Source organism: Arthrobacter sp. efr-133-R2A-63, from assembly GCF_030209795.1.
Classification (GTDB): Bacteria; Actinomycetota; Actinomycetes; order Actinomycetales; family Micrococcaceae; genus Arthrobacter; species Arthrobacter bambusae_A.
The window spans coordinates 1-42,592 of the sequence record NZ_JARVRG010000035.1 but is presented as its reverse complement, the minus strand read 5'-3'; the positions used below and the strand labels follow the sequence as shown (position 1 = coordinate 42,592).

General features: G+C 64.5%; 48 protein-coding genes and 1 pseudogene. 26 read left to right on the top strand and 23 right to left on the bottom strand.

The features are described from left to right. On the bottom strand, positions 1 to 262 hold a 262-nt coding region (locus tag QRN45_RS18640; RefSeq protein ID WP_284764267.1), incomplete at its 3' end, for a universal stress protein. A 258-nt stretch (positions 263 to 520) separates the two neighbouring features. On the opposite strand from QRN45_RS18640, the gene QRN45_RS18635 reads away from it, so the two are divergent. Further along, the gene (locus tag QRN45_RS18635; protein ID WP_502870734.1) at positions 521 to 991 is read left to right on the top strand and encodes a DUF805 domain-containing protein; all 471 of its coding nucleotides are present in this window, start codon (positions 521 to 523) and stop codon (positions 989 to 991) included. On the opposite strand, the gene QRN45_RS18630 is transcribed toward QRN45_RS18635, so the two are convergent. From QRN45_RS18630 to QRN45_RS18620, 3 genes are read right to left on the bottom strand one after another with little or no spacing between them, the layout of a single operon-like run. After that, positions 982 to 1,485 carry a GbsR/MarR family transcriptional regulator gene (locus QRN45_RS18630; RefSeq protein WP_284764265.1) on the bottom strand — a complete coding sequence of 168 codons (504 nt, stop codon included), beginning with the start codon at positions 1,483 to 1,485 and terminating at the stop codon, positions 982 to 984. The two genes, QRN45_RS18635 and QRN45_RS18630, sit on opposite strands and share 10 nt — an antisense overlap. After that, a complete protein-coding gene (locus QRN45_RS18625) occupies positions 1,482 to 3,104 on the bottom strand; it encodes an ABC transporter permease (protein ID WP_284764264.1) in 1,623 nt (540 codons plus the stop codon). Before QRN45_RS18625 ends, QRN45_RS18630 begins: the two co-directional genes overlap by 4 nt. A 1-nt stretch (position 3,105) precedes the next feature. Beyond that, the gene (locus tag QRN45_RS18620; protein WP_241708348.1) at positions 3,106 to 4,089 is read right to left on the bottom strand and encodes an ABC transporter ATP-binding protein; all 984 of its coding nucleotides are present in this window, start codon (positions 4,087 to 4,089) and stop codon (positions 3,106 to 3,108) included. A 189-nt stretch (positions 4,090 to 4,278) separates the two neighbouring features. Here QRN45_RS18620 and QRN45_RS18615 point away from each other — a divergent pair, with 189 nt between their 5' ends. Genes QRN45_RS18615 through QRN45_RS18575 form a run of 9 tightly spaced genes read left to right on the top strand, consistent with a single transcriptional unit; the run spans position 4,279 to position 11,469 of the window. Beyond that, positions 4,279 to 4,563: a hypothetical protein gene (locus tag QRN45_RS18615; protein ID WP_241708349.1), complete on the top strand. Its 285-nt coding sequence runs from the start codon at positions 4,279 to 4,281 to the stop codon at positions 4,561 to 4,563. Beyond that, entirely contained in the window at positions 4,563 to 5,498 is a 936-nt protein-coding gene (locus tag QRN45_RS18610; protein WP_241708350.1) for an FAD:protein FMN transferase, read from the top strand. The genes QRN45_RS18615 and QRN45_RS18610 overlap by 1 nt, the downstream gene beginning before the upstream one ends. Beyond that, complete coding sequence (locus tag QRN45_RS18605) at positions 5,495 to 6,064, top strand: ferric reductase-like transmembrane domain-containing protein (protein WP_241708351.1); 570 nt, start codon at positions 5,495 to 5,497, stop codon at positions 6,062 to 6,064. Before QRN45_RS18610 ends, QRN45_RS18605 begins: the two co-directional genes overlap by 4 nt. Then, on the top strand, positions 6,061 to 7,284 hold the full coding sequence (locus QRN45_RS18600; protein ID WP_284764263.1) for an NADH-ubiquinone oxidoreductase-F iron-sulfur binding region domain-containing protein: 1,224 nt from the start codon (positions 6,061 to 6,063) through the stop codon (positions 7,282 to 7,284). Before QRN45_RS18605 ends, QRN45_RS18600 begins: the two co-directional genes overlap by 4 nt. Next, positions 7,281 to 7,505 (top strand): ferredoxin, encoded by a 225-nt coding sequence (locus QRN45_RS18595; RefSeq protein ID WP_241708353.1) that lies wholly within the window; start codon positions 7,281 to 7,283, stop codon positions 7,503 to 7,505. The genes QRN45_RS18600 and QRN45_RS18595 overlap by 4 nt, the downstream gene beginning before the upstream one ends. A 37-nt stretch (positions 7,506 to 7,542) precedes the next feature. Further along, positions 7,543 to 8,214 (top strand): response regulator transcription factor, encoded by a 672-nt coding sequence (locus QRN45_RS18590; RefSeq protein WP_241708354.1) that lies wholly within the window; start codon positions 7,543 to 7,545, stop codon positions 8,212 to 8,214. After that, the gene (locus QRN45_RS18585; protein WP_284764262.1) at positions 8,211 to 9,503 is read left to right on the top strand and encodes a sensor histidine kinase; all 1,293 of its coding nucleotides are present in this window, start codon (positions 8,211 to 8,213) and stop codon (positions 9,501 to 9,503) included. The genes QRN45_RS18590 and QRN45_RS18585 overlap by 4 nt, the downstream gene beginning before the upstream one ends. Positions 9,504 to 9,562: 59 nt before the next feature. After that, positions 9,563 to 10,978 carry a ferredoxin reductase family protein gene (locus QRN45_RS18580; RefSeq protein WP_241708356.1) on the top strand — a complete coding sequence of 472 codons (1,416 nt, stop codon included), beginning with the start codon at positions 9,563 to 9,565 and terminating at the stop codon, positions 10,976 to 10,978. Then, on the top strand, positions 10,975 to 11,469 hold the full coding sequence (locus QRN45_RS18575; protein ID WP_078105280.1) for an FMN-binding protein: 495 nt from the start codon (positions 10,975 to 10,977) through the stop codon (positions 11,467 to 11,469). Before QRN45_RS18580 ends, QRN45_RS18575 begins: the two co-directional genes overlap by 4 nt. 12 nt (positions 11,470 to 11,481) lie before the next feature. Here the strand turns inward: QRN45_RS18575 and QRN45_RS18570 are convergent, their stop codons facing one another. The 3 genes from QRN45_RS18570 to QRN45_RS18560 are packed head-to-tail and all read right to left on the bottom strand — an operon-like array spanning position 11,482 to position 13,300. Then, entirely contained in the window at positions 11,482 to 12,435 is a 954-nt protein-coding gene (locus tag QRN45_RS18570; protein ID WP_284764261.1) for a hypothetical protein, read from the bottom strand. Continuing rightward, on the bottom strand, positions 12,432 to 13,133 hold the full coding sequence (locus tag QRN45_RS18565) for a cytochrome b N-terminal domain-containing protein (RefSeq protein ID WP_284764260.1): 702 nt from the start codon (positions 13,131 to 13,133) through the stop codon (positions 12,432 to 12,434). Before QRN45_RS18565 ends, QRN45_RS18570 begins: the two co-directional genes overlap by 4 nt. After that, complete coding sequence (locus tag QRN45_RS18560; RefSeq protein WP_284764259.1) at positions 13,130 to 13,300, bottom strand: hypothetical protein; 171 nt, start codon at positions 13,298 to 13,300, stop codon at positions 13,130 to 13,132. Before QRN45_RS18560 ends, QRN45_RS18565 begins: the two co-directional genes overlap by 4 nt. Positions 13,301 to 13,421: 121 nt before the next feature. Between QRN45_RS18560 and QRN45_RS18555 the strand changes: the two genes are divergently transcribed. Then, positions 13,422 to 13,907, top strand: a complete 486-nt coding sequence (locus QRN45_RS18555) for a pyridoxamine 5'-phosphate oxidase family protein (protein ID WP_284764258.1) — start codon at positions 13,422 to 13,424, stop codon at positions 13,905 to 13,907. Between the two features lie 36 nt (positions 13,908 to 13,943). Here QRN45_RS18555 and QRN45_RS18550 read toward each other — a convergent pair whose 3' ends face one another. Both QRN45_RS18550 and QRN45_RS18545 read right to left on the bottom strand, forming a co-directional pair. Further along, on the bottom strand, positions 13,944 to 14,825 hold the full coding sequence (locus QRN45_RS18550) for a universal stress protein (protein WP_284764257.1): 882 nt from the start codon (positions 14,823 to 14,825) through the stop codon (positions 13,944 to 13,946). 61 nt (positions 14,826 to 14,886) lie between these two features. Further along, a complete protein-coding gene (locus QRN45_RS18545) occupies positions 14,887 to 15,330 on the bottom strand; it encodes a pyridoxamine 5'-phosphate oxidase family protein (protein ID WP_241708361.1) in 444 nt (147 codons plus the stop codon). A gap of 194 nt (positions 15,331 to 15,524) precedes the next feature. Between QRN45_RS18545 and QRN45_RS18540 the strand changes: the two genes are divergently transcribed. After that, a complete protein-coding gene (locus QRN45_RS18540) occupies positions 15,525 to 15,773 on the top strand; it encodes an SHOCT domain-containing protein (protein WP_284764256.1) in 249 nt (82 codons plus the stop codon). 18 nt (positions 15,774 to 15,791) lie between these two features. On the opposite strand, the gene QRN45_RS18535 is transcribed toward QRN45_RS18540, so the two are convergent. Next, positions 15,792 to 18,200, bottom strand: a complete 2,409-nt coding sequence (locus QRN45_RS18535; RefSeq protein WP_284764255.1) for a phosphoketolase family protein — start codon at positions 18,198 to 18,200, stop codon at positions 15,792 to 15,794. Positions 18,201 to 18,450: 250 nt separating this feature from the next. Between QRN45_RS18535 and mgtA the strand changes: the two genes are divergently transcribed. Next, complete coding sequence (gene mgtA / locus QRN45_RS18530; RefSeq protein ID WP_284764254.1) at positions 18,451 to 21,138, top strand: magnesium-translocating P-type ATPase; 2,688 nt, start codon at positions 18,451 to 18,453, stop codon at positions 21,136 to 21,138. Here the strand turns inward: mgtA and QRN45_RS18525 are convergent. Further along, positions 21,125 to 22,306: an acetate/propionate family kinase gene (locus tag QRN45_RS18525; protein ID WP_284764253.1), complete on the bottom strand. Its 1,182-nt coding sequence runs from the start codon at positions 22,304 to 22,306 to the stop codon at positions 21,125 to 21,127. The genes mgtA and QRN45_RS18525 overlap by 14 nt on opposite strands. 176 nt (positions 22,307 to 22,482) lie before the next feature. On the opposite strand from QRN45_RS18525, the gene QRN45_RS18520 reads away from it, so the two are divergent. Further along, the gene (locus QRN45_RS18520; protein WP_284764252.1) at positions 22,483 to 23,340 is read left to right on the top strand and encodes a universal stress protein; all 858 of its coding nucleotides are present in this window, start codon (positions 22,483 to 22,485) and stop codon (positions 23,338 to 23,340) included. A 12-nt stretch (positions 23,341 to 23,352) separates the two neighbouring features. Here the strand turns inward: QRN45_RS18520 and QRN45_RS18515 are convergent, their stop codons facing one another. Together QRN45_RS18515 and QRN45_RS18510 are read right to left on the bottom strand one after the other, a co-directional pair. Then, positions 23,353 to 24,048 (bottom strand): response regulator, encoded by a 696-nt coding sequence (locus QRN45_RS18515; protein ID WP_241708367.1) that lies wholly within the window; start codon positions 24,046 to 24,048, stop codon positions 23,353 to 23,355. Between the two features lie 327 nt (positions 24,049 to 24,375). Then, positions 24,376 to 24,915 carry a TspO/MBR family protein gene (locus QRN45_RS18510; RefSeq protein ID WP_241708368.1) on the bottom strand — a complete coding sequence of 180 codons (540 nt, stop codon included), beginning with the start codon at positions 24,913 to 24,915 and terminating at the stop codon, positions 24,376 to 24,378. 236 nt (positions 24,916 to 25,151) lie between these two features. On the opposite strand from QRN45_RS18510, the gene QRN45_RS18505 reads away from it, so the two are divergent. Then, complete coding sequence (locus tag QRN45_RS18505) at positions 25,152 to 25,319, top strand: hypothetical protein (RefSeq protein WP_284764251.1); 168 nt, start codon at positions 25,152 to 25,154, stop codon at positions 25,317 to 25,319. 58 nt (positions 25,320 to 25,377) lie between these two features. On the opposite strand, the gene QRN45_RS18500 is transcribed toward QRN45_RS18505, so the two are convergent. From QRN45_RS18500 to QRN45_RS18480, 5 genes are all read right to left on the bottom strand, one after another. Continuing rightward, positions 25,378 to 26,631, bottom strand: coding sequence for an APC family permease (locus QRN45_RS18500; RefSeq protein WP_284764250.1), 1,254 nt, complete (start codon positions 26,629 to 26,631; stop codon positions 25,378 to 25,380). After that, a complete protein-coding gene (locus QRN45_RS18495) occupies positions 26,624 to 26,944 on the bottom strand; it encodes an Rv3488 family transcriptional regulator (RefSeq protein WP_284764249.1) in 321 nt (106 codons plus the stop codon). The genes QRN45_RS18500 and QRN45_RS18495 overlap by 8 nt, the downstream gene beginning before the upstream one ends. Before the next feature lie 305 nt (positions 26,945 to 27,249). Further along, on the bottom strand, positions 27,250 to 27,705 hold the full coding sequence (locus tag QRN45_RS18490) for a type 1 glutamine amidotransferase domain-containing protein (RefSeq protein ID WP_284764248.1): 456 nt from the start codon (positions 27,703 to 27,705) through the stop codon (positions 27,250 to 27,252). A gap of 8 nt (positions 27,706 to 27,713) precedes the next feature. Then, on the bottom strand, positions 27,714 to 28,121 hold the full coding sequence (locus tag QRN45_RS18485; protein WP_284764247.1) for a DUF302 domain-containing protein: 408 nt from the start codon (positions 28,119 to 28,121) through the stop codon (positions 27,714 to 27,716). 33 nt (positions 28,122 to 28,154) lie between these two features. Then, on the bottom strand, positions 28,155 to 28,412 hold the full coding sequence (locus tag QRN45_RS18480; protein WP_241708374.1) for a metal-sensitive transcriptional regulator: 258 nt from the start codon (positions 28,410 to 28,412) through the stop codon (positions 28,155 to 28,157). 120 nt (positions 28,413 to 28,532) lie between these two features. Here QRN45_RS18480 and QRN45_RS18475 point away from each other — a divergent pair, with 120 nt between their 5' ends. From QRN45_RS18475 to QRN45_RS18445, 7 genes are all read left to right on the top strand, one after another. Then, positions 28,533 to 29,150, top strand: coding sequence for a rhodanese-like domain-containing protein (locus QRN45_RS18475; protein WP_284764246.1), 618 nt, complete (start codon positions 28,533 to 28,535; stop codon positions 29,148 to 29,150). Next, a complete protein-coding gene (locus QRN45_RS18470; protein WP_284764245.1) occupies positions 29,147 to 29,905 on the top strand; it encodes a sulfite exporter TauE/SafE family protein in 759 nt (252 codons plus the stop codon). The genes QRN45_RS18475 and QRN45_RS18470 overlap by 4 nt, the downstream gene beginning before the upstream one ends. Positions 29,906 to 29,927: 22 nt before the next feature. Further along, positions 29,928 to 30,269: a rhodanese-like domain-containing protein gene (locus QRN45_RS18465; protein ID WP_241708377.1), complete on the top strand. Its 342-nt coding sequence runs from the start codon at positions 29,928 to 29,930 to the stop codon at positions 30,267 to 30,269. A gap of 32 nt (positions 30,270 to 30,301) precedes the next feature. Next, positions 30,302 to 30,598, top strand: a complete 297-nt coding sequence (locus QRN45_RS18460) for a rhodanese-like domain-containing protein (protein WP_284764244.1) — start codon at positions 30,302 to 30,304, stop codon at positions 30,596 to 30,598. Positions 30,599 to 30,646: 48 nt separating this feature from the next. After that, complete coding sequence (trxA, locus tag QRN45_RS18455) at positions 30,647 to 31,009, top strand: thioredoxin (protein WP_241708379.1); 363 nt, start codon at positions 30,647 to 30,649, stop codon at positions 31,007 to 31,009. A gap of 84 nt (positions 31,010 to 31,093) precedes the next feature. Beyond that, positions 31,094 to 32,506 (top strand): MBL fold metallo-hydrolase, encoded by a 1,413-nt coding sequence (locus QRN45_RS18450; RefSeq protein WP_284764243.1) that lies wholly within the window; start codon positions 31,094 to 31,096, stop codon positions 32,504 to 32,506. Between the two features lie 107 nt (positions 32,507 to 32,613). After that, entirely contained in the window at positions 32,614 to 33,897 is a 1,284-nt protein-coding gene (locus tag QRN45_RS18445) for an MFS transporter (RefSeq protein WP_502870733.1), read from the top strand. Positions 33,898 to 34,024: 127 nt separating this feature from the next. Here the strand turns inward: QRN45_RS18445 and QRN45_RS18440 are convergent, their stop codons facing one another. Next, entirely contained in the window at positions 34,025 to 34,429 is a 405-nt protein-coding gene (locus QRN45_RS18440; RefSeq protein ID WP_284764241.1) for a Rossmann-fold NAD(P)-binding domain-containing protein, read from the bottom strand. Here QRN45_RS18440 and QRN45_RS18435 point away from each other — a divergent pair. Next, positions 34,422 to 34,748 (top strand): hypothetical protein, encoded by a 327-nt coding sequence (locus QRN45_RS18435; RefSeq protein ID WP_284764240.1) that lies wholly within the window; start codon positions 34,422 to 34,424, stop codon positions 34,746 to 34,748. The two genes, QRN45_RS18440 and QRN45_RS18435, sit on opposite strands and share 8 nt — an antisense overlap. On the opposite strand, the gene QRN45_RS18430 is transcribed toward QRN45_RS18435, so the two are convergent. From QRN45_RS18430 to istA, 3 genes are all read right to left on the bottom strand, one after another. Further along, positions 34,745 to 35,266, bottom strand: a complete 522-nt coding sequence (locus QRN45_RS18430) for a hypothetical protein (RefSeq protein WP_241708399.1) — start codon at positions 35,264 to 35,266, stop codon at positions 34,745 to 34,747. The two genes, QRN45_RS18435 and QRN45_RS18430, sit on opposite strands and share 4 nt — an antisense overlap. A 121-nt stretch (positions 35,267 to 35,387) precedes the next feature. After that, a complete protein-coding gene (gene istB, locus QRN45_RS18425; RefSeq protein WP_241708400.1) occupies positions 35,388 to 36,206 on the bottom strand; it encodes an IS21-like element helper ATPase IstB in 819 nt (272 codons plus the stop codon). Further along, positions 36,203 to 37,876, bottom strand: a complete 1,674-nt coding sequence (gene istA, locus QRN45_RS18420) for an IS21 family transposase (protein WP_241708401.1) — start codon at positions 37,874 to 37,876, stop codon at positions 36,203 to 36,205. Before istA ends, istB begins: the two co-directional genes overlap by 4 nt. A 148-nt stretch (positions 37,877 to 38,024) precedes the next feature. Between istA and QRN45_RS18415 the strand changes: the two genes are divergently transcribed. The 3 genes from QRN45_RS18415 to QRN45_RS18405 all read left to right on the top strand — a co-directional run bounded on the left by QRN45_RS18415 (position 38,025) and on the right by QRN45_RS18405 (position 40,344). Continuing rightward, positions 38,025 to 38,477 (top strand): flavodoxin domain-containing protein, encoded by a 453-nt coding sequence (locus QRN45_RS18415; RefSeq protein ID WP_241708402.1) that lies wholly within the window; start codon positions 38,025 to 38,027, stop codon positions 38,475 to 38,477. A 15-nt stretch (positions 38,478 to 38,492) separates the two neighbouring features. Next, positions 38,493 to 39,467, top strand: a complete 975-nt coding sequence (locus QRN45_RS18410; protein ID WP_241708403.1) for a 1-phosphofructokinase family hexose kinase — start codon at positions 38,493 to 38,495, stop codon at positions 39,465 to 39,467. Positions 39,468 to 39,597: 130 nt separating this feature from the next. Continuing rightward, positions 39,598 to 40,344 (top strand): glucose 1-dehydrogenase, encoded by a 747-nt coding sequence (locus QRN45_RS18405; protein ID WP_264637855.1) that lies wholly within the window; start codon positions 39,598 to 39,600, stop codon positions 40,342 to 40,344. A gap of 206 nt (positions 40,345 to 40,550) precedes the next feature. Here QRN45_RS18405 and pta read toward each other — a convergent pair. Next, positions 40,551 to 42,503 (bottom strand): annotated as a pseudogene (gene pta / locus QRN45_RS18400) (phosphate acetyltransferase); the annotation flags it as partial. Positions 42,504 to 42,592: the final 89 nt, after the last annotated feature.

The following is a 42,592-nucleotide window of genomic DNA, read 5'->3' as shown; positions in this document are numbered from 1 at the left end:
CGGGGCTGCCGGGGAACAGCACGGTTTTTACCTGGACCGATGGCTCCAATTCGCCGGCATATGCTGCGGTTTTGCTCAGCAGTTCGTTTGCTGCGGCCTTGGTCACCTCGCTGGAATGGGCTGATTCGTCGAGCCATCGAGTGTCGACGGCGTGAACGAGCAGCACCGGGAGTTTCCGTCGTGCCGCCCGGTTCATTGCCCAAGCCAGCGCGGCCCGGCTCGCCTGGGTGTCAACGACGCCGACAACGATTGGTTTTTTCATGACTTTGTCCGCCTCCATGAAATGTGGCTCCCGCGTTCCGGGTGCTTTACGCACCATCCTCTGCTCGTTTGGCCCAGCCCGGCAGGGCCGGAAGTCCCGTTAGCGACGCTCGTGACGCCGCCGGGGCCAGGGACCGACTGCGCCCGCGGATCCTAGGCGGTGTCACCTGTCCCAGGCGGGGCTTTGTGCCCTGTTCGGACAGGCGGGACACGGCCTAGCATTCCGGTGTCGAATAGTCTGCATGGAAGGGCTTGAATGATGTCCGGCTATCAGCCCCAGAGTCTTCCCCCGGGTGAAGTCCCGCTTGAATTGCCTTACTACGGAGCCCCGCCGGTCGAGGCCGTTAAACGATTCTGGAAAAAGTACGCAATCTTCCACGGCCGCGCTAGCCGCAGTGAGTATTGGTGGTGGTTCCTCGCCTCTGCCATTGTCTCAGGGGTCATCAATGCGGCCGGTGCTACAGGAAACGGCAACACCGGCACCTCGACGGCCCTTGGCGGCCTGTGGTTCCTGGCGACGGTTGTGCCTTCACTTGCCTTGGGCGCACGGCGCCTCCACGACGCGAATCTTAGTGCGCTCTTCTTGTTGCTCGCTCTGGTTCCGGTGCTCGGATGGATTGCGTTGCTCGTGTTTGTGCTCCTGCCGGCCAATCCCAGGGGTCAGCGCTTCGACCGATGGGTGCAGGCATATCCGCCGAACCCTCCGCAGCCGTATCCGCCTCAGGCTTGAAGCCCAGGCGGAGTCGGAGCGGCCTGGACCTTGACCCGCATGTGCTCCCACTCATCGAGGAGCGCAGGCAGCCTGGTCATGAGGAACCGGTAGAAGGCGCCCATCTCGCTCACCCTCGTCCTCGCCGGCGATCCTTCCGGGAGGCTTGACGCTGTGGAGTCGGCGAGCTCAGCCAGGCGCTGGTACACGGGGTTCTGCCGCAGGGAGGCGACGTACCACGCATTGGCGGGGAGGGCATAGCGGTCGCGCCTGCTGCCAGGCTGCGAGACCCGGTGGACGAAACCGACAGTTTGCAAGTACCGCACGGCGCCGGATACCGCGGCGGCGCTCGCGCCCAGTATCTCGGAGAGCTCGGCCGCGGTCAGCGAACCGTCGTCGGAGACTACAAGGGCCATAAGGGAACGGGCCGGCATCTTGGGGAATCCGGCGGCCGTAAGCACCGCGGCGGACGTCTCGGCGGCGTCGGGCATCCGGGCGATGCCGGAGTCTGTCATGCCGTGCCCACCTCCCGGCGGCGCACAGCCGCAAGCGCGAGCGCCGTGACCACGACGGCGATGCCGAGCATCCAGAAACCGCCACTCCAGTCGGTTCCGGTGCTTGTGGTGACGGGGGTGCGGGTGAAGGGTGAAAGGTCCCGGATCCTCTGGTCGAGGCCGAGCATGCCACCGTAGACGCCGAGGACAACGCCGATGCCCAGGAGCGCCCAGCCGGCAGGGATGGTGGCCCGGGGCCAGACGACGAAGACTGCGGCGGGCAGGGCGAGGTAGATGAGTGCTGCCGGGAGCTGGTCGACGGCAGTTTGCCAGACCTCGCCTGCGGAGCCTGAGGTATCTCCGGACGCAACGAGGGAGGCCCATGCTCCGACGGCGGTGAACGCCATCACCAGCACCACCGAGACCGTGCCGAGTCCGAGGAAGCTGCCCAGCCAGCGCATCCGGCCCACGGATCCGGCCACGACGGGCTCGGCAGTTCCGGCCGCCTCTTCCTGGCGCAGGCGCAGGACGGCCTGGAGGCCGCACGCCGCGGCAAGGATCCCGGCTACCTCGAACAGGGCAGCGACGAGGAGCTGGGTCATGGATGTGCCCTGTGCCTCGATCATGCCGCGAAGCACGGCCGTGATTTGGGGGTTGGAGGTGATCGAGGACTGGATCGCGGCCCCGAGCGAGCCTGTGAGGAGGCCCGTGGCAAGGCCGCCGATGCACCAGCCGATGATCGCGCCCTCCTGGAGGCGCAGAGCGAGGGAGAAGCTCCCGCGCAGCCAGGGCCGGGCGTTGGCGCGTCCGGATCGTCCGGCGAGTACGCTCGCACCGACGTCACGGCGGGCCATGAGGGCTACGACGACGGCGGTGCAAGCCGCCCCAAGCGCGAGTGGCAGGAGCAGCGGCCACCATCGGTTGCCCGTGTAGGCGAAGGTCTGCTGGCCCCAGCCGATGGGGGAGACCCAACTGGGCCACGCCGCCGTCATGGTCATTCCGTCGGGACTGACCTGTCCGGTCGCGTCGCCGAAGCCGCGCAGCAGGTATGCAACCATCACGAGCGCCGAAGAAATGCCGTTGGCTCCCCGCGATGTACTGAAGAACTCCGAGGCCAACAGGCCCACGCCGAGGAAGGCGAAGCCCACGGCGCCCGTGGCGAGACCGGCCACAAGTGAACCCGCGGGGTCAAGCCCGCCGGCGATGAAGCCGAGAGCAGTGGCCATGGCGACGACCACATTGGCCACCATGGCGTGAAGGACGGTCGCCCCGAGGGGGGCCCACCGCCCTGCGGCGGTGGCGGAGACGATCTCGGCCCGGCCCGACTCCTCTTCGGCCCTGGTGTGGCGGACGGCCATGAACGTATTCATGAGTCCCGCAAGGAGGGCCAGGAACGCGAAAATCTCGAAGAACGTGAACGAATCGAGCGCCGGGCCGCGCGGGAGGCCGCGCAGCACGAGGATCGCGGGCGCCGCGGTCGCGAGCTGCAGCACCTGCGCGCGCGTAGCGTCGTCGCCGAAGGACTTCGCTATGGCCGCGACGGCGAGCAGTGCGAGCCCGCCGATCGAGAGGATCCAGACGATGATCTGCCAGCGGTCCCGGCGCAAGCGCTGCCGGTACAGGATCCACAGCGCGCCCATCTCAGGCTCCCGCCGCGGCGGCTCGATGGCGTCGGTGATGGGTGCCGCCGTCGTCCGCAATCTGCGGGACGGTCTGGGCGACGGTGTCGCCATAGTGGCGCAGGAACAGCTCTTCGAGCGACGGAGGCGCGACGAGCAGGCCTTTGACCCCGAGCGTACCGAGAAGGGGCAGCACCTCGTGGACGCGGTCGGAATCGGCGCCGAACTTGACGCGCCCCTCAACCACGGTGAGGTCGTGGACCTGCGACAGTGCGGCGAGGGCATGGGTGTCCACGCTGTCCTGCGCGAAGGAAACCTCCGTGCGGGTGAGGTGGCGCAGCGCATCGAGCGTGCCGCCGTCGACGATCCGGCCGGCGCGGATGATGCTGACGCGGTCGGCGAGCTGCTCGACTTCGGAGAGGATGTGGCTTGAGAGCAGGACTGTCGCGCCGTTCTCGCGCACGATCCGACGGATTTCTCGAGTGAAGGCGGCCTCCATGAGCGGGTCAAGGCCGCTCGTCGGCTCGTCGAGGAGATACAACTCAGCGTCTATGACGAGGGCGGAGATGAGCGCGACCTTCTGGCGGTTTCCCTTCGAATACGCGCGGCCCTTCTTGCCCGGGTCGAAGTCGAAGAGTTCGCAGAGGTGATGTTTGCGCTCCTTGTAGGCGGCGTGGTCCACAGCGCCGTCGCGGAGGCGGGAGAGGAGGTCGATGGCCTCTCCGCCGGAGAGGTTGGGCCAGAGGCTCACGTCTCCCGGGATGCTCGCGACGCGGCGGTGGAGTTCGACGGCGTCCGCCCACGGATTCATGCCCAGGACGCTCGCGCTGCCCGACGACTGCCGGGCCAGACCGAGGAGGATGCGTAGCGTGGTGGTTTTTCCCGCGCCGTTCGGCCCGAGGAAGCCGTGGATCTCGCCTTTGTGGACCTCGAGGTCGAGGCCGTCGAGCGCTTTGACGCGCCCGAAGTTCTTGTGCAAGTCGACAGTCTGGATGACGGTGTCCATGACCACAAACGTACGCAGTTTTCACAAAATCTTGAATGATCCAAAGGCCCTTGTTTTCCGGCGCGGTTCGTGCATGGGGTTCAGTATTTCCACACAGCTTCTACACAGGAAACGCTTAGCCGAGGCCAACTCTGGCGCTCCTAGAATTAACACAGCGACATCGGTCAAGCACCAGCCAAGGAGGCTGCCATGAACTCCAGGGAAAGTGGCCACAGGATCGCCCGTCAAGTGACATCGTGGGTGGGTGCCGCGAGCGTGGCCGGCGCCGTGGTCGTCGGTGCGGCCGTCTCGGCTCCGGCCGCGGCAGGCAATACCTCTTCGGGCAATACCTCTTCCGGCGACACGTCTTCCGGCAATACGGGGCAGTCCACCACTCCAAACTATGGCCCGCGCCACCACTACTCATCCACCTCGCCGGTGCAGCCCCTCGGGCCCGGATCAACCGCCCCGCAGGGCCGATCGTCAGGATCCTGATGGTAACGGCGGCGCGGCGCTGGGAGCTATGGGGCACCGAGGCATGTGTCATCGTCACCGAGCCATCGATGCTTGACCGGGCCGTCGATCTATGTCGGGACGTCTGCCACGGCGTTGAGATGGCGTGCAGCCGTTTCCGCGACGATTCGGAACTCATGATCCTCGGCAGCCGGCTATCCGAGGGGCAGGAAATCAGCGACGTACTCGCGGCGATCGTCCGCAGCGCATTGGCTGCTGCGGAAATGACCGACGGGGATGTGGACCCGACAATCGGGAGCGCGCTGCTTGGACTCGGGTATGACCGCGACTTCGCCCTTCTCGACGTGCCCAGGAACCGGGCGGCGGAGCCGCAGGGATCACTTGCCGTGACAACAGTTGCCCCGGCCTGGACCCGCATAGGACTTGCCGGAAACAGGCTTGAAGTGCCCAAGGGCCTCATGCTTGACTTTGGTGCGATCGGCAAAGCCTTGGCGGCCGACTGGGCCGCGCACCGGATTTCGTCAACGCTTGGCTGCGGTTCGATGGTGAGCCTGGGCGGCGATCTGGCCACCGCAGGGGAGGCGCCCCCGGAGGGGTGGGTGGTGCTGGTCCAGGATTTGCCGGACGATCCTTCGGGGTGCGTCCGGCTGCGCTCCGGCTACGCGGTGGCCACATCAAGTACGCAAAAGCGCCGATGGAGCCATTCCGGCCGACAAGTCCACCACATCATCGACCCGCACACGGGATTGCCGGCGGAAGCCTTCTGGAGGACGGTGACGGTGGCGGCGAAAAGCTGCGCGGAAGCCAATACAATCTCCACCGCATGCGTGGTGCGGGGCCGCCGCGCGCCGTCGTGGTTGCGGGACTTAGGCGTGCCTGCCCGCTTGGTTGACAGTGCAGGCAGGGTATCCACCTGCGGTGGCTGGCCTCCGGACGAGATGGCGGGTCAATCATGAACGCCGTCTTCGATCAGGCTCTTTGGGCTGTGGGCCGAGGCTCCGGCGTGGTGGCCCTCGTGCTCCTGACACTTTCCGTCCTGCTGGGAATTGGCGTCCGCTCCGGGCGGGCTGTCGTGGGGATCCCGCGGTTTGCGGTCACGTTGGTGCACCGCAATGTCTCACTCTTTTCGCTCTTGTTTGTTGTGGTCCATGTTGTGTCCTTGCTCTTTGATCCATTCGCCCAACTGAGGCTGGTGGATTTCTTCGTTCCCTTCCTGGGCGCATATCAGCCGTTCTGGCTCGGACTTGGGACGATCGCCTTCGATCTCCTGATCGTCGTGACGATCACCGCTTTGCTTCGCAACAAGATCGGTCCCAGGGCGTTCAAGGCCGTGCACTGGCTGGTCTATGCGATGTGGCCCGTTTCGGTGCTTCATGCCATCGGAAACGGCACGAACGGCCGCGAACCCTGGTTCCTCGTCCTTGCGGTGCTGTGCCTGCTGGCAGTGGGAGGGGCCATCGCGTGGAGGTTGCACGAAGACTTTGTCGAATACCGGAACGTGCGCAGCCAGGACACCCGATGACGTCGGACCAGAGCACCATAAGCCGCCGGGACCATGTTGCCGGTCCGGCCGGCGCAACACGATTGTTTGCCGCCGGTTCAGCCGATTTGGCAAGTCACGAGGCTGTCTTTGGTCCGCTTCCGGCAATGGACCTGGCTCCGTTGATCGACGAACTGTTGCAGTCCGGGCTGGATGGCCGCGGAGGGGCAGGGTTTGCGGCTTGGCAGAAGCTGGCGTCGGTCCCCGCAGGTGGACGGCGGCCGGTCGTCGTCGCCAACGGCGCGGAAGGCGAACCGTTGAGCCAGAAGGACGCAGCCCTGCTGCACAACGCCCCCCATTTGGTGATCGACGGCATCCTGATCGCAGGCCGGAGCCTTGGCGCCAGGGAATTGCATTTGTATGCCGGCGCGGAGCAGCTGGTTCCCGTCGCCCGCGCTTTGGAAGAGCGCCGGGAGGCCCGTATACGCCTGCACGAAGCACCGGATACGTTTATCTCCGGAGAAGCGACTGCGGCTGTCAGTGCTATTTCCGGGGGCCCGGCTATCCCGCGCGACCGAACAAAGCGCCTGAGCGACAGCGGACTGAATGGGCGGCCGACCCTGGTCCACAACGTGGAGACACTGGCGCATCTCGCTCTGATCTCCCGCTTCGGTTCTGCGTGGTTCCGCGGCGTCGGAACCGGCTCTGCACCCGGGTCCAGACTCATCACCCTGTCCGGGAACGCGGCCGGACCAAGAGTCTACGAGATCCCGACCGGCGTGCGCCTGACGGAGGTCCTCCTGGGTACCGGCATCGAGCTGCCCTCTGTCCGCGCTGCTCTTGTGGGCGGGTACCACGGCACGTGGCTCGCCGCGGACCAGATCGACGTACCGTTCTCAAAGGAAGGGCTGGCCCCTGTGGGTGCCAGGACAGGTGCGGGGATCGTCATGACGCTGGGGTCCGGGTCCTGTGGCCTCGCGGCTACCGCTGACATTCTGGCCTACTTGGCCGGCCAGTCGGCGCGCCAGTGTGGTCCTTGCACCAACGGCCTTCCCGCCATCGCAAGGCTGTTCGCGCGCCTGGCTTACGGTGACACCACCGGGAAGCTTCCGCAGGAGATCCGCCGGCTCGCTGTTCTCGTGACCGGCCGGGGCAGCTGCGCCCATCCGGACGGGACAGCACGGCTTGCCTCCAGTGCCCTGATGGCTTTTGCCTCCGACGTCGAAGCACACCTGCGCGGGCGATGCGAGGCGCTGCGATGACCGGGGGAAAGGTGCCCCGCACCACAATGCACATCGACTGGACCCGTTGCGACGGCCGGGGCCTGTGCATCGAATTGCTTCCGGAACTGCTCACCCGAGACGATTGGGGATACCCGCTCGGCCGTGGCGGCTCCGAAATCGCCATCCCCCGGAACCTGGAAGACGCGGCCCGGGACGCAGTGGCGCTGTGCCCGACGCAAGCGCTCAGCCTGCACCAATGACGCCGTTGGCCCCAGCTCCGCCGCCTATACTCCGACTATGAATGAGATGAAGCCGCGCGTTCTTTTGGTCGAGGATGACGTGGAGCTTCGGGCGATGTTGGAGGAGTTGCTGCTCGGCGAGGGCTACGAAGTGTCCAGCGCTTCGGATGGACAGAAAGGCCTCCACCTCGCGCTGACCGGGGAGTTCGACGTCCTGGTTCTAGACCGGGGCCTCCCGGTCATGGACGGGTTGAACCTGTTGACGAAACTGCGCAGGGAGGGCGTCGAGACGGTTGCGCTCATTTTGTCCGCATTGGGCAATCCTGCGGACAGGGTCGAGGGGCTCGACGCCGGTGCGGAGGACTACCTGTCGAAGCCGTTCGACGTCGAGGAACTTCTGGCCCGGCTGCGTGCCTTGCGACGGCGGCATATCGCCACCGCGACGACCCTGCGGATCAGCGGTGGTCATTTTGACCTCGAAGCGCGCAGCGTGACCCGCTCTGATGGTTCCGTCGTGGTGCTGTCCGAACGGGAAAGCGCCTTGCTGGAGGAGCTGGCACGCTGGCCGAACCGGGTCTTCGGGCGTGGCGAGATCCTGGAATACGTCTTCCCGAACGCCGAGGAGGCAGGGGTGGTCGATACGTATGTCCATTACCTCCGGCGGAAGCTGGGACGGGGGAGCGTGCGGACGGTTCATGGCGTCGGCTACAGGATCGGCACGCTCGCATGAAGGGCCAAGCCGAGGACGAACTGCAGCGTTCCTCTTGGCGGCTGGCCCTGCAGACCGGAGCTTTGTTGGTGCTGCTTTTGGTGGCGATTGCCGGATCGGTACTTTTGATTGTCAGCACGAGCCAGGCCAGCGCAGCCCAACGCCTCCTGACCACCGCCACCGAGCACGTGGACTCGATCGTTGACGCCCCCGCCGGAACCTGGCTCGCGATCTCCAACCAGGGCGTGTTGACGGTGTCCCCCGGGATGCCCTCCGGACTGCCGGACCTCAAGGCCATCGAGGCGGTCGCCGCCAGCGGAGACGCCGCCCAGGAGGACGTTTCCATAGCTGGCCGCCCGTACACCGTCCGGACCGCCGATTCCGGAAACCGGGTAGTCCAGGCAGTGTTCGATCGCCACGAGAATCTGGAGGAATTGAATCGGCTGGGCCTGGCCCTGTTGTTGACTTGCGGCGGAGCGGTGGTGTTGGCGAGCCTTCTGGCGGTGTGGTTGGCCCGGCGAGCCATGCGGCCCATGGCCGAGGCCCTCGACCGGCAGCGGCGATTCGTCGCAGATGCAAGCCACGAACTGCGCACGCCGCTGACCCTGCTGAGTATGCGGGCGCAAATGCTGCGGCGCCGTGTGGCATCTTCTCCGCTGCAGGAACCGCCGGCAAGCATCGAGGCGGACGTGGATGCCATGGTTGAAGATTCGCGCTCACTGACCCGTCTGCTCGAAGACCTGCTCATCTCGGCGGATTCACGGAGGATCGAGCTCACGGAGATCGACGTCGTGGCACTGGCGGACGACGTCGTCGAGTCGTTTTCCGTCTCCGCCGCGCGTCGCGGTGTCACGGTTGAACGAAGTGGACTAACCGGGCCGCTGGGAATCATTGCCGCTCCAACGGCGCTGCGCCGGCTTTTCGTGGCGTTACTGGACAACGCCGTCCGTTTCGCCCGGGAAAGGGTGGACGTGGCGGTAACGGCAGACGCGAGGACCCTGGTCATCACGATCCGCGATGACGGGCCCGGATTTGCCGACGATGTCCGGCCACGGGCCTTCGAGCGATTCGCAACCGCGCCGCCAGCCGACGCCGCTCCGGAGGACGGCACCGCGGCGCGCCACTATGGTCTCGGACTCGCCCTCGTGGCTGAAGTGGCCGCGCAGCACGGCGGCCGGGCGGAAATCGCTGCGCAACCGTCCGGAGCGGCAGTCGTGGTGCATCTGCCGATCCGAAGGAACCAAGGGAACTCTCCAGCAGCCGGTTCCTGGTTAAGCGCCTTTGTTTCCAGGGTTCGAAGAATGTTCTAAGAACCCGAACCTAGCATTGCGAGCATGAGCAGACCATGGGGCGCCCGCGGAGGTAGCAGATGACGGCCCGGGCCGGAGCGACGGACCGGACGACCACCCAGCGGCGGATGCCACAACGGGCGCGTTATCTGCGGCGGGCACGCCTGGCGGACTTCTTGGAAACCATCGTCTGGTTGTCGGTCGCCCTCGTACTGGCACTGTTCCTGGCGGACAGCGGATTGGTGGAGTTCAAGACCGTCCCGGGCGCCTTTACCGCCGTCGGCATCATTGCGGGGCTCGTAGGAACCGACCTGATGCTGATCCAACTCCTCCTTGCGGCGCGGCTCCCGGTCATTGACCGGGCCTTTGGCCACGACCGGGCCTTGTTGGTCCACCAGCGCTTGGGCAAGCCCGTCTTCTACCTCATTTCCTCACATGTGCTGCTGCTCTGGGTCGGCTACGCGCTGACGTCGCGATTGAACGTGTTTGCGGAGATATGGGACATGTTCATCTCGCTGCCTGACATGAAAGTCGCCTACCTGGGGTACGCGCTGTTAGCCATCGTCGTGATCACCTCACTGGTACTTGTCCGGCGGAAGTTTTCCTACGAGGCATGGCATGTTGTCCACTTCCTTGCATATGGCGCCGTTCTTGCCGCCCTGCCGCACCAGTTCAGCACCGGGCAATTGTTCGCGGACGGAACCTGGGCGCGCTACTACTGGCTCACGCTCTACCTCGGGGTCGCGGCGGCTCTGCTGGTCTATCGGTTCATCATTCCCGTGGTGCGGACTCTGCGGCACGACCTTCGGGTGAGCAACATCGTCACCGAGGCGCCGGGCGTGTACTCCATCGAGATGACCGGACGATCGCTTGCGGACCTTCGGGTCCGCGGCGGCCAATTCTTCATCTGGCGCTTCTGGTCACGCGGGCTCTGGTGGCACGCCCACCCCTTCTCGCTCTCGGCGGCCCCCGGGGTCCTTCGTCTCAAAGTCACCGTTCGTGAGCTGGGAGGCGGAACCGCCGAATTGAGTGCTCTCCCGATCGGCACCAGGGTAAGCATCGAAGGACCCTACGGACTCTTCACAGACCGGGCCCGGACTACCCGGCGGGCTGTTGCGGTCGCGGCCGGCATCGGAATTACGCCCATCATCTCCTTGCTGGAGCAGGGCGACTTTGCTCCCGGCGAGATGACGGTGATCGTCAGGGCGCCGGACGAGAAGGGTCTGTACCTCTACCGCGAGCTCCAGAAACTGTGTGTCAAGAAATCTGCAACGCTCTACGTCCTGTTGGGGCGTCGGCCGAAAAGGGGCCACGACAGCTGGCTTCCGGCCCGCGAGGCCAGCCACCGCATGAGCCTGTCCACGATCGTCCCCCATGTGCGGGACGCCGACGTGTTCGTGTGCGGGCCGAGCGACTGGACAGACCTGGTGGTTGAGGACGCAAGACGCGCGGGCGTGCCCCGGTTCCGCATCCACTACGAAAGGTTCAGCTGGTGAGGGCCCGTAGCGCCGTACTGGCCGGCCTCGCTTCCGCCGCCGTCCTCCTGATCGGGTGGCATGCCGGAAACCAAGCTGATTCCGCATCCAGCCGCACCACAACGAAGGCGGCCAATCCGCCGTCGGGCACCGGAACGCTTTCCGGGCCGGGCAGCCCGACGGCGGGAAGCACCAGCGCCGGTCCCGCGGGCCCGGTCGCTTCCGGTGCGAAAGATGGAACCTTCGACGGCAGCCAGATCCAGACCCGGTACGGCACGGTGCAAGTCCAGGCCGTGATATCCGGCGGCAAGATCGCCGACGTGGTGCCGCTGCAGCTCACCGACGTCGGGTCCCTGTCCGGTGAAATCGACCAGCAGGCCGTGCCGATGCTCAAATCCGAGGTGCTATCGAGCCAATCAACAAACGTGGACACAGTGGGAGGGGCTACCTACACGAGCGAGGGCTACCTCAGCTCGTTGCAGGCGGCGCTCGACGCAGCGAACTTCAAGTGAACGCGCGCGGGACTAGCGGTGCTTGTAGTAGTCCCTCCAGATCAAGCGGTGCACGGGTATGCGGCGTGGCAAGGACCTGAGTCCGGGGATGAAGGGCACCAGGGTCAGGAGCAGCGTCAGGATCACCATGGAAAACACCACAAGGACATCGGCGTTCGGCGATGATTTGAACGGTTCCACTTGGTAGAGGGCGGAGAAGAGCCACAGCCAGGACTGGCCGGGATAGTTCCCGGTTTCATTCATCATTCCCCACTGATCGCCCGTCAGGTGCTGGGCGTCGGCGAGGCCAGGGAAGTAGGTACCGTCACCGAGGAACAGGATGCTGGCTTTGTAATCGGTGTTGTAGAAGGAGCCCTTTGCGCTCATTACCGGATCAAGTGCGCCTTGCTGCGCCATGGCCAGAAGTGCCCCGGTGAGGGCCGGTACGGGGCCGAAGTCGCCGGGACCCACTTTGGCCGGGTCGTTGTCCGGAGCTTTGCTGAGGGCGTCCGTGTAGGCGGCAGTCCACGCAGTGTGTTGCGCGTCGCTTGCCTTCGTCCATTCCTCGACCGCCGCCGGGGGTGTCGGAAGGGTCTGGAGGGGAGTGATGACGAAGTCGCTCGCGGTGTCGATCGGTAGCCGCACGCCCGAAAGGCTCTGAAGGTCGACAGGGCCGAGTTTTTGCGAGGCATCGGGCGTCGAATTGTAGGGCGGTCCATACCCGGCGGTATGGCTCGTACCGCCAAGTTCCGCGGTTGCCGTTGCCACGAAATCCGCGGGCTGGGCCTGGGCCCATGACTTGAGGGTCACGCTGGGGTCGTCCGGCGAGCTGAAGACTGCTGAGAGCCCAAGGACAAGCAGCCCGACAACCACCAGGCCCACAGCAAGTTCCTTGAACAGGTCGTATTCGCGCAACGTGCCGGTCCATGGCCTGCTGGCGATGTCATTTCGTGCGCGCCATGACGTTGACCCTGGAGCCTTGCTCATTTCGTGTCCTCGCTGTCAGTGGCCGGGTTTGGCGCCGTCGATCGTAGCTGGGCATCGGATGCTGCAGCCTCCAACGGGGGTACCACCCCGTGCATCCGTACGAGCACGACGTGAAGGGCGACGACGACGGCGACCACCAAGGGAAGGAGCGTGATGTGCCACATGAGTAGCTGGCCTAGATCGGCGACGTTGAACCACGCACCTATACCGACCGCGTTGAGGGCGTCTTTTGCCTGGAACGCAATCCACTGCGAATCGAAATTTGTTTGAAGGAGGTATCCGGTGAAGGCGGTGACAATCGAGACGACGAATGCGAGCATCCCGGTGATCCACGTCAGCACCCTGCCGCCCCGCCAGGCAGCCATCCAGAATTTGCCCCAAAGGTGGATCACCATGAACATGAAGAACAGTTCAACGCTCCACAAATGGGTGCTGTTGATGAAACGGCCCAGGCCGGAGACGTGGAACCAGGTGGGTCCGTTCAACGCCAGTACGGCACCGGAACCGAGGATGTAGACGAACGCTGCAACGGCGCCCATGCCGAAGACGTAAATCCAGGACGATACGTAGCTCGGCTGGCCTTCGGGAAGCAGCTTGTCCGGTGGCAGCCGGCGCAAGGCCCAGCCCCGGGCCTTTCCTGTCCAGGTGGAAAAGCGTGGCTCGTCGTCAGTCGGAACGGGCGCGCGGTCAACCCTCATTTTCGACTCCTTCGGCCTGGAAACGGAACCACCAGGGCGAGAATGAATAGCACGACCATAACCGCAATCACCATCAGATTGCCGAATTGGATGAGGAAGTCACCCCACTGGAAATAGATTCCGGGATCCGGCATTCCAGCATCCGACTGTTCAATTCCGAGCATCATGGCCTCTTTCGACGAAGGGCGTTCCTGAGGGTGAGAACCTGTCCTTAGAACGAAACGCTACAAGCTTGCTGGCCAACAGACACGGGTCCAAGGGCCCTATTGGATGGTGCGGGCGGCGTGCATGCTGGAATGGCTTGGAATGCCGCAATCGAAAGGACTGACCATGTCACCGGATACCGCGAACCCCGTGGAGGTCCTGAACGAGGAAGAATGCTGGAATATCCTTTTGGGTGCGACGCTCGGGCGGTTGGCATTGAGCATCGCCAATGAACCCGAGATCTATCCGATCAATTTCGTTGCCCACGACCGAAAAATTCTCCTCCGGACCAATCCCGGGGAGAAGCTGTTCGCGCTCACGATCAACGACAAAGTTGCGTTCGAGACGGACGGGGTCGGTAGCGAATCGGTCTGGAGCGTGGTGGTTAAAGGCAGGGCGCGGCAATTGGAATCCGGTGCCGAGATAGAAGCCGCAGAGAGGATTCCGCGCCAACAATTGACCTCTACCAAGAAGCGGGTTTTCGTTGAGATCATCCCGACGTCCATTACCGGGAGGCGCATTCACCGGGGGCCGGAAAGTGACGAGCTGGCCCCTGGCGACTTGTACTGAACAGCAGCTGTTCACAGGAGATCTCAGCAGGAGATCTCAGCTGGGCCGGCGCACAACCAGGACCGGGCAGCTGGCGTGATGAAGCACAGCGTGGGCGGCCGAACCGATGGTACCCCGTATGAGTCCGCGTCCTTTCGTCCCGACGACGATGATGGAGGCATCTTGAGCCTCCGCCAGAATCGTGCCCGGGATTGATGAGCCGATCGGAGATCGTATCTGGAGATCAAGGCCCGGAACTGATTCTTGGGCATTCCGCGCCGCGGAGTCGAGAACGGCCTGGACGAGGAGATCTGCTTGGTCTTGAGTCGGGGTGCCCGCGTTTTGGAGATGGCGGGGAACCCAGTGTTCCTTCCGGACGTGCACCACTCGAAGGGCTGAACCCGCCAATGCAGCCAGGGTGCAGGCGTGCCGAAGCGGTAGTTCCCAATCGTCGACGTCGACGCCGACGACTACCGGCCCGCCGGGGTGTTCTCCGCAGCGGATGACGGCAACCGGGCAATCGGCTGTTGCCGCGAGTTCCAGGCTGACGGAGCCGATCAGCAGTCCCTTGAATCCCCCTGCGCCCCGGGTGCCGGTAACGAGCAGCGCGGCACCGGAGGAGAGGCTCCTGAGGTGTTCGGCCGGCCATCCAAAGACCAGCGTCGTTTTGACAGCCAATCCGGGAACCGTGTCATGGACCTGTTCCACGCCATCGGTCAGAATGTCCTCCGCAGCGATGTCCTCCGCCGCGCGTCGCAACCCGCTGCCTTCGACGCCCGGCATCGGACCTGGCTCGGGGGTGATTGCCGGCCACAGGGAACTGTGGACCAAGTGGAGTCTGCAGTTCCGCTGAGCCGCCTGGCGGGCAGCCCAGCGGACGGCCGGGACAGCCGCGGCGGACCCGTCGTACCCAACGATGATTTCTTCCGCGGTATCCATGGTCTCCTTGCCCGTGAGCGTGTGTGAAACTGGAATGGCTCCGGGCTCACTTTCGATGGGCTCACTCCAGATGCACGTGGCGTCCGGTGACCCTGTGTGCCTGGATCCGGATAAAGAGGTTCCGTGCTCCACCGGCCCACGGCTCGGCCATGACCCTTCCCCATAGCCGGGTCAGCAGGTCCTTGTCCTCAACACGGGATGAGGCCCCACTGACCAGTACCGACCAACCTTCGGCCCGATCGGCACGTGAATCGTCTATTTGAAAGGACGACCCGAGCGACGGGACTGCCTCGGCGATGGATCCATCTCCGGCCGTACGGAAGTAAATGGACTGTCCGTCGACCAGGTAATTCACGGGGAGGATTACCACCCTGCCTTGCTCAACAAAGCCAAAGCGGCCGGTGGTGTTTGAACGCAGGAGTTCCCAGCACTGTTCCTGGCTGAGTTCTTCCGCGACGTGCAGTCCGCCGTCAACGCGGCCTGCGTCCATGCTGGGGAGTGACATGCCTGCTCCTATATTCGATCGTCCGGGACACGATCGCGGGGATGAAGCCCCGCAACTCCCTGCAGCCTATTGAGCGCCCTTCTCCTGCTGTAGGGCCGAAAGACCCGGCGGTGTGACTAAATGCCCTGTGGGAGGGATCAGTAACGGGCGACACTGGATGCAGGGACGCAATCGAATTCAAAGGGAGATTGGCCATGATGTGGGGATGGGGTGGAAACTTCGGCACCGGCGGCTGGATTGTCATGGGGCTGATGATGTTGTTGGTCTGGGGTGGCATTGCCACCTTGGTTGTCCTCCTGCTGAGGGGAAACCACTCGGTCGGACGGGGTTTCCAAGGGCCACCCGATGATTCCGAGCGTATCCTCAATGAGCGGTTCGCCCGGGGAGAGATCGACGAAACAGAACTCACGGCTCGCCGGGCTGCTCTCAGGCGCCGAGAATGACCCCCTCTCACACAGACGTCAGGGAACGGGCGGTGTCCAGACCCAGTCCCGGATTTCCGGGAGGTCTTCGAAGTGCTCCAGGATGTAGCGCGTGTGCGCATCCAGCTGCCTGCGGCAGAAGTCGACAAGTTCATCCGCGCCCATGACTTGCCGGTGAACACGCCGCAGCGCTTCGAGGACCAGGTGGTAGCGGCTCATCTTGTTCAGGACCACCATGTCGAAGGGGGTGGTGGTGGTGCCTTGTTCGTTATAGCCGCGGACGTGGAACCGCTCCGGGCGGGGTCTTCCATGCAGGAGTTGGTGCAGGGCCCGGGCGTAGCCGTGCCAGGCCATGATGACTTCTCCGTCTGCCGTGAACAGCTCTTCGAACTTCTCACCGGACAGGCCGTGGGGGTGGGTGTCCCGGGGCGGCAAAATCATGGCATCCATGACGTTGACAACGCGGACCACGAGTCCGGGCAGATGCTCTTGCAGCAACCAGGCTGCGGCCAGCGTCTCCTGGGTGGGGATGTCCCCCGCGCAGGCCAGGACGACGTCGGGCACTGCCCGGGCGCCGTCGGTTTGCTCGTTCCCGGCCCAAGACCAAATGGACGCACCAGCCGCGGCATGGCGCCTTGCCTCCTCCAGGGTGAGGTACTGCGGGTGCGGCTGTTTGTCCACGACCACCAGATTGACGTAGTCCTTGCTGCGCAGGATGTGGTCGGCGGTGACGAGGAGGGTGTTAGCGTCCGGTGGCAGGTAAACGCGGGTGACCGTCCCTGACAGGGACAGCACCGTGTCGATCAGTCCGGGCCCCTGGTGGCTGAAGCCATTGTGGTCGTTGCGCCAGCAGGTGGAGGTCAGGAGAATGTTCAGGCTCGGCACGGGGGCATGCCATTCAAGTTCCCGCGCATGCTGGAGCCATTTGGCGTGTTGGACGGTCATCGACGCGCTGACCATCGCGAAGGCCTCATAACTAGCGAAGAGTCCATGGCGGCCCGTGAGGAGGTATCCTTCCAGCCAGCCCTGGCACAGGTGTTCGGAGAGGACTTCCATGACCCTGCCGCCCGGCGAGACATGGTCTTCGGCCAGGGCATGGTCGAAGGCCCTGGCCGGTTCCAGGAGACAGCGGTCGGTGGCCTCGAAGACTGCCCCGAGCCGGTTGCTGTTGGTTTCGTCAGGGCAGAAGAGCCGGAACCGTGCATCGGCGGCCGTGGCGATGTAGATGTCCCGGAGCAGTTCACCCAGGGGCCTGGTGGTCTCGAGGATGATCGATCCCCGCGGGGAAGCCGGCACCGCGTACCGTTCCAGCTCGGGGATCTCAAGGGCAGCCCCGGTCCCGCCCCGGCCTGCACGGGCTGCGCCCATGCGGAGGCTGCCCTCCGGAGCGAGCGCGGCCACTTCGGTGACGAACCGGCCTGTGTTGTCGAAGAGGGATTCCGGCCGGTACGAGCGCATCCAGGCCTCCAGCTGGGCCAGGTGTTCAGGATTCTCGCGGACGTTTGCCAAGGGCACTTGGTGCGAGCGAAAGGTTCCTTCGACGGGGACCCCGTCCACCACGGCTGGCCCGGTCCACCCTTTGGGCGTCCGCAGGATGATGGCAGGCCACGGGGCCGGGCCGTGCACGCCCTGGCTGCGCGCTGTGGATTGCAGTTCGCGGATACTCCCATACGCCCCGTCCATCGCTGCGGCGAGGGCATGGTGGACAAGTCGGGGATCGTCGCCGGAAACCGTCACCGGATCCCAGCCATGGGCCCTAAGCAGCGCCTCGACGTCCTCGTCGGATCTCCGGCCGAGAACGGTGGGGCCAGAGATCTTGTACCCGTTCAGGTGGAGTATCGGCAGCACGGCGCCGTCCCGGGCCGGATTGAGGAAGGATGGCGCTTTCCATGATGCTTCCAACGGGCCGGTCTCGGCTTCGCCATCGCCGATGACGCAAGCGACGATCAGCCCGGGGTTGTCCATGGCCGCGCCGGTGGCGTGCATCAAGGAGTAGCCAAGCTCGCCTCCCTCGTGGATGGAACCGGGAGTGGCCGGACCGACATGGCTCGCGATCCCGCCCGGCGTCGAAAACTGCCGGACAAGACGCCGGAGTCCTTGGAGGTCCATCCCCGCTTTGGGATAGATCTCCGAGTAGGTGCCCTCCAGATAGAGGTTCGCGACGACGGCGGGGCCGCCATGGCCCGGACCCGCAACGAACAGGATTTCCGCCGAAGTTCGTTTAATCAGACGATTTAGGTGGGCGTAGATCAACGACAAACCGGGGCTGGTTCCCCAGTGCCCAAGGAGCCGGGGCTTGATGTGGTGGGGGAGCAGCGGCTCCCGCAACAGGGGGTTTTCCTGGAGGTAGATCTGGGCCACCGTGAGGTAATTGGCTGCGGACCAGTACCGGTTCAGTAACTCGAAGTCCTCGCTCGAAGCTTCCGTAAGGGAGGTTCCGGTTTCCATGGGTTTGCCTCTTCCGGGGTCGACGGCCTGCCGAATGCACGCGTCTCTGGTGCCTGGACTGTTCCGGTCTTCACGGTGTCAGATGCTCGGCCGGGGCGGTTAGGGCCATAGGGCCCTGGGCTGCGCCGCTGTGGCAGTCTCTAGGCAGCCGGATCTCGGCTAGTGCACGCGCGGGCTCCAAGCACCTTTCCCAAGCCTTACCCTTATCCCAGGGCGACTCCCTCAGGCGACGCATTCGAACGGATAGGGCATGTCAGATATCAACGTCAAGGAACGGCACTCAGTCCAGCTGCCGATCAACGAGGCCGCATGCCTTCCTCCGGACCAAGTGCTCGAACACCTCGGCTCCGGCCCGACCGGCCTGACGAACCAAGAAGCCGCCGCGCGCCTTGCAGAACTCGGCCCCAACGCCGTGCGGACCCACCGGGCCAACGGCTGGGCGGTGTTGGGCCGGCAGTTCGCCAGTCCCATCCTCATCCTGCTGATCATCACGGCCGGCCTGTCCCTGTTCCTGGGCGATGCCACCAATTCGATCGTGATCGGCGTGATCCTCCTGGTCAGCGTGGGTTTGGGCTTCACCAACGAGTTCCGCGCCGAACGCGCGTCCGAAGCCCTGCACTCCCGCGTGACCCACCGCGCCACTGTGCTGCGCGACGGAACCACGGAGGACGTCAACGTGACCGCATTGGTGCCAGGCGACGTCGTGCACCTGAGCCTGGGCGCGATCATCCCCGCCGACATCCGCCTGCTCAGCACCAAGAACCTCCTCTGCGACGAGAGCATCCTGACGGGGGAGTCCCTGCCAGCCGGGAAGGATCCGGCTCCTGTGGCGCCCGGCTCGTCCCTGGGCGACCTCGCCTCCTGCATCTTCATGGGAACTGTCATCCAGTCCGGCGGCTGCACTGGCGTCGTGGTAGCGACCGGGGCCCGCGCCGAATTCGGCCGTATCGCGCTGGGCCTGGGAGAACGCCAACCCCAGACCGAATTCCAGCTCGGGCTGAAGCGGTTCTCGTTCCTGCTGTTGCAGGTGGCTATCGGCCTCACCACGCTGATCTTCATCGCGAACCTGCTGTTGCAGCGCCCGCTCGTCGAGTCGCTGCTGTTCTCCCTCGCAATCGCCGTCGGCATCACGCCGCAGCTGCTGCCCGCCGTCGTGAGCACCAGCCTCGCTACCGGCACCCGCCAGCTGGCCCGGCGGAAAGTGTTGGTCAAACGACTGGTCTGCATCGAGGACCTGGGTGACATGGACATCCTGGTCACCGACAAAACCGGCACCCTCACTGAGGGACGCATCAGTTTCACCGGAGCGCTGCCCGCCTCACCGGAGGTGTCCGACGTCGAACTCGTCACCTTGGGTCTGCTGGCCACTGAAACCGACTATGCCGAGGCCAAGCAATCCACGGCCGGGCAGAACCCGCTCGACGCCGCACTGTGGGAAAGCGCCCGGGCCGCGGCCTTTGATCCCGACCGCTTCGAGCGCCTCGACTTGATCGACTTCGACCACCAGCGCCGCCGCACCAGCGTCCTCGTGCGGGAAGCCGGCGGCCCGGCACGTCTGGTTACCAAGGGCGCCCCGGAAGACGTCCTCGCCCTCTGCGGGCCGACGCCGCCGAATGTCCAGGCCATGCTGGATGAACAGTTCGACGCCGGATCGCGCGTCGTCGCGGTGGCTACCCGCCCATCCCCGGAGCTGAGTAAGATCACGCCTCCCGACGAAAAGGCCCTCGTCCTCGCAGGATTCCTCGTTTTCCTCGATCGCCCCAAAGCGAACGCGAAAGAATCGCTCGAACGCCTGGCCACGCTGGGAATCTCCGTGAAGATCGCCACGGGAGACAACGCCAAAGTCGCCGAAAAAGTCTGTTCCGAGCTCGGTGTGATTTCCGGTGGAACGCTTGTCGGCGCGGACGTTGACGCTCTGTCCGATACCGAATTGGCCGCCGCCGCCCGGCAAGCCACCATCTTTGCGCGTGTCTCGCCCGAACAGAAGGCGCGGATCATCACACTGCTCCGCCAAAGCGGCGGAGCAGTGGGCTTCATGGGCGATGGCGTCAACGACGCCCTGGCCCTTCACAAAGCGGACATCGGGATCTCCGTGGACAGCGCCACGGACGTCGCCAAGGACGCTGCCGATGTGGTCCTTTTGGAAAAGGACCTGGGCGTCCTTGGCGAGGGCGTGATGGAGGGCCGGAGGATCTTCGCGAACACCATCAAATACGTGCTGATGGGAACGTCCAGCAACTTCGGCAACATGTTCAGCGCCGCCACGGCGTCGGTGGTACTGAGCTTCCTGCCCATGCTGCCGGGGCAGATCCTGCTCAATAACCTGCTCTACGACAGCGGCCAGCTGGCCATCCCTGGCGACCGCGTGGACAAGGAACAGCTGCTGGCACCCTCGCACTGGAACATCGCCTTCATCCGGCGCTTCATGTTCCTTTTCGGGCCGATCAGCTCAATCTTCGACTTTGCGACCTTCGCGCTGATGCTTTTCGTTTTCAACGCCGTCCCGGGGGAGTTCCGGGCGGGTTGGTTCATCGAATCGATCGCCACGCAGACCCTCATCATTTTCGCCATCAGGACCCGGCGGGTTCCGTTCCTGCGAAGCCGTCCTTCAGTTGGCCTGTTGAGCGCCTCCTTGGGAGTCGTGGCCGCGGGGATCTTCCTGCCGCTGTCACCGTTGGCCGGCCTGTTGGGTTTCGATCCTTTGCCGGTGCCGTTCTTCCTGGCTCTGCTAGGGATGGTGGTCATCTACATGGTCATGGTGGAATTCGCCAAGAGCGTGTTCTTCTCCCGCGCCGCGCAGCAGTTGCCGGGCGTGCCGACGCGGATCCGGCGTCGGCCGGAAACCCACCGCATCTCCCGCCGCGCCGCCCGCTTCAGCGCACCGGTTGTCGCGGTTGTGCCAAGGCGTCCAGTGCGTCGGCGGCCTAAGGGTCAATAGCGGCGTCCCGTTGACACGCCGGATCATCCGAAAGAACGACGGCGGCTGTCGCCTCCGCGATAGCCCGTTCCTCGTCACTGGGGACGACCAGGACAGGAAACCTTGATCGGTCGGTGCTGATGGTGCGGATGCCTGTGTCCCGGGACTGGTTCCTGACCTCGTCGACGTAGAGACCGAGCGGCCCGAGCAGCGACAGCACGCGCGACCTGAACTCGATGGAATGCTCACCGATCCCACCGGTAAGAACCAGTGCCTCGGCCCCGCCGACAGCCATGTTGTAGGCGGCGATGTATTTTGCCAGCCGGTAGGCGGCCATGTCGGAGGCGAGGATGGCCCGGGGATCCCCGCGTAGCGCTGCGTCCTGAACCGAGCGCATGTCGGCTGAACCGGCCACGCCCAAGAGGCCTGCACGATGGTTGAGGAGATTATCGACCTCATCCGGGCCGAGGCCGCGGCGCTGGAGAAAGGTGACAACGGACGGGTCAAGATCACCGGAACGGGTACCCATGACCAGCCCCTCCAGCGGTGTCATACCCATCGAGGTATCGGCGCTGTGGCCGTTCCTAACCGCGGTGACGGACGCGCCATTCCCAAGGTGCGCGACAACAGCGTTCAGTGAAGCTACCGGGACGCCAAGGAACGCCGCTGTGTCGCGGCACGCCATCTCGACGGAGATCCCGTGGAAACCGTACCGCCGGATCCCGTGTTTCGTATACAGGGCCTCGGGAACGGCATAGCGGGACGCAAACTCAGGCATCGTGTGGTGGAATGCCGTGTCGAATACAGCGACCTGCGGCGTATCCGGCCAACGCTCGGCCGCTGCCCGCATGCACGCCACACTTGCCGCGTTATGGAGCGGCGCCAACTCGCCAAGTTCCAGGATGGTTGCCATGATGTCCGGGCTGACGCGGACGGGGGAGCTGAAGCGTTCCCCGCCATGGACCACCCTGAACCCGATTGCGTCTGGGCGTTCCCCGCACGGCATGTCCCGGACGGCAGCATCGATCTCGTCGAACACGTTGCCAAGGAAGACGGGATCCAGCGTGCCCCCTTGCGTGCCGCCGATGGCCCGTTCCAGCAGGATCCCGGGCTTAACTTCAGATGTGCCGATTCGGCGCAGGTGGTACTTCAAGGATGAGGAACCTGGATTCAATACAAGGATCAGCACGCCGATGTCCTTTCACGAAGACCGCGCGGTACCGGGCTTTCGGACGCGATCCCCCTCAGGGAACATAACCCGGAAACTGCGTGCGCTGGGAGGGTCTTCCGGCCCTTGCATGTCACCTTTGCAGCCGACGAAACTGGGGAGAGATTGCCGCTGGTTCCAGGAAGGCACGTGCGCTCGTGAAGAAGAATGTTCTCGTTGGTGTCGACGGGTCCGCGGTCGGCAGTGCTGCCGTGGACTGGGCCGCCGAACGGGCCAGGGATCTGGGACTTCAGCTCAACCTGGTCCATGCCGTTCCTGAGCCATGGGCGTTCCCGGAGAAGGCCCTCCACGACGGCGCGACCGCACAAGCCAAGGACCTGCTGAAAGGCGAGGCAGCACGGGTCACCGCACGGTTTCCCTCCCTTGGGGTAGTTACGACGCTCAGTTCCGGAGAGCCCGCCGAGACCATGCGCAAGCTTTCTGCGGACGCGGAAATGGTGGTCGTGGGAACGGACAGGCGCCCCGGCAACCACGGCGAAGGATTTGGTTCCGTCAGCTTTCAGACCGCGGTCATCAGCCATTGCGCTGTCGCCATTGTGCCTGCGCGTTCAACGCGTGAGTCATCCGGCGTAGTGGTTGGTGTCGATGGCTCCCCGGACTCCGAGCTCGCCGTCGAGTGTGCCGCTGACGAGGCACAGCGGATGCGGCAGGAACTCGTGATCGTCCATGCTGGTAGCGGCCGTGATCCTGTCGCGTCAGGGACACCGGGGCGCGGGACCGGGGCTGCAGAACCTGGGCTCGATGGGCACGCGCTGTTGTCCAAATCGGTCAAGGGCCTGGAGGAGCGGCACCCGGGTTTGGCCATACTCAAGATCCTGGACCTTGAGCGCGCGCCGGCGGAAGCGCTCCTGGACGCCGGTGCCCGTGCGCGGCTGCTGGTCATGGGCTGCAAAGGAAGAGGCGGTGCCCGCGTGCTGGTCGGCTCCGTGGCTCAGCACGTGCTACTCAATGTCCGGTGCCCCACGCTGATAACGCGTCTGTCCGTGGCTTCATAGTATTCGGAGCCGTTAGCGAACCGTTCCCGTATCCGTCTCTGCCCCGTGGGCCATGTAGACGGCCGCCTGGGTGCGTCGCTCAAATCCGAGTTTGGCCAACATCGAGGACACATAGTTCTTCACGGTCTTTTCGGCCAATAGCATCTGCTCACCGATCTGGCGGTTCGTCATGCCCAGGCCGACGAGTTCCAAGACCCGGCGCTCCTGGGGGGTCAGTGAGGCGACTCGGGGATCTACCCGTTGAGGCGCGGTGAGTCCTTGGATGATTTTCGCCTTAACCCCTGCGTCAAACAAGGATTCGCCCCGGGCCGCCCGGCGCAAGGCGTCCAAAAGGTCCGTGCCACCGATTTCTTTCAAGACATATCCCGACGCGCCGGCAAGAACCGCACCGCGCAAGGCCTGTTCGTCATCGTAGCTGGTCAGAATCAGGCAATTCAGCGAGGGATCGATGGAACGCACATCCCGGCACACTTCGATCCCGGTACCATCGGGCAGCCGGCCGTCCAGAATCGACACGTCCGGGCGCAACGCCGGGATACGCCGGGTGGCTTCGTCCGCGGAGCCGGACATGCCGACCACTTCGAAGCCCTCGCTTTCCAGAAGTTCGCGAAGCCCGCGCCGGACAAGTTCATGGTCATCGAGGATATAGACGCGGATTGGTCCTGCGCCGGAGTTCCCTGGGCCACCTTGTGCTGCTGGCCGATTCATGGTCCTCCTGTCCGGCAGCCTGTGGCCGGGGTCGCGGTCGCGCCGGTCCATCATGGTTTGTCCGGCCCTGTTATTGTTCACGACCGTCCGACGGCTCACAAGGGCCGAAGGGCCTGGTGCGTGGCCGCCGGGCTCCAACAGACGCCGGAGTGCCGTAGACGATTGGCGCCGCGATGTCCGGGCTTAGCGTAAATGCACGTGGCGGCTGACCTGGCTCCGTCATTTCAAATGAAGTGCTCAGGCGAGGAACGGCGTTCGCGATGGTTCCGTTGGCGGACGTGCGGAAGTAAACCGCTCGATTGTGGACAAGGTAGCTGGCCAGGCTTGTCAGTTGTGGGCTGCGGCATAGAGGTTCAGGCTGGCCGAGAACACGATCCAGGAAAGGTAGGGCAGCATCAGTACTCCTGCTGTCGCGTTTATCGGTCCAAAACGGATGAGGGTTGCTGTCACTGCCAGGGCCAGTGCGGCGATGAGGACAAGGGCCAGCCAAAGTGCGGCGTCGCCCCATGTGGGGTACATGCCGAAAAAGGTCGGCGCCCAGGCGAGGTTGAGCAGCATTTGGATACCGTACGCTGTCATGGCTGCGCGGGTCTTGGCCGAGTGCTGGCGCCAGACCAGCCACGAAGCCACGGCCATCGCCGTGTACAGCACCGTCCAGGCCGATCCGAAGACCCAGGCCGGCGGCGTCCAGGGCGCTTTGTTGGCCGTTGCGTACCAGCCGGAGGCATTGCCAAGGATGGCCATGGACCCCAGCAAAGATACCGTGTACGAGAGGACGAGAAATCCCAAAAGTGCCGTGATTTGACGCGCAAGACTCGTCCGGGCGGTCGTCAGCGGGCCGCTCGTCTGTTGGGATTCAGCCGTCACGTGGTCCACCTTGTTCGATCGAGGGTTGCACTTACAGTCTGGCAGGCTGCCGGCTTGACGTGGTCGTCCGGAGAAACGCCGTCGGCAGGCTCCCAAGGGAGGGCTCGGGGCGGGCGCGTACGTGCATAGCGGCCATCCGGGGCGTGAGCCGGGGCCGGCTGCAGCCGATGCTCGTTGAGCTCGCGGACGTGTGTATGGATCCCGGCGCCGGAGCGACACTCTCGGGGATTCGATTTGTGTCCGCTGTGGCACTGGTCGGGGCCACGGTGGTTGACCGTGTGATGGCTGGTGCTGTGCTGCGTGAGCAGGAGTGCCCGCGCGGGTTCATCAGGTCTATCGAGGACGCCAGGGAATGGCTGAATCGCTTGCCGGCTCCGCAGGCGTTGGGCGAGTCCCCGGTCTGACTCAGGAAGCACTCGACCAAGTTGCTGGGATCCTGACCCAAACCATGACCCGTTTGGGTCAGGATCTCCTTCGCAGCCTGACCAGGCGCAGAATGATCCCTGCCGCGAACATGAGGATGCCGAACACCACGGAAATCGGTGGGAGGGCGGCGATCAGGGCCACGCATGCCGAGGCGCCAAGGACCTGGAGGGCCTTAGGGTATCTGCGGTCCGTGTCCGGCTGCGTAAACGCGGCGATGTTGGCTACCAGATAATAGATGAGCACGCCGAACGAGGAGAAACCGATCGCGCCCCGCAGGTCGGCGACGGAGATGATCGTGCAGATCACCACGGCCAGGGTGGTCTCGGCCCGATGGGGAACCTTGTAGCGGGGGTGGATGGCGGAGAGCCAGTGCGGAAGGTCGTGTTCGCGGGCCATGGCCAGGCTGGTCCGTCCCAGCCCGGCGATGAGGGCCAGTAGTGCGCCCAGTGCCGCGATCGCTGCCCCGGCCCTGACGACGGGGCCGGCCCATGACATTGTCCCGGTTTCTACTCCGGCGGCGAGCGGCGTGGAGTTGGACGCCACTGCGTCGGGGCCGATGGTCGCCAGAAGGGTGACGGCAATGATGGCGTAGATGATGATGGTGAGGCCCAGGGCGATGCCGATCGCCCGCGGGATCGTGCGTTTGGGGTCACGGACTTCTTCACCCATGGTCGCGATCCTGGCGTAACCGGCGAAAGCGAAAAACAACAGACCTGAGGACTGCAGGATTCCGTACCAGCCGTGGGCCAGCAGCCCTTCCCCAAGAATCCTGCCCGGATCCGGGACTGAACCTCCCCAGCAGGCGGTAACCGCGATCGCAAGGGCCGCCATCACGAGCACGACGAGGATGCGGGTCAGCCCGGCCGTCCGCGTCACTCCGTGATAATTCACTGCAGCAAGAACGATGACGGCAGTGATGGCCACGGGACGTTCCCACCCCGCCCGGGCGGCATACGCGGCAAAGGTCATGGCCATGGCCGCGGCGCTGGCCGTCTTCCCGATCACAAAGCCCCACCCCGCCAGGAAACCGGACCAGGGCCCGAGGCGTTCCCGGCCGTAGACGTAGGTCCCGCCTGAGGTCGGATAGGCGGCGGCGAGCTGTGCCGAGGACGTCGCATTGCAGTAGGCCACCACGGCGGCAACGACGAGTCCGACCAACAGGCCCGATCCCGCAGCCTGGGCCGCGGGGGTGAAAGCCGCGAACACGCCGGCGCCGATCATCGAGCCAAGGCCGATCATGACGGCGTCAAAGGTGCCCAGTCGTCGGACCAGAGCCTGGGGGTTACTCATGCGGATTCTCCTTCGGAGATTCGGGAAGGATTTCGGCGGCGAGCTCGGCAACGGACTTGCGACCGTCGGCCAGCACATCAAGGGCCGCTTGCGTGGACCGGTAGACCCGGCGGCGCCGGCCGCCGACTACTTCCTGGCGGGAGACCAGCAGGCCGTCCTGCTCCATGCGGTGCAGCGTCGGATACAGGGTTCCGGGAGAGATTGAATACCCGTGCTTGGCTAGCTCTTCGGACATCCAGGCGCCGTGGATGTCTTCTTTGGCGGCGTGGTGGAGGATGTGCAGTCGCACCGCCGCACGCATTAGTTCACGCATCGCAATCCTATTGTCGAATGTGGATATCGAAATCCGATATTTCGCCGGGTTCTACGATATCTCTGCTCAGGCACCGTATCCGGAAGCATTTGTCGCCGGGCCAATTTCGCGGCTTTGATGCGGCGTATCGAGGACCGCCGGTCCGGCGGTTTTTCGTTTCCTCCGGGGCGTGATGAAGATGCCGGGACAGGTCCGCCGTTCCGGTGTACGGCGAACCTGTCCGGAGAAGCATCGGCGGTTGATGAGGACTCCGGTAGGCTACCGGGAATATGGCCTGCGAGCGGAAATTCCGTCGATACTGCCGCTTATGCGGTCAGGGTGCGCAACATGGCAAGCAGCGCGTCGGCGGCTGGGGCCGACGATTCCGGGTTCTGACCGGTGATCAGCAGGCCGTCCTCGACGACGTATGATGCCCAGTCGGCACGCTTGGAGTATTCAGCGCCCAACTTAGTCAGCTCGTCCTCTACCAGGAATGGCACGACGTTGGTCAGCTGCACGGCCTCTTCTTCACTGTTAGTGAAGCCGGTGACCTTCCGGCCGCTGACAAGTGGGCTGCCGTCTTCATTGCGGGCACGGCGCAGGACGCCGGGGGCGTGGCAGACCAGCGCAACAGGCTTTGCGGAACGCAGAGTCGCCTCGATCAGGTGGATGGAGTCCTGATCCTCGGCGAGATCCCAGAGCGGCCCGTGGCCGCCGGGGTAGAAAACAGCGTCATAGTCCTCGGAGGACACCGAGTCCAGCCGAACCGTGGCGGCGGGCATGGCGTGAGTTAGCTACTCAAGGCGGTGAGGGCTTTGCGCAGGCGATTGGCGGCGTCGTCGGCGATTACTTTGACGGCCGGCGCAGCGCTGAGCTGGACCATGGCCTGCGGGTCGATCGCTTCGATGGTGGTGACTCCCGCGTCTTTGCCGCGCCGTACAACGACGTTGCAGGGCAGTAACGCGCCGACTTCCGGTTCTGCGGCGATGGCCCGGCTGGCCAGGGCCGGGTTGCAAGCGCCAAGGATGGTGTAGTCGCCCATAGCGTCAGCGGCTTCGGCTCCAAGCTTGGCTTCAAAGGTGGAACGCGCGTCGATTTCGGTAAGGTTTCCGAACCCCTGGGCTGACAGGGCGTCCCGGGTGTGGTCCAGTGCTTCGGCCCACGGAAGATCGATGGTCGTGCTGAGCGTGAACGTCATGATTTTCCTTGGATGACCTCAGGGCGGGGTTGGTCAAGCGAGGGAGAGGAAGAGCTTTTCCAGGTCTTTCCTGTCCATGCTTGCGTCCTTCTGAACGATGCACTGCTCCAGGCCTGTGGCGATGATGGCGAACCCGGCGCGGTCGAGGGCCTTGGATACGGCTGCGAGCTGGGTGACGACGTCCTTGCAGTCCCGGCCTTCCTCCAGCATGCGGGTGACGGCGGCGAGTTGGCCCTGTGCGCGTTTGAGGCGGTTGATCACAGGCGTGAGTTCGGTTGGGTTCAGTTCCATGGGGGTCTCCATTAGTGGGGTGCTTGCACTAATAATATACCCCCTAGGGTGTTTTGACTACCCCCAGGGGTATCTGTGATACTCGGTGGGGTATTCACGTTCCCTATTGAGAGGCCAGCAATGACTTCCCCTTCCACGCCCCCTGCCGTTACCTCGCTCGCCCCTGCAGACCTCCAGTCCTGGCTCAAGGAACACCAGGACCTGGTGGTGATCGATGTGCGTTCCGCCGCTGAATTCGAGTCCATGCACATCCGCGGCTCCTACAATGTGCCGCTTGCGCTGCTTTCCGAGCACACGGACGAGCTCGCCGCGCGGCTGGGTTCCCGCGTGGTCCTGGTGTGCCAGTCCGGCGTCCGCGCCGAGCAGGCACGCCAGCGCCTTGCCAAGTCAGGGATCGACGGCGCCTACGTCCTGACGGGCGGTGTTCCCGGGTTCGCTGTCGCAGGCGGCGATGTTGTCAAGGGCAACGACCGCTGGGACCTGGAACGCCAGGTCCGCCTCGCTGCCGGTTCCTTGGTGGTGCTGGGACTGGCCGGGGGCAGGTTCGTCTCTCCCAAGGTGCGCATGCTGGCCGGGGCCATCGGAGCCGGCCTGACGTTCTCGGCCGCCACCAACACGTGCGCCATGGGCAAGGCCCTCTCGGCCATGCCGTGGAACAAGGCCGCCACGGAGCCCACCCGCGAAAACGCCATCCTGCGGCTTCCCGCGCCGGCCGTTGAAGAGGACGCCGCGGCATGATTCCCGCCCTGGGTCTGGGGCTCGTCGTCGGGATCGTCCTGGGCGTAGTGGGCGGCGGCGGGTCGATCATCGCGGTTCCGGCCCTGGTGTATGGGGTGGGCATGAGCCCCCCCCAGGCCATCCCCACATCGCTGCTCGTGGTGGGGGTGTCCTCGCTGGCCGCCTTGCTGCCCCGGGTCCGGGAAGGCCTGAACTGGCCGGTCATCGCGCTGGTCGGGGCTGCCGGCATCCCGGCTGCCTGGGGCGGTGCGGCCGTAGGCCGGCTGCTGGACCCGAACATCCTGATGCTGGCCTTCGCCGTGATCATGGTGGCAGCGGGCATCCGAATGCTTGGCAGATCCCGCGAAACCGAGGGATCCTGCAGCACCGGCTCACACCGGTCCTTTCGGTCCTGCGCTCCAAAGGCGGTGGGGGTGGGGCTGCTCGTGGGCTTCCTCACCGGACTGCTCGGGGTGGGCGGAGGCTTCCTCATCACCCCCGCACTGACGATCTTCCTGGGCCTGCGCATGAAGCAGGCCGTCGGTACGTCCCTGGCGATCATCGTCATCAATTCCGCCGCCGGATTCAGTGCCCACGCTGCCGGTTACACCATCGACTGGGCCACCACCATGGCGTTCGCGGTCCCGGCCATCCTCGGTTCCCTCGTGGCCGCCAGGCTGGCCGGCCGCCTGAAGGACAAGCACATCCGCATCTCATTCGCGGTACTCATCTTCGCCGTCGCGGTGTGGGTCACCGCCGGTACGGTCACCGCCTGACCTCGCCCAATAGGAGAGCACCATGGGACTGATCGATTCCCTCAAGAAGGCATTCCACAAGCCCTACAGAACCATAAGCGTCGCCCAGGCCAAGGAACTTCTGGCCTCGGGTGCCACCCTGATCGACGTCAGGTCCGCCCAGGAATGGCGCTCCGGACGAGCGCCCCAGGCCAAGCACGTCCCCCTGGACCGGCTGCAGGCCAGCCAGGCGGGGATTCAAAAGGCCCGGCCCGTCATCGCCGTCTGCGCCTCCGGGGTACGGTCCGCCTCCGCGGCCCGGTTGCTCGCCCCGAAAGGGTACGACGCCTACTCGCTGCGCGGCGGCATGGCGGCCTGGCGCAAGGCCGGCGAACCCGTCCGCTAACAGAAACGCCCAATACTTCGAAGGAGAACCCCATGGCTGAAATCACCATCACCGAAGCCGATCAGCGCCGCACCACCGCCCGCATCGTCGATGTCCGCGAGGACTTCGAAGTCGCCGAAGGCATGATTCCCGGCGCCCTGCACATCCCCATGGGCCAGTTGCAGGCACGCCTGTCCGAACTGGACCCGGCAATCCCGGTCATCGCGGTCTGCCGCAGCGGCAACCGCTCCGCCGCCGTGGCCGACGCCCCCAACGGTGCCGGCTTTTCGGCAGACACCATGGCCGGCGGCATGATCGCCTGGACCAGCGCCGGACTCCCCACCACCTGAGCCCTGCCCGAATCCAACCACCCACCACCCGAAAGGATACGAATCATCATGGCAACCATCGACGTCACCGAACAGAGCTTCGCCGAGACCCTGGAGAGCAACGAGATCGTCTTCGTTGACTTCTGGGCGGCATGGTGCGGTCCCTGCCGCATGTTCGCACCCACCTACGGGAACGCTGCAGAACGGCACCCGGACATCACCTTCGCCAAGGTCGACACGGAAGCCGAACAGGGATTTGCCGCAGCTGCGGGTATCACTTCGATCCCCACGCTGATGGCCTTCAAGGATAAGACCCTGGTCTTCTCCCAGCCCGGAGCCCTGAACGCGACCGGCCTGGAAGAGATCATCCAGGCCGTAAAGAACCTGGACATGGTCAAACTCCGGGCTGATGATGCCCGGCAGCAGGCCTGACGCACGCACGGATTGCCGGGGGATACCCCGCTACGAGCACACCGAAAAAATATCCCTCCACCCCTACCCGAAGGAGAGCGCCAGATGCTTATCGAGCGCATTTACGATGAAGACCTCGCCCAGGCCAGCTACCTGATCGGCTGCCAGGCCAAGGGGGAAGCCATTGTTGTCGACGGCCGCCGCGACATCGCGGTGTACCAGGATCTCGCCGAGAAGAACGGCATGAAGATCGTGGCCGTCACCGAAACCCACATCCACGCCGACTACCTTTCCGGCACCCGCGAACTTGCCGCAGCGACCGGGGCAAAGATCTACGTCTCCGGCGCGGGCGGGCCGGACTGGCAGTACGAATTCGACGGCGATCGGCTGTACGACGGCGACACTATCGCCTTGGGCAATATCAGCATCCAGGCGGTGCACACTCCGGGCCACACCCCCGAGCATCTGTCATTCCTCATGACGGACGGCGCGTTCAGCGACCAGCCCGGCTACCTGCTGTCGGGTGACTTTGTTTTCTCCGGCGACTTGGGCCGCCCGGACCTGCTTGATGAGGCGGCCGGCGGGGTGGACACACGCTTCGAAGGCGCCAAACAGCTCTTCGCCAGCCTGCGCGACAAGTTCCTGACCTTGCCGGACTACGTCCAGGTCCACCCGGCCCACGGCGCCGGCAGTGCCTGCGGCAAGGCCCTCGGTGCCATTCCCTCTACCACGGTGGGCTACGAGCGGCTCTACTCCTGGTGGGGCCCCTACCTTGCCGCGGACGACGAGCAGGGCTTCATCAACGAACTCCTGGACGGACAACCGGACGCACACGCCTACTTCGGGCGGATGAAGCGTGAGAACCGGGTAGGGCCGGCCGTCATGGGCGAACGAGCCCCGCTGAAGGAACTCGACACCGCTACCGTCGCCGAAGGCCTGGAAGAAGACACCTTGACCTTCATCGACACCCGCTCCAACACTGCGGTCCACCAGGGAACCGTTGCCCGCTCGCTGAACGTCCCCGCCGGCAAGTCAATGGCAAGCTTCGGCGCATGGGTGGTGAACCCTGAGACGGACAAGAACCCGCTGGTGCTGCTGGCAGCAGACCATGAGCAGGCCCAGGATATGTGGGACCACTTGGTACGCGTCGGCATCGACAACGTCGCCGGCTACCTCACCGGCATCAACGGGCTGCCCGCGAGCACCCCGAAGTTGATCCAGCCCGAGGAACTCGACGGCTTCGACGCTTTCATGGTGCTGGATGTCCGCAACCGTACCGAGCACACCGCCGGACACATCCCCGGCTCGCACCAGCTCAGCGGCGGCAGGGTCATGTGGCACCTGGACCAGCTCCCCGCCGAAGGCACCATCGTGAGCTACTGCCAGTCCGGTGTCCGGAACTCCGTTGCCGCGAGCGCCCTGCGCCGCGCCGGCTACGACGTCGTCGAACTCGACGGCAGCTATGCAGCCTGGACGATGTGGCATCAGACGCAGCAGAACGCCGTCGCAGGAAAGTAACCCCAACAGTCCGGGCAGGTCCCCCCTCCGGCCCGGACATCCAGCCCGGGCGCGTCCCCCACGCGCCCGGGCATTTCTTCGACCCCATCATGAACGGAGCACCCCGAATGCCGGGAAGTAGACCGCCGAGCCACAACCCAGGATCCACAGGAACCATGCTGGGTCTTCGGCAGAACCTGGCCCAGTTCATGCTGCTGGTGGCAGTTAACGCCCTGGTGGGCGGCACGCTCGGGCAGGAACGCACTGTCCTGCCCCTGCTCGCTTCCCGGACATTCCACCTGGACCTCTATACAAGTGCGCTGACGTACATTCTCGCGTTCGGTCTGTCCAAGGCCGCGACGAACTACTTCGCCGGAACCCTCTCAGACCGCTATGGCCGCAAGCCCGTCCTCGTCGCCGGATGGCTTGTGGCAATCCCCGTGCCGGTCATGCTCATCTTCGGGCCGTCCTGGGGTTGGATTGTCGCGGCGAATGTGTTCCTAGGCGTCAGCCAAGGCCTGACCTGGTCCACGGCAGTGATCATGAAGATGGACCTCGTCGGACCGAAGCAACGCGGCCTCGCCATGGGCCTGAACGAAGCGGCGGGCTACCTCGGGGTCGCCGTCACTGCCCTCGCGACCGGGTACATCGCCTCCGCGTACGGTCTCCGGCCCGGCCCCTTCCTCCTCGGAGCTGCATACATCGCCCTCGGTTTGGGACTGTCTGTCCTGACCGTGAGCGAAACCCACCACCACGCCAGGACTGAAGCCTCCCAGCACGTCACCGCTCACGCCGATGCGCACGCCGGCCTCAGCACGCGGGAGGTCTTCACGCTCACCAGCTTCAAGGACCGCTCACTCTCCGCAGCCAGCCAGGCTGGCCTAGTGAACAACCTCAACGACGGCCTCGCCTGGGGCCTCTTCCCGGTTTTGTTCGTCAGCTCCGGGCTAAGCCTGAACCAGATAGGCATCCTGGCCGCCGTCTATCCCGCGGTCTGGGGCGCGGGGCAACTCTTCACCGGAGCGGCTTCGGACCGGTGGGGCCGCAAGTGGTTCATTGCGGCCGGCATGCTCGTGCAGTCCGCGGGACTCGGGATAGTCGCCGCAGCGCACAGCTTCGGACCCTGGCTCGTCGGAGGAATCCTCCTGGGACTTGGAACGGCAATGGTCTATCCCGCACTCCTGGCTGCAATCGGAGACGTCTCACACCCCGCCTGGCGTGCCCGCTCGGTCGGGGTCTACCGGCTCTGGCGCGACGGCGGGTTCGCCATTGGGGCGCTCCTGGCCGGTCTCCTCGCGGACGAGTATGGGGTTCCCGCAGCCATCGCCACCGTGGCCGCGCTTACCGCAGCCTCCGGCTTAGTCGTCGCCGTTCGAATGCGCGGCAACGACCACACTTCACATCTTCGATAAGAAACACGGGCAAACGACTGACCAGCAGAGCTCGGTGCGGGTGCGGATGCTTGACGCTGGCTGGTCGACCACGAAGATTGCACCGAGGGGGGCCAAAGTGCTCAGCCGGCAGCGATTCGATTGGAAGCTAGGGCCGCCGCCCGATTACGGTGACGATGCCGCGTACTGAATCGCCCTCATCCGCGACGGCGTGCCACGCCGTGCCGCCGAGTGCCTTCTCAAGCGCGAGCCTGAAGAGCACGGCGGCGTCGAGGGCATGCACGGCCGGCCAGCGCTGGTCGCCGTCGCCCGGGTAGCTTGCCACACCGGTCTGGCGGGCCATCCGGGTGAGGAACCCGGCGAATCCGCCGTCTCCCTTGTTGTGCACGGTGCGGTTGTGCATGGTGCGGGGGAGCTGGATAGTGGATGCGCGTACGCCGCGATCGGCGAGGGAGAGGATGCGGTTGGCGGATACTCTGCGGCCGCCGACCGTCCCCACGACCGTGCCGGCGTGGACCCCTCTCCTCGCCCAAGCGAAGGGGTACGTGATCACTTACTTCGATTACCACTCGAACACTTACAGCAGCGCTGTGCACTCAGCGCTCACCTCGTGCACTTACAGTGTCTACTACATCGGGATGGATTCCATCCTGAACAAGTACGACACATATTGGGGTTGGTGGGACCAAGTCGGCGAGGGCAGCAACGCAGCCTATTACGTCAGTTCCTTGACGTCGGCTGCTACCTTCACGTGCACAACCGGAAACAACAGCGGTTTCTCGGGAAGCACTACCGGTGAGTTGTACTCCGGGGGTACGAGGTACACGGCTGCCGCGTACGACGGTACGTATTTCTGGGCCTGCGGCAACTAAGTTCCAGAGCCGGGGGCCGGGTTCTTTGCGGACCCGCCTCCGGCTTCCGGCATCTGAATAACCCTGTCATAGGTTTTGCAGAGAAATGGCTCGGCGGCGTGGATCCGGTCGGCCGCAATTTGAAACATGTCAATGTAATGCCCGCCCGGAACTTGAACCCTAGGGAGTCTTCCTGGTTCAACGATCCAGAATGCACCAGGGAATGCTGCCAGGACTGTGTCCGCGTAGTAGAGCGCAACGTCACGTGAAAAGTCATCAACGTCGCCGGCGGGATAAGACCGGTTTCTGATTGCCTCGTCCAACCGTTCCAGACCTTCACGCGAGCACACAACTTCCTTCCCGTCTCTCGGAAGAAGCGGTTCCAGCGTCGGATACAAGCGCAACAGCCCGGCAAAACGCTCTGTTGGCCGTGCCTCGTCTTCCTGCGTATAGACCGCGAACAGCCGGCTGGGCGGATGCGATAGGGCGAATCTCACCGCTGCCCGTGCACGTTCGAGGCTCTCATTAATTTCGGACATACTAACCGACCCCCATGGGACAGAGCCCAATCCAGCTTGGTACCGGGTCAGCAGCCCGGGCATGCTGTGAATCTACGCTGCAGGGCCTCTGGCGGCAACGGCCACATTGGCCGCACCCCGATTAGCTGGCGGCCTGTTGAGCGATGGTGTGGGCGAGCCGGTAGGAGTCGGTGCCGGTTTCGATGATGGCGCCGTTAAAGGTCAATCGGTCCACTATTGCGGCGCAGAGGCGCGGGTCGGTGAAGGTTTTGGTCCAGCCGGAGAAGGACTCGTTGGAGGCGATGGCGATGGAGTTCTTTTCTTCGCGTTCGGTGAGGACTTGGAAGAGGAGTTCGGCGCCGCGGCGGTCCAGTTCCATATAGCCCAATTCGTCGATACAGAGCAGGTCCACGCGGCCGTAGCGGGCGATGGTTTTGGCCAGGACTTTATCGTCGGCGGCTTCAACGAGTTCGTTCACGAGCCTCGTGGCGAGGGTGTATTTGACCCGGTAGCCCTGTTCCGCGGCCGCGGTGCCTAGCCCGATGAGCAGGTGGGTTTTGCCCGTTCCGGAGTCCCCGATCAGGCACAGGGGTGAGCCTTTGCGGATCCAGTCCCCGGTTGCGAGGGTGTGGATGGTGGCGGGGTTGATGTTCGGGTTGGCATCGAAATCGAAGTCTCCGAGCCATTTGTTCCTTGGAAAGTTTGCTGCTTTGACCCTGCGGATGGAGGAGCGCCGGTCCCGGTCGTCGCACTCGGCAAGCAGCAGTTCGGCCAGGAAACCCTGGTAGGAGAGTTGTTCCTTCCCTGCGACGGTGAGGGCTTCGTCCAGGACCGCCCTGACGGTGGGCAGGCGCAGCCGACGGCAGGCCTGGTCCACGGCCGCGACCGCGGCTTGTTCGGTCAGGCCGCGGCGACGGCGCAGTGTCGGGGTGATGGTGACGGCAGGGGCGGTGGGGCTCATGAGATGTTCTCCTTCGACGCGTTGTCCGGGTGTTTGTTGCGTTTGGCGAGCAGCTCGTCATAAACACTCACCGAAGGAAGAGGGCGAGCGTCCTCCGGGAGCCCCGCAATAACAGCGGCGGGGTCCATGAGCCGCCGCTGGGTGAGACTGACAACCCGTTGCACATTTACCTCGTCATGAGCACCGTGATGACGGTCCGAACCGCCCTCACCCGCCGAAACGTTTGTAGCGTGTCTGCGGGCTTCGACAGCGACGACGTCGGCGCTGACCGCGCCCACTCCCAATGCCGCGGTGATCCCTGCCTCGATGTCTGCTCCGTCCATGGAACGGTGGAGCAGCAAGATGTCGATCAGTTCACGGGTTCCCTCGGCGTCGCCATTGACCCGGCGCGAGGCGGCCCAGAAGGCTTCATGGGCGCTGGTGAAAGCACCGGACTCCCGTGCCCGGGCCAACGCGGTGGAGCCAGGCAAAGCGCCGGGCTTGGTTTTGAGGACCTCCAGGTAATGGTCCAGCTGGACCGACTGTGCGCCCTTGGCAATGATCCGCTGATGCCGGGCCGCCACCGCGCGGCCGTCGAACACTACAAGCTCCGATGCCCGCAAGGACACCCGGACTCTTCTGCCTATGAACCGCGCGGGCACGGAGTACTTCACCATCCGCACCGTGATCATCGATGACCGGTCCACCCTCGGGTTCAGCACCAGACCGGGATCGAACTCTTCGGCCGGCAACGGTGCCAGGAACGGGCGCTCGGCGGCGAGGTCCTGGCCGATGGTGCGGATCCGGTCATTGATCCGCCGCTGATCGTCTTGGACCTCCCAGGCCCGGATCCGGTGGTTGAGCTCCTCCAGGGATCTCGCGACGGGCATCGGGGTAAGCCGGTTGCGGCGGAACCAGCCCACCTCGCCCTCGACTCCGCCTTTCTCGTGAGCCCCGGCAATACCTGGCTGGCAGTAGAAAGGATCAAAACCGTAGAACGAGCGGAACAACACCCACCGGTCGTTCTCCGTTCGTTTCCGGCCCTGCCCGAACACCACAGCCCGGACGGCGCTGGTGAGGTTGTCACAGCGGATGTGTTTAACCGGCACCCCGCCGATCTCGTTGAACGCCTCGATATGGCCTTCCAGAAACGCTTCCTGGGCCTGGGTGGGGTAAATCCGGTGGATGGCCTTGCCGGAATGGGACAACCGGAAGATGAACATGTGACACTTCGTCTTCACCCCGTTCAGCATGATCCAGACTTCGCCGAAGTCCACTTCTGCCTCCGCGCCGGGGGCGTGTTCCTGCGGAACGAACACTTCAACCCGGCGACCGGCTTCGACATCGATCTGCGCCCGACGGACCCGCACGTAATCACGCACCGTCGAATACGACAGCCCCTGGGCACCATGCTCCTCGATGAGCCGGGCAAGAATCCTCCGAGCCGTATGGCGTTGCTTCCGCGGCGCTGTGGTGTCCTCGACCAGCATGGCATCGATCGCGGGTTTGAACGGCTCTAGCCGCCAGGAGACCCCTCGCCGTGGTTTGCGTTCCGGAGGGGCCGCGGACTCCAGGGCCTGCCTCACCGTCCTTCGGTGAACCCCATGCCGGCCTGCCAGTGCACGAACCGACAGGCCCTCAACCCGGGCGTCTCTTCGGATCTGTGCGAACAACTCCACTCTCGACTCCATCCAGACCAGCCTTCTGCCGCATCCATCCATTGATGAATCCAACGTTGAAGGTGGGGCCACGAATAACCGTCACAAGGTGCCCGGCGAGTCATGAAGTGGGGCCGGATATATCCGTCCTACCGGGGCCATCCAAACCTGTCACAGTCACATGGAGGTTGCGCTCGGCGACGTCGAATGCCGGTCCGTGGAGGAGGTGGTGTTCGTCTCCCGCTATGAGGGCATTGTGGTCGGCAGCGCCATCCACAACCAGGCATGGCTGCCTCCGGCTTTGCTGTTCCTCTCACGCCATGAACTTGAGTTGGCCAAGCGACCCGTCTGGGCCTTCAGCGTCGGGATGGCCGACGCGTTGCCAAAGCCGTTTCGTAAGCGCGGTGCAGCGATACAACAGGAGCGGCTCGGAAGAGTCCTGTCCGAGAGAGTCCCGCTGCGCGGACACAAGGTCTTCTCCGGTGTCTACAGGGCCACGCAGATGCCGGCGCCGCTCCGATTCATGTTCCGGCTCGCCGGCGGCCGTTTCGGGGACCTGCGGGATTGGTCTGCCATTGACGCTTGGACGGATCAGATTATTGCCCGAATCGCAAAACCTGGTTCGCCCCTGTAAGGAATCGCTGCTCCTATGCTTGCTCTTATGGAAGCCCCCCAGCCAACGCGTGCGAAGCCGATTCTTACCCTCACGGTGAACCCAGCACTGGACGTCAGCACTTCGACTGAGCGGGTCTACAGCGGTCATAAGCTCCGGTGCGGCGGCAGCCGCCTCGACCCCGGTGGCGGGGGCATCAATGTTGCCAGGGTAATCCAACGGCTCGGGGGCAATGTTCTGGCTGTATACAGTGCAGGCGGACCCACCGGGGAAGCATACCGGCGGCTGATAGAAGCTGAGCGGATCCCTTCGGTGGTCATACCGGTCCAGGGGGACACCCGACAGAACTTCACCGTGGATGAGGATTCGACCGGGAACCAATTCCGTTTCGTACTCCAAGGCGCGGAGCTCAGCGAAGGGGAATGGGGCACCTGCCTGGAAGTCGTTGCCCGGTCAGTTCCGGTTGGCGGATACGTGGTGGCCAGCGGCAGCTTGCCGCCCGGAGTTCCGGAGGACTTCTATGCCCGGATTGCCCGCGTCGTGCGGAAAGGCGATGCACGATGCGTTGTGGACAGCTCGGGGCCGGCCCTCTCCAAAGCGCTTGCCGAGGGTGTCTTTCTCGTCAAACCCAGTCGGCGCGAGCTGGGCGAACACTTCGGAGCACTGCTTCAGAGTGAAGAAAGCCAGGTCGATGCCGCCTTGGCACTCGTTGCCGACGGATGTGCGGAATATGTTGCGCTGACCCTTGGCGACGCCGGAGCCGTGCTGGCTTCCAAAAAGGGCGTAACCCGTTTGCAGGCGCCGCCAGTGCAGGTGCTCAGCACCGTCGGAGCCGGTGACAGTTTCCTTGGAGCGTTCGTGCTGCGGTTGGCGCAGGGGCACCCTGTTGAGGCGGCCTTCAGCTCGGCTGTCGCGGCGGGAAGCGCGGCCGCGATGACCCCCGCTACGGAACTGTGCCACCGGCACGACGTCGAACGCCTGGAGAAGGAAGTCACTGCCGCAGCGGATTGATTCTGGTGACGGGCCTGTGACTTTCGGCCCTGTCGAGGACCGATGCGCGGGCCCAGTCTTAGATCAAAGCGATCAAGAGTCGAGCCTGAGCTTGCTTGGAGTCCTCGCCGTCACACTGAAGGAGCATCACATGGAACGGGTCATCGACAAGGTTGCGCTGGTCAGCGGAGGCGCACGCGGTATTGGAGCCGCTGTGGCCTCCCGGCTGCACGGTGAAGGTGCAAAAGTTGTCATCGGCGACATCCTGGACGAAGAGGGAAAGGAAACCGCGGAGCGCATGGGCTCGAGCGCGCTCTACGTCCATCTCGACGTGACCAGCCCGCAGGACTGGGAGGCAGCGGTGAGCGCCGCCGTCGAAACCTTCGGAGGCCTGAATATCCTGGTGAACAATGCCGGGATCGTGAACTTCGCCTCCATCGAGGACTACACCCTGGAGCAGTGGGACAACGTCATCGGCGTCAACCTGACCGGCACGTTCAAAGGAATCAAGGCCGCGATCCCGGCCCTGCGGCAGTCCAAGGGCGGCTCGATCATCAACATTTCCTCGATTGCCGGGATCCGGGGTTATGAGCAGATCCCCGGGTACACTGCCTCGAAGTTCGGCGTGCGCGGACTGACCAAGAGCGCCGCGCTGGATCTGGGGCGCCACGGCATCAGGGTGAACTCTGTCCATCCCGGAGTCATCTCCACCCCGATGACGGCCGACATGCCAATGGACATGAGCCACGTGGCGCTCAGCCGGATGGGTCATCCGGGGGAAGTCGCGGACCTCGTCCTGTACCTGGCTTCGAATGAGTCTTCGTTCGTCACCGGAGCCGAGTTCGTCATCGACGGCGGCGACACTGCAGGAACGGTCACCCCGCCTGAGGAAGGGTAGCCCTCACCGTGGCCGGACGAGCGTGCGCGTAGGCAGTGCCCCGTCGCGTTGACAGGCTGCGTCAAGCCTGGTCTCGTGCCAGGGGGGCGGCAACTTGGGACTGTACGGCAGTGATGGCAACAGTGTTGATGATGTCTTCCACCGTTGAAACCCCTGGAGAGATCGTTTATCGGCTTGCGGAGGCCTTGCAGGATGGGCCCGACCGCGACCGCCCCCGACGACTGCTCAACAGCCTTGTACGTGTTGTTGCCGGTATTCAGGTCGGGGAAGATGAACACCGTCGCTTGGCCGGCAACGGTGGACGAGGGCAATTTGAAATTGGCAATTGCGGCATCCACGGCGGCGTCATATTGGATTGGGCCCTCAACGGGAAGCTCCGGCCGGGCCGCCTTGACCAAAGCGGTCGCGCGGCGCACCTTGTCCACCGCACCGCCTGTGCCCGAACCTCCAGTGGAGTAGGACAGCATGGCGACCCTGGGCTCCACGCCGAACTGCGCGGCGGTGTCTGCGGATGCAATCGCGATATCGGCAAGCTGCCACTCCGTCGGCTCAGGGATGACGGCACAGTCGCCATACACGAGGACGCGGTCGGGGAAGAGCATGAAGAACACCGATGACACCGTGCGCACACCATCCCGGGTCTTCACGAACTCCAGGGCCGGACGGATGGTATTCGCCGTGGTGTGGGACGCTCCGGAAACCATCCCGTCCGCTTCGCCCAGTTGAACCATCATGGTGCCAAAATAGGCTCCCTCCAGCATGATTTCCCGCGCCCGCGCCAAGACCATTCCCTTGTGCGCCCGTAGCCGTTGGTATTCCGCTGCATAACGCTCGCGCAAGTTCGACGTTGCCGGATCCACAACAACCAGCCCGTCAAGGTCGATCCCCTGAGCTGCGGCCAACCCATCGACGGCGGCCTTGTTCCCCAGGATGATCAGTTCACAGACATCCCTCCGGTGCAGGAGCTCAGCGGCGCGGAGCACCCTGGCGTCTTCTCCCTCCGTGAGGACGATCCGCCGCTTCTGTACCCGGGCACGCTCGATGAGTTCGTGCAGAAAGCGCAAAGGCGTGACGGTGGTTGGCCTTGGCAAGGACAATCTTTCCAGAACTTCCCGCTCGTCAACGCAGCGCGCCCATGCGCCGAGTGCGGCCGCCACCTTGCGGTGCTGGCCGGCGTGTATTTCGCTGCGCACGCCCGCGGTCAAATGGGCCGCGGTGTACGTACCTTCTTCGCTGGTGAATACCGGAAACGGTGCATGGTTGAGCAGTGGACGGACATGGGCATCCGCGTCCAACCCCTCGGTCAGGATCATGGCACTCGGGGTGGGGAATTGGGGCGACAAGGCAGACGCCAAGCAAGCAACCATCACATCTGCCCGGTCTCCGGGAACAATCACCAGGTCCCCCGTACCGAGCCCACTCAGGAAATTGCCTACGGTCATTGCGGCCACGGTGACCCGGCCGACGTCGCGGTCAAGCTCTGTGCTGCCGCCCGCGTGGCTCAAGCGAAGCGCGGCCGAAATGTCTCCCACCGTCGGCCGCGATATCTCTGCTATTTCCGGAATGACGTAGACAGGACGTCTGCTGACTCCCGGCCGCAATGCGGCATGGATGTCGCCGACCGTGCTGGCGTCGGCCCGGTTGACCATGACGGATAGAAGGGAGCAATGCATGGAAGCAAGCTCCTTGCGCGCCACATCGACGGCATCGGCAGTTTCTTCGGAAGACAGCCCCTTTGCGCCGACCACCGCCAGCACTGGCAATCCCAGATTGTTGGCAAGCCTGGCATTCAGGTCGAATTCAGCGGCCGCGTCGTGGCCCCTGAGGCCTGAACCCTCGACGATCACCACATCACACTGCTTCGCGATCTGGCCGTACGCCACGACGGCGTCCCCGAATATCTCGTCACCTCGTCCGGCGCCCAACAAGCCAAGCGCCACGGGGAGTGTGATTCCACCCAGGCAAAGGGATGGATTGAGCCCATACATTTCCCGAATCAGGAGAATCATGGGATCGTGGCCGGCGTCGGGGCCTTCCACGATCGGTCGTAAGAAGCCGACCCTATCTGCATGCCGGTGCAGGGTGTCGGCCAGCCCAAGACTCACCAACGATTTTCCGGACTCCGGTGTGACAGCACTGACGTAGATACCTGTGACCATACCGCGTTGCCCTCCGTCCGCCGTTGATTCGCTTTAACCTGTGAGTTTCGCCCGTCGTACGCGGGTAATGACGGTTGGGCAGGGCAGGG

Coding starts and splice junctions, on each gene's coding strand:
- QRN45_RS18560 (WP_284764259.1), bottom strand. CDS start 13,300: ATGATGCTCGGAATTGAACAGTCGGATGCTGGAATGCCGGATCCCGGA.
- QRN45_RS18585 (WP_284764262.1), top strand. CDS start 8,211: ATGAAGGGCCAAGCCGAGGACGAACTGCAGCGTTCCTCTTGGCGGCTG.
- QRN45_RS18555 (WP_284764258.1), top strand. CDS start 13,422: ATGCTGGAATGGCTTGGAATGCCGCAATCGAAAGGACTGACCATGTCA.
- QRN45_RS18515 (WP_241708367.1), bottom strand. CDS start 24,048: ATGAATCGGCCAGCAGCACAAGGTGGCCCAGGGAACTCCGGCGCAGGA.
- istA (WP_241708401.1), bottom strand. CDS start 37,876: ATGGAGTCGAGAGTGGAGTTGTTCGCACAGATCCGAAGAGACGCCCGG.
- QRN45_RS18495 (WP_284764249.1), bottom strand. CDS start 26,944: ATGCGTGAACTAATGCGTGCGGCGGTGCGACTGCACATCCTCCACCAC.
- QRN45_RS18490 (WP_284764248.1), bottom strand. CDS start 27,705: ATGCCCGCCGCCACGGTTCGGCTGGACTCGGTGTCCTCCGAGGACTAT.
- QRN45_RS18635 (WP_502870734.1), top strand. CDS start 521: ATGTCCGGCTATCAGCCCCAGAGTCTTCCCCCGGGTGAAGTCCCGCTT.
- QRN45_RS18430 (WP_241708399.1), bottom strand. CDS start 35,266: ATGTCCGAAATTAATGAGAGCCTCGAACGTGCACGGGCAGCGGTGAGA.
- QRN45_RS18600 (WP_284764263.1), top strand. CDS start 6,061: ATGACGTCGGACCAGAGCACCATAAGCCGCCGGGACCATGTTGCCGGT.
- QRN45_RS18620 (WP_241708348.1), bottom strand. CDS start 4,089: ATGGACACCGTCATCCAGACTGTCGACTTGCACAAGAACTTCGGGCGC.
- QRN45_RS18545 (WP_241708361.1), bottom strand. CDS start 15,330: ATGTCACTCCCCAGCATGGACGCAGGCCGCGTTGACGGCGGACTGCAC.
- QRN45_RS18445 (WP_502870733.1), top strand. CDS start 32,614: ATGCCGGGAAGTAGACCGCCGAGCCACAACCCAGGATCCACAGGAACC.
- trxA (WP_241708379.1), top strand. CDS start 30,647: ATGGCAACCATCGACGTCACCGAACAGAGCTTCGCCGAGACCCTGGAG.
- QRN45_RS18605 (WP_241708351.1), top strand. CDS start 5,495: ATGAACGCCGTCTTCGATCAGGCTCTTTGGGCTGTGGGCCGAGGCTCC.
- QRN45_RS18580 (WP_241708356.1), top strand. CDS start 9,563: ATGACGGCCCGGGCCGGAGCGACGGACCGGACGACCACCCAGCGGCGG.
- QRN45_RS18535 (WP_284764255.1), bottom strand. CDS start 18,200: ATGGAAACCGGAACCTCCCTTACGGAAGCTTCGAGCGAGGACTTCGAG.
- QRN45_RS18410 (WP_241708403.1), top strand. CDS start 38,493: ATGCTTGCTCTTATGGAAGCCCCCCAGCCAACGCGTGCGAAGCCGATT.
- QRN45_RS18615 (WP_241708349.1), top strand. CDS start 4,279: ATGAACTCCAGGGAAAGTGGCCACAGGATCGCCCGTCAAGTGACATCG.
- QRN45_RS18470 (WP_284764245.1), top strand. CDS start 29,147: ATGATTCCCGCCCTGGGTCTGGGGCTCGTCGTCGGGATCGTCCTGGGC.
- QRN45_RS18625 (WP_284764264.1), bottom strand. CDS start 3,104: ATGGGCGCGCTGTGGATCCTGTACCGGCAGCGCTTGCGCCGGGACCGC.
- QRN45_RS18460 (WP_284764244.1), top strand. CDS start 30,302: ATGGCTGAAATCACCATCACCGAAGCCGATCAGCGCCGCACCACCGCC.
- QRN45_RS18480 (WP_241708374.1), bottom strand. CDS start 28,412: ATGGAACTGAACCCAACCGAACTCACGCCTGTGATCAACCGCCTCAAA.
- QRN45_RS18465 (WP_241708377.1), top strand. CDS start 29,928: ATGGGACTGATCGATTCCCTCAAGAAGGCATTCCACAAGCCCTACAGA.
- QRN45_RS18590 (WP_241708354.1), top strand. CDS start 7,543: ATGAATGAGATGAAGCCGCGCGTTCTTTTGGTCGAGGATGACGTGGAG.
- QRN45_RS18550 (WP_284764257.1), bottom strand. CDS start 14,825: ATGGATACCGCGGAAGAAATCATCGTTGGGTACGACGGGTCCGCCGCG.
- QRN45_RS18610 (WP_241708350.1), top strand. CDS start 4,563: ATGGTAACGGCGGCGCGGCGCTGGGAGCTATGGGGCACCGAGGCATGT.
- QRN45_RS18405 (WP_264637855.1), top strand. CDS start 39,598: ATGGAACGGGTCATCGACAAGGTTGCGCTGGTCAGCGGAGGCGCACGC.
- QRN45_RS18450 (WP_284764243.1), top strand. CDS start 31,094: ATGCTTATCGAGCGCATTTACGATGAAGACCTCGCCCAGGCCAGCTAC.
- mgtA (WP_284764254.1), top strand. CDS start 18,451: ATGTCAGATATCAACGTCAAGGAACGGCACTCAGTCCAGCTGCCGATC.
- istB (WP_241708400.1), bottom strand. CDS start 36,206: ATGAGCCCCACCGCCCCTGCCGTCACCATCACCCCGACACTGCGCCGT.
- QRN45_RS18565 (WP_284764260.1), bottom strand. CDS start 13,133: ATGAGGGTTGACCGCGCGCCCGTTCCGACTGACGACGAGCCACGCTTT.
- QRN45_RS18540 (WP_284764256.1), top strand. CDS start 15,525: ATGATGTGGGGATGGGGTGGAAACTTCGGCACCGGCGGCTGGATTGTC.
- QRN45_RS18630 (WP_284764265.1), bottom strand. CDS start 1,485: ATGACAGACTCCGGCATCGCCCGGATGCCCGACGCCGCCGAGACGTCC.
- QRN45_RS18570 (WP_284764261.1), bottom strand. CDS start 12,435: ATGAGCAAGGCTCCAGGGTCAACGTCATGGCGCGCACGAAATGACATC.
- QRN45_RS18415 (WP_241708402.1), top strand. CDS start 38,025: ATGGAGGTTGCGCTCGGCGACGTCGAATGCCGGTCCGTGGAGGAGGTG.
- QRN45_RS18475 (WP_284764246.1), top strand. CDS start 28,533: ATGACTTCCCCTTCCACGCCCCCTGCCGTTACCTCGCTCGCCCCTGCA.
- QRN45_RS18500 (WP_284764250.1), bottom strand. CDS start 26,631: ATGAGTAACCCCCAGGCTCTGGTCCGACGACTGGGCACCTTTGACGCC.
- QRN45_RS18595 (WP_241708353.1), top strand. CDS start 7,281: ATGACCGGGGGAAAGGTGCCCCGCACCACAATGCACATCGACTGGACC.
- QRN45_RS18485 (WP_284764247.1), bottom strand. CDS start 28,121: ATGACGTTCACGCTCAGCACGACCATCGATCTTCCGTGGGCCGAAGCA.